We start from the raw sequence: 57,671 nt of genomic DNA, 5'->3' as shown, positions 1-57,671 counted from the left end.
GCCTTACGATCCGGGCAAATGCCCCCTGAGGAAGGTTGCCCACGCCAATGAGGTTGTCTCGCCGTACCCTGCTCGGCACCGCGGTGGCCGGCACCGCCGTCTCCGTCGCCGGAGTCTCGTTCGACGCCTACGCGGCCGCACCCGCCGTGGCGGCGGTCAGCCCTCCCGGCGACGTCGTCGGAAAGGTCACCGTCGGCTACCAGGGTTGGTTCACCGGGGCCGGCGACGGGAGCCCGCTGGCGGGCTGGTGGCACTACGGCCAGGACTGGCAGAAGACCCCCTCGCCGGTCAACGAGGCCCTCAAGTCGTGGCCGGACGTGCGCGACTACGACCGGGTCTACAAGACCGGATACCAGAATCTGGGCAACGGGCAGCCGGCCTCGCTGTTCTCGTCCTACGACCAGCAGACGGTGGACACCCACTTCCGCTGGATGCAGGAGAACGGGCTGGACACCGCCGCCCTGCAGCGCTTCAACCCGGTCGGCGGGGAGGGCCCGATCCGCGACGCCGTCACGATCAAGGTGCGCAACGCCGCCGAGCGGTTCGGGCGCAAGTTCTACATCATGTACGACGTCAGCGGCTGGACGACCATGCAGCAGCAGATCAAGGACGACTGGGTCAACAAGATGAAGGCGTACGCGACCTCCCCGGCGTACGCGAGGCAGAACGGCAAACCGGTCGTCGGCATCTGGGGTTTCGGCTTCAACGACGAGAACCACCCGTGGAGCGCCGCGGTCTGCCTCGATGTGATCACCTGGTTCAAGGCACAGGGCGTGTACGTCATGGGCGGCACGCCCACGCACTGGCGCACCAGCGACGGAACGCAGGACTCGCGGGCGGGATTCGCCGAGGTCTACCACGCGTACGACATGATCTCGCCCTGGATGGTGGGCCGGATCGGCGACCAGGCCGGGTCGGACTGGTTCTACACCAACGTCACGGTGCCCGACGTGCGGGACTGCGTGGCGCACGGCATCGACTACCAGCCGTGCGTGTTGCCCGGTGACCTCCAGGAGCGGCAGCGCGCCCACGGCGACTTCATGTGGCGACAGTTCTACAACGTGATCCGTGCGGGCGCTCCGGCGATCTACGTCTCGATGTTCGACGAGTACAACGAGGGCAACCAGATCGCCAAGACCGCGGAGAGCGCGGCGTTCGTTCCGGTCGGCTCGAAGTTCCTGGCGTTGGACGAGGACGGCACGGCGTGCTCGGCGGACTACTACCTGCGGCTTGCCGGTGACGGTGGCCGGATGCTCAAGGGCACGATCGCGTTGACCGCCAACCGGCCGACCGCCCCGGTGGTCGGTGCGACTCCGCCCACCACCGCGGCCGTCGGCGTCCGCTCCCGCGCCAACGGTCGGTTCGTGGGCGGCTCACCGTTGGTCGCCTCGCTGACCTCCGCGTCGGAGAAGTTCACAGTCGTCGACGCCGGTGGTGGCCTCGTGGCCCTCAGGTCCACCAGGACCGGCAAGTACGTCTGCGCCGAGCAGGCCGGCGCGGCGGCGCTGGTGGCCGACCGGGACGTCGTCGGCGGTTGGGAGACGTTCACCCGGGTGGCGAACCCGGACGGCAGTGTCAGTTTCCGCAGCAGCGCGAACGACAGGTACGTCTGCGCGGACAACGCCGGCACCGACCCGTTGATCGCGAATCGCGCGGCGGTCGGGCCGTGGGAGTCCTTCGACCTCGTGTAGCCGTACCGTGACGCGCTGCGCTGACCTCGCCTGCTCGGCGGCGATCATCCGATGTATACGGCGTTGAAGCGCCGCCAGCGGCTCTTCTCCGCTGTCGGGTCGCCTCGGTGCACTGCCGACCTCCAGCGGAAGCCTGCCGGCGGGTAGGCAGCCCTTGCTGATCTCGTCATCGATCGATCGTTGCCGATTGCGTGGCGCCGGAGTAACCTTCGCGAAACACATCAGATGTCTGCCCGACTCGGGGCTCGACGCTGGCCTGCTCCCACAAGGTCCTGGTCGGCCCGCGAAGCGGACCCATCTCGGTTACCACAGTTGTCACGCATCGGGGTGGCCGGATCGGTCACCGTTTGGAGGATCGATGTCAGACCTGACCCGACGCCAAGCCCTCAAGATCGGTGCGGCCGGTGCGGGCGGTGCCCTCCTGCCGCTGCCCTGGACGGCCGTGGCGAAGGCGGGCTCGGTGGCGCCGCCGCAGGTGCTGGCCGCCAATGACCTCGCGCTCTGGTACGACGAGTCCGCCGGCACTGACTGGCTGCGGGCGTTGCCGATCGGCAACGGGCGGCTCGGCGCCATGGTCTTCGGCAACGTCGACACGGAACGACTCCAGCTCAACGAGGACACCGTCTGGGCCGGTGGGCCGCACGACCCCAGCAACCCCAGAGGTGCGGGAGCGCTGGCGGAGATCCGGCGGCTGGTCAACGCGAACCAGTGGACCCAGGCCCAGGATCTGATCAACCAGACCATGATGGGCAACCCCGGCGGCCAGCTGGCCTACCAGACAGTCGGCAACCTGCGGCTCGCCTTCGGCTCGGCCAGCGGAGCCTCTCAGTACAACCGGACGCTGGATCTCACCACCGCCACCGCCACGACGACGTACGTGCTCAACGGCGTCCGGCACCAGCGGGAGGTGTTTGCCAGCGCACCGGACCAGGTCATCGCCATCCGACTGACCGCCGACCGGACCGGCTCGATCAGCTTCACCGCCACCTTCGACAGCCCGCAGCGCACCACGGTGTCCAGCCCGGACGGCACCACGATCGGCCTCGACGGCATCTCCGGAAACATGGAGGGCGTCACCGGCCAGGTCCGCTTCCTCGCACTGGCCAACGCGACGGTCACCGGCGGCAGCGTGTCCAGCTCCGGCGGCACCCTGCGGGTGACGAACGCCAACAGCGTGACCCTGCTGGTCTCTATCGGCACCAGCTACGTCAACTACCGCAACGTCGGCGGCGACTACCAGGGCATCGCCCGGCAGCGCCTCACCGCCGCGCGGGCCAGCAGCTACGACCAACTGCGCAGCCGGCACGTGGCCGACTACCAGGCGCTGTTCGGCCGGGTCAGCCTGGACCTGGGCCGCACCTCCGCGGCCGACCAGACGACGGATGTCCGGATCGCCCAGCACAACAGCGTCAACGACCCGCAGTTCTCCGCGCTGCTGTTCCAGTTCGGGCGGTACCTGCTGATCTCGTCCTCGCGGCCCGGCACGCAGCCGGCCAACCTCCAGGGCATCTGGAACGACTCGCTGACCCCCTCCTGGGACTCGAAGTACACGATCAACGCCAACCTGCCGATGAACTACTGGCCGGCCAACACCACGAACCTGGCCGAGTGCCACAACCCGGTCTTCGACCTGGTCAGAGATCTCGCCGTCGCCGGCACGCGGACCGCCCAGGTGCAGTACGGCGCCGCCAGTGGCTGGGTCACCCACCACAACACCGACGCGTGGCGGGCCACCGCGGTGGTCGACGGCGCGTTCTGGGGCATGTGGCAGACCGGTGGTGCCTGGCTGTCCACGTTGATCTGGGACCACTACCTGTTCAACGGCGACATCGAGTTCCTGCGGACGAACTACCCGGCCATGAAGGGCGCGGCGCAGTTCTTCCTCAACACCCTGGTGACCGAGCCGACCCTCGGTTACCTGGTGACCAACCCGTCGAACTCGCCGGAGCTCAGCCACCACGCGAACGCCAGCGTGTGCGCCGGCCCCACGATGGACAACCAGATCCTGCGGGACCTGTTCGACGCATGCGCCCGCGCCAGCGAGATCCTCGACGTGGACAGCACCTTCCGGGCCCAGGTTCGCGCCACCCGGGACCGCCTCCCACCCATGAAGATCGGCTCGCGCGGCAACATCATGGAGTGGCTCTACGACTGGGTGGAGACCGAGCCCAACCACCGGCATATCTCGCACCTGTACGGGCTGGCCCCCAGCAACCAGATCACCAAGCGCGGCACCCCACAGCTGTTCGAGGCCGCCCGGCGGACCCTGGCGCTGCGCGGCGACGACGGGACGGGCTGGTCGCTGGCCTGGAAAATCAACTTCTGGGCGCGGATGGAGGAGGGCAAGCGGGCGCACGACCTGATCCGCTACCTCGCCACCACCGCACGGCTCGCGCCCAACATGTTCGACCTGCACCCGCCGTTCCAGATCGACGGCAACTTCGGCGCCACCGCCGGCATCGCCGAGATGCTGTTGCAGAGCCACGCCGGCGAGCTGCACCTCCTGCCCGCGCTGCCGCCGGCCTGGCCCAGTGGGCGGGTCGCCGGCCTGCGGGGTCGGGGCGGGCACACTGTCGACATCACCTGGAGCAGCGGTCAGGCCACCGAGATCCTCGTCCGACCCGACCGCGCCGGCACCGTCCGCCTGCGCGCCCGGATCCTCACCGGCACCGTCACCGTCGTCGACACCGCCGACGGTACGGCGGCCCGGGTCACCCGGATCGAGTCCGACCTGATCGAGGTCACCGTGCAGGCCGGGCGCACCTACCGGGTCACCAGCACGGGCGTCGCCCTACCGACGCTGGAGCAGAGCTTCAGCAACGTCGGCATCAGCAGCGACAGCAACACCAACGTGGCGAACATCGACGGTGGCGGGGCGTCGCTCTCGGCGCAGGCCCTGGCCGCTGCCGGTGCCAGCCCGGGCGGCACGGTGAGCCGCAACGGGGTCAACTTCCGGTGGCCCAACGTCGGCTCGGGTGCCGCCGACAACGCCATCGCCTCCGGGCAGACGATCAGTGTGACCGGCACGGGCCGGACCCTCGGCTTCCTCCTGACCGGCACGTACGGCGCCCCGTCCGGCGCCGGCACGGTGGTCTACGCCGACGGCACCCGCCAGACGTTCACGCTGAGCACGCCCGACTGGTACGGCGGGCCGAGCTCCGCGGGGACCGCCGCCATCGTCTCCGCGTACCAGAACCGGCCCAACAACCAGCGGCAGAACACCGCCGCCTGCATCTACTACGTGGGTGTCACGTTGCAGAGCAAGGCTGTCGCCTCGGTCGTGTTGCCCAACATCAGCGCCCGGCCGGCGACGAACGTGTCGACCATGCACATCTTCGCCATCGCCATCGGCGGCTGACCGCAACGGACTCCGCTCGGGAGAGCACGACCGGGCCCGTTCCCGTGGGGACGGGCCCGGTCGCGGCTTACCGCACCTCTTTCCGATCGGCGGCGTGGTTCATCGTTCGCCGTTCTCCGCGACGTCGGAAAATGCGGCGAGACGCAGCCGCGCGGCCACGTGGCCGGTGAACCAGGCGAAGAAGTCGCTGTTCAGGCCATGGCCCGCACGGACCGCGGCGTGCCACTCCGGCCGGTCGAGTACTGCGAGGTACTGCTGCACGATGTGGTCCCGCTGCTCGGTGGTGCAGCCGCACCGGTTCGGAGGCTTGGCCGTCAGATAGTTGGCGATGATCGCGGCGTCGACGTATCGGTTCGCTGTCGGCGGCTGCTGGGCGAGGTGAGCGGCGTGCGCGGCCAACACGGCAGGTGCCGGCGGGTAGTGCTCGAGAGTCATGCCCATGCCATCGCAGTCGGCCATGATCCTCAGTAGTCGACCGGTGTGGTCGATCAGGTTGTCGTCGCCATCGGTGCTGGTGATCGCTTCGTGCAGGTGCGCGGTGGTGGCCACCCTGCCGGCGAAGTAGCCGTTGAGGTAGTCGCCGTCGCAGGCGCGGCGCAGGAGCCAGGCCCGGGACTTGGCGGCGCCTCGTCGACACAGTGCCTCGACGACGTAGACCCGGCCCCAGCCGGCGACGCGTTCGGCGAGCCACTGCAGCGCTTCCGTACCTCCACGGCGGCGCTGCAACGCGTCGGCGGCCAACGGCCCGAAATGGTTCGACAGCAGGCCGATGGTCTGGATCAGCGGGATGTCGTCCTCGGCCCCATCGGCGGCCAGCAGCGCGAGCCCGACCGTGGCGGCATTGCGATCGTTGCTGTGCCGCACCAACCACCGGCCGGTCTGCCGCATGCGCTCCCGATCCGCGCGCAGGGCCGCGGCAACGATGTGGTCGTTGCGATGGATCGGGACGTAGACATCGCGGAGGGTGCCGACAAGTTCACTCGCCTGCGCGTCCGGCTGGCTGAAGTGCCGGTCGAGGATGACAGCGACATCGGCCCCATAGAGTCGTCGATCCCGTGCACGCCGGTATGACGGCCGCGAGCGGTGACGGTCTTCGTCCGGATACGGCTCACCGTCGCGAGGCAGAACACCGTCCGGATGTCGCTGATGGAGACGGAGAGCATGGTCGAACAGAGCGATCTGGGGGCCGAGCAGTCCAGGCTCGGTCGTCACGCTCACCGGCGGACGGAGGACTCGATTCTTTCGATCATGGCCGCGATAATCCCACCCTCGCGCGCCTTCCAGCAAGCGGCAGCGTCCGTCAAGCGTCTTCGAGCCGATGGTCGACGCCGGAGGAGAGTGCGGATGAGCTGTGGCTCCCGAGCAGGTCACCCGTCGAGCCGCACATCGGCCGGGTCCGACATGTCACCGGACCCGGCCGACGTGCGGAACACCTAGCGGATGCGCTCACCCCGGCTCTCGACCCGGAAGTAGTCGAACGCGACGTCGAGGTCGGTGGAGGTGCCGGCCCGGTTGAAGGCCAGCAGCCCGGCCTTCGTCGTCTCGACGTTCAACGTCGTGGCGCCGATGTAGCGGTAGACGCTCCCGTCGCGGGAGTAGTAGGCGCGGTAGCTCTCGCCGATCTTGGTGAGTCGGAGCCAGATGGCGCCGTCGGCCCCGACGATGCGCTGGGCGTCCGCGCCGGTGATCTCCACCGTCGACGTCGCGCCGTTCTGCTCGCGCAGCAGAACGAGCCGGGCCTTGTTGACGGCCGCGGTCGCGTTGCCCATCTCCCAGGCGAGCTTCACGTAGTTGTCGTCGTCGGCGTACCCGATGACACCGCCCTGTTCGTTGTTGGTGGCCAGCGGACGGGAGAAGACGATCCTGGATTCCGCGGCCCAGTCACCGTCGACGTCCTGCACGGCCAGGTTCTTCGCGGTGTTGGTGCTGCCCTGTAGGTCGCCCTGCTGGGCGGTGATGACAAGCGACTCGTCGGCCAGACGCCACCGGCTGTCGTCGGGGCGTACCCACTGCCACTGGGAGCCGAGGGCGGCCGAGCCGAACTCGTCGCTGCCGGTGCTCGTGGTGTTCAGGTCCACCGTGTAGACCGACGTCGCCCCGCCGTTCGTGACGGTCACCCGGGCCTGCCCGGTGGCGCTGCCCGCCTGCTCGACGGCGACGGTGGCGGCGGGGTCGGCGGCCCTGGCGGTGACCGTCGGCACGGCCGTGGTGCCGGCCGGCGTGAGGGCGTTGTAGTGCAGCACCGACGGTGCGAAGGAGGCCAGTGGCTTACCGTCGACGCGCAGGCTCGTCAGCGTCGTGTCGGGCACCAGGTTGAAGACGTAGTTCTTCACGAGCGGGCCGAAGAAGCTCTCCGTCGTGACCTTGACGACCGCCTGCCCGGGGACGCTCGCCGCCTGGGACACGATCTGGTAGCGCGCCTTGCGGTCGGCCGTCCGCACCTTCGTGATGGTGGGGGAGCCCCCGGCGCTAACCGGGATGGTGTACGACGTGTCGGACAGGTTGAAGCCGCCGAACTCCCTGCCGTTCACCACGATCTTGGCCGAGAGGGGCGCGTCGTCGACCGGGATGGCCCGGCCGCTGAACTCCTTCCAGTAGTTCACCGACGTGTCCCGCCAGTCGGCGGCGTCCGTCTCGTGCACGGCCAGCTTGGCGCGGACCTCGGCGAACCGCCGCGCGTCGATGTCGGCCTGGAGCGTCTCCCAGGTCTCCCGCATCCAGGTCACGTACTGCACGCCCATCTGGTAGCGGTAGACCAGCTCGTCCCAGAACGGTCGGCCGCTGTCCATCCGATGGCCCCACGGCACGTGGTGGAACCACATCAGCAGGTTCTCCGGCACCGAGTCGATGTCCCCGTACCGCCGCTGGAGCCGCGGGAAGTACTGGGCGGCGAGATTACTGCCGGTGGGGGAGCGGTCGTAGCCGAGGCCGACGGTGTCGGCCTGGTTGTAGTAGACCGGGCTCCAGTCGTCGCGACCCGCCCAGTCGGCCGGGTCGGGCCGGTAGTGGGCGCCCTCGGCGAACTGGTGGCCGATGCCCAGCGGCGTCTGGTAGCTCACCAGCGCCTCCCACGACCCCATCATCATCTTCCGGATGGTGTCGACGACACGCCTGTCGTTGCTCCAGGTCATCCGGACCCAGTCGGTCGCGATGTCGGTCGAGTCGAGCGTCCAGTTCCATGCCTGCCGGCCGAAGGCGAACAGGTTCGCCTGGGCGAAGTGGTGCCCGGTCAGGTTGTCGGCGTTGCCGAGATTGGCGACCCCCACGATGGCGGTGTCCGGATGGTGCTGGGCGCTCCCGTCGACGATGTCGCCGACGAGTCGTTTCTTGAGCAGCTTCCCGTTCGCGTCGGTCGCGTACGTGTCAGTCTTGAGGATCTCCTCGTACATCGGGCCGAGGTAGGTCAGCATCCAGTTCTGGCCCGTGTACTCCTGGGTGATCTGGAGCTCCAGGGCCTGGTTGGTGTTCTCCATCCGGCCGAACATCGGGTGGATGGGCTCCCGGGCCTGGAAGTCCAGCGGCCCGTTCTTGGTCTGCAGGAACACGTTGTCGGCGAAGCGCCCTCTGCTGCCGTCGGGTTGGACCTCGTCGTCGATCGGCCCGAACTCCAGGTAGGCCCGCTTGAGCCGGTCGTTGTCGACCTCGGCGTTGTAGACGAACGTCCGCCAGTGCACTGTCATCCCGAGTGGCGCGACCGCCGCGCCGATGGCGTTGGCGCCGTCGCCGTGGTCGTACCCGAAGTCCTGTGGCCCCGGCTGGCCCTCCGAGTTGGCCTTCACGGTGAAGCCCATGAAGTCCGGGATGGCGGCCTGGATCTGCTGCGCCCGGCGCTGCCACCAGCCCCGGAAGTCGGTGCCGTACGGGTCGAGTTGGCTGTTGGTCAGCGTGTCCGGTGCGAACCGGGTGTCCGTGGGGGCGGTGTAGCGGATCGACAGCCCAAGCGTGATGCCGTACGGACGCAGCGCGTCGGCGAGGGCCGCCTCCTGCGCGATCCGGGCGCTCGTCAGGTACGCGTTGTCGGCGTTGACGTTGTTGATGGTGATGCCGTTGATGCCCAGCGACGCCAACGCGCGGGCCACGACGACGTAGCGGTCGAGGATGACGGGCAGGTTCTTGTCGGCACTCGCCCCGGTCGCCGCGAAGTTGAAGATCGCACCGCTCTCCCCGTTCAACCCGCCCAGGCCGGAGGCGTTGTTGCCGGCGTAGAGCCGCTCGGTCTCCCAGTTGTTCAGCAGCCGATGCTTGATCTTCGGCGACTCCGCGACCCGGAGGTGGTCGATGGGTTTCTGCGTCTGCAGCAGCCGCAGGAACGCGTAGGTCCCGTAGAGGGCGCCGAGGTCGGTGTTGCCGGCGATGACGGTGAACCGGTCCCTGCCGCGAGACAGCGAGCGGACGAGGTAGCCCTCGTCGCCGACCCCGGCCAGGTCGCGGGCCGGGATGAGGCGGCGCACCAGCGGCGAGCTGGCCGGCGTGCCCACCACGACCGCGCCATCGGGGACCCGGTCGCCGCTGACCTCCGTCACGGGTGTCGCCCGGTCGAGGAGCCCGCCCAGGCCGCGCACCAGCTCGTCGCGGGCCGCGCCGAGCGTGGTCTCGGCCAGCTTCTCGGTGGAGCCGGGCGCCATGGCGAGGTCGGCCGTGTGCCGGTGGACCCGGGTGGCGTCGGCGTTCTCGACCACGACCGACGTGGCGGTGCGGCGGTAGTCGCGCAGCAACTTCGCGTCGCTGACCGGCACGTATCGCAACCACAGGTCGGAGCCGCTGTAGTCGTCCGGCGACTCGGCCGCGGTGGCGGGCGTGGTGGCGACGGCGAGGGTGGCCGCGACCGTGGCGAGCGCCGTGCCGAGCACGATGAGAACTCGCCGCAGCCTGGGCACCGGACCTCGGTTCATTGCCTTCTCCTCTGTTGTCCGATGGGGACGTCGATCGGGACGGCGTACGGACGCAGTGATGCGGATGAATGGGAGGTGCGCCGATCGTGTCCGGGGTGTCGCGGGCTGGGCAAGGAGTTGTCGTTTCTTGTCGCGCGTGCCCTCACCACAGGTGCGCCGCCGGGTTGGGCGTCGGCCGCTGCCGTACCCAGGGCGATCGGGCCCGACCCGGGCTCGGGTTGCGGGGGGCCGTGGAGTGGCGCACCACGAGGCGTACCGGGAGGACCATCGGTCGACCGGTGTGCCCGGGTGCCCCCTCGATCATCGTGAGCAGGTGTCGGGTCGCGGCCGAGCCCTCCGCGTACAGCGGTGCCGCGACAGTGGTCAGCCCGGGTGTGACGATGTCGGCCGCGACGATGTTGTCGAAACCCACGATGCTGACGTCGCCCGGAATGTCGACGCCCCGCTGACCGAGACCGCGGATGAGGCCGATCGCCATCTGGTCGTTGAAGGCGAGGACGGCGGTTGCCGGCCGGGCGCACAGCTCCTCGGCGGCCCGCTCGCCGCCGGCGATGGTCGGACTGAAGGGGCCGATCTGGCGTACCTTGATCTCCAGCTCCATGCCGGCCTCCAGCAGCGACCGCCAGCGGATGCCGTTGGGCCAGGAGGCCTCCGGCCCGGCGACGTACGTGATGTGGTCGTGCCCCAGCTCACCGAGGTGTTCGACGGCCCGGCGCACCCCCCGGGGGTTGTCCGTGACGACGCAGGGCACGTCGGCGATGGCGCGGTTGAGGACCACCACCGGCCGCTGCTTGGCGAACATCCGGATGGCCGAGTCGGACATCCGGCTGCTGGCCAGCACGATGCCGTCGACAGTCGACATGGTGCGTTCGATCGCCGCCCGTTCCAGCCGGTCGGACTCCTGGGCGTCGATCAGCACTGTGGTGTATTCGCTGTCGGTGGCCGCCTCCTGCGCACCGCGCACGATCTCGGCGTACACCGGGTTGGTGATGTCGGCGATGACCAGCGCGATCATGTGCGTGCGGGCGGTGCCGAGGGTGCGCGCCAGGGGGGTGGTCCGATAACCCAGCCGTTCGGCGACCTGCCGGACCCGCTCGGCGGTCTCCGAGTTGACGCGGCTCGGCCTGGAGAAGGCGCGGGACACCGTGGACGGTGAGACGTCGGCTGCGCTCGCGACGTCGTAGATCGTGACCCTCTTGTCGGGCGGCCTGCTGTGGTCGGGCATCTGCATGCTCCTCCCGGCTACGCGCCGTGATCATGGTATGACGGCGGTGCGGACTCGGCAATGCCCCCGCAACATTCCGGTGCCGCCAACGCATTCGCGCGAGGCAATACATGGCAACCCATTGCCGCCGCGGCACGCCGGCTGCCTGAATCAGCGGGATGACACCTGGCGGAGGGAACAGCTCATGGGTATGACGCGGCGCGAGGCTCTCCTGGTCACGGCATCGTCGCTCCTCGTGGGCGCGGTCGGGTGCGGCGCACCGGAGGGTCCCGGCAAGTCCACCGGCGACACCACCGGCGAGGTGCCGCAGCGGCCCGGTCGGGCCGTGACGCTCAACGTCCTCGACGTCGCCGGCAACCTGCAGCTGACCCAGGGGATGATCGACGACTTCGTGGCCAAGAACCCCGACGTGATCTCCCGGGTGACCTACTCGAAGGCACCGGCACCGGAGTTGGCCGGCAAGATCAAGGCTCAGCAGGGCGCGAACCGGGTGGACATCGGTCTCGTGCTGACCGGTGTGGACGGGCTGGCGGCGGGCATCGAACAGGGGCTCTGGCTCGACCTGTTGCCGACGTTCCAGGACCGCCTCGGCGGCATGCGCGACTACCTGGCACCGGCCGCCGCGATGCAGCAGCTCGCCGGCAACGCCGGTGTCACCGTCACCTACTACCCGTCCGGTCCGCTGCTCGAATACCTGCCGGCCCGGCTGGCCACACCGCCGACCAACGCGGCGGCCCTGCTCGCCTGGGCCCGGGCCAACCCCAAGAAGTTCCAGTACGCCCGGCCGGCCAACTCCGGCCCCGGCCGAACGTTCCTGATGGGGCTGCCCTACATCCTGGGCGACGCCAATCCCAAGGACCCCACCGCGGGGTGGGACAAGACCTGGGCCTTCCTCAAGGAGCTGGGCCAGTACGTGGACTACTACCCGTCCGGCACCACCGAGACGATGAAGAACCTCGCCAACGGCACGGCCCACCTGATCGTCAGCACGACCGGCTGGGACATCAACCCCCGGGTGCTCGGCACGGTGCCGAAGGAGGCCAGGATCGCCACGCTCGACGGCTTCCACTGGGTCACCGACGCGCACTACGCCGTGCTGCCCAAGGGCGTCTCGACCGACACGCAGGCGGCGGTGCTGGCCCTGCTGGCGTTCATGCTCACCCCCGAGCAGCAGGCCAAGGCGTACGACGAGGGCTACTTCTACCCGGGCCCGGCGGTGAAGGACGTCGGGCTCACCTCGGCGCCGCAAAAGAGCCAGGACGCGATCCGGGAGTTCGGCCGCCCCGAGTACGAGGCGCTGATCGCCGGCAACCCGACCGAGGTGCCGCTGGACGCGAAGAGCCTGGTGGCAGCGTTCAACCGCTGGGACCGCGAGATCGGCGGCGGGAAGGTCAAGCAGGGATGAGTGCCTTCTCCCAGCTGCGGTTGGACGGGGTGTCCCGTCGGTTCGGCGGTCAGGACGCGCTCACCGACCTGGACCTGACCATCGAGACGGGCGAGTTCATCGCCCTGCTCGGCCCGTCCGGCTGCGGCAAGTCGACGGCCCTGAACTGCCTGGCCGGGCTCCTGCCGCTGACCCGGGGGAGCATCTGGCAGGACGAGCGGCGGATCGACACCCTGCCACCGGAGCGCCGCGGCTTCGGCATGGTGTTCCAGAGCTACGCCCTCTTCCCGCACCTGACGGTGCGGGCGAACATCGCCTTCGGGCTGCGCATGCGGCGGCTGCCGAAGGAGGAGACGCGCCGGCGTACGGCGGAGGCGGTGCGACTGGTGCGACTGGAGGACCACGTCGACAAGCTGCCCGGTCAACTGTCCGGTGGGCAGCAGCAACGCGTCGCCATCGCCCGCGCCGTGGTGTTCGAGCCGTCGCTGGTGTTGATGGACGAGCCGTTGAGCAACCTCGACGCCAAACTGCGGCTGGAGATGCGGACCGAGATCCGCCGGCTGCACCAGTCGCTGGGGCTCACCACCGTCTACGTCACGCACGACCAGGAGGAGGCGCTCTCCCTGGCCGACCGGCTGGTGGTGCTGCGGGAGGGGCGGGTGCAGCAGATCGGGTCACCGCGCGAGTTGCACACCCGGCCGGCGAACTGGCACGTGGCCGACTTCATGGGCTACCGCAACCTGTGGCGGGGCCGGGTGGTGCGGCGCGACGGCGGCCGGGCCACCGTCGAGTCGTCCGGTCAACGCCTGCTCGGCGAGGCCGTGGGTGACCTCGTCGACGGTACGGAGGTGGTGGTCGCGGTACGCCCCGAGGACATCCGCGTCGACGGGGCCGGGGGGACCTCCAACGCCCTGTCGGCGACCGTCGAGGTGGTGGAATACCAGGGCCGCGAGTTGGCGGCCGAGGCGCGTACCGACACCGGCCAGTCGCTGCACCTGCGTACCGAGCAGCGGATCGCGCCCGGCGACCAGGTCAAGCTCGCCGTCGACCCGCAGCGGCTGCTCGTCTATCCCGCCGGCGCCACAGCGGACGCCGACCGTCTCGCGGACGCCCCGGCGGCGACCCGGTGAGCGCCGCCGGGCCCGGCCGACCGGTGGCGCACTGGCAACACCGGCTCGCCGAACGGGGCATCGACCGTCAGCTCCTCCTGTTGGTCCCGGCGCTGGTCTTCGTCATCGCCCTGTTCCTCTACCCGTTCTTCTACGGGTTGACGCTGTCGTTCCAGCCGACCGACGGCGGGCCGTTCAGCGACTACGCCCGGTTCTTCTCCGACGCCTACGAGCGGGGCACGATCTGGATCACGCTGCGGATCGCGCTGCCCGCCGCGCTCCTGAACGTCCTCGCCGCCGTGCCGATCGCCTACCGGATGCGCGGCCGGTTCCGGGGCAAGCGGCTGGTCACCACGCTGCTGGTCGTGCCGATCACGCTCGGCACCGTCCTCACCGCCCAGGGGCTGCTCAACTTCCTCGGCCCGACCGGCTGGTTCAACCGGATCCTGCTCGTCACGCACCTCGTCGACGAGCCGGTACGACTGACCCACAACTACTGGGGTGTGTTCTTCTCCCTGGTGATCACCGGTTTCCCGTTCGCGTTCCTGCTGGTGCTCTCCTACCTCTCCGGCATCGACCCCACCCTGGAACGGGCGGCCGCGACCCTGGGCGCGGACTGGCGTCGCCGGTTCACCCGGATCACCCTCCCGCTGCTGATGCCCGGCCTCGCCACGACGTTCTGCCTGACCTTCGTGCTGGCGTTCAGCGTGTTCCCGTCGGCCGTCCTGGTCGGCAACCCGGCCGGTGAGACACGGGTCATCTCCCTCGCCGCCTACCAGGCGGCGTACGAGCAGTACGACTACCCGTACGCGTCGGCGATCGCCATGATCATGGGCTTCGTCGAGTTGGTCGTCATCGCGGTGGTCCTGGCCGCGCGCAGTCGTTTCTACACGGGCGCCACCGGAGGCAAGGGCTGATGGCAACGACCACCCAGGCCCCACCAGCGCGACCCCCCGCCACAGACGACAGGCGGCGGCGCATCGCCGCCCGGCCGGCCGCCTGGATCGTGTGGGGCGTCGTCATCTTCTTCTTCGTCAACCTGCTGGGCGTCGTGGCGTCCGTGCTGGTCAGCTCGTTCGGCCAGCGGTGGTTCGACACCTGGCTCCCGGACGGCTACACCACGAGGTGGTACGGCCGGGCCTGGGACGAGTTCGCCCTCCTGCAGGTCATCGTCGTGACGCTGGAGGTCTCCGTACTCGTCGTGGGTCTCGCGCTGCTGATCGGCGTGCCGGCGGCCTACGTCCTCGCGCGGCGGTCCTTCCCCGGCAAGCGGCTGATCTTCCTCGTGTTCCTGTTGCCCATCCTCATGCCTCCGATCACGTACGGCATCCCGCTGGCGACGGTCCTCTACAAGTTCGGGTTGGCCGGGAACATGTCCGGGGTGGTGCTCGCCAACCTCGTTCCCTCGGTGCCCTTCGTCATCCTGACCATGACCCCGTTCATCGAGCAGATCGACCCGCGCATCGAGAGCGCCGCGCGGATGTGCGGCGCGGGTCTGCGTACGGTGTTCCTCCGGGTCCTCACGCCGCTGCTCGTGCCGGGCATCCTCGCCTCCGCGATCCTCGTCCTCGTCCGGACCGTCGGCATGTTCGAGCTGACCTTCCTGACTGCCGGGCCGGACTCGCAGACCCTCGTCGTGGCGCTCTACTACTCGATGTCCGCGTCCGGGATCCGGGCGCAGCAGTCGGTCGACGCCATGGCGGTCATCTACACGTCGATGATGCTCGTGTTGCTCGTCGTCGCACTGCGCTACGTCAACCCGACCCAGCTCGTGGCCCAGGTCAAGGAGGACCCCGAGCATTGACGCCCGGCGGCCGGCCCGGTCAGCCGTCCACCACGTCCCGGGACGCCGTGGTGGCCCGCCAGCCGACGCCCGGCCCGGCCGCCACCTCGTCGAGGATTTCGCCCACCCGGCCCACGACCGTGCGGAGTGCGGGCAGCTTCGCGCGCAGGCCGCGATAGGTCGCGGCAAGGGCCGGGTCGACCGCGACCGGCTCGGCGCGGGCGCTCTCGGGACTGAGCTGGGTGACGGCCTCCTGGAGGTCGGCGGCGAGGCCGATCGCGAAGAGCCCGAGCGCCGCCGCACCGAGGGCGGCGTCATCGTCCTCGCCCGCCACCTGGGTCGGACAGTCCAGGACCGCGGCCATCACCGCACGCCACAGCGGAGATCGGAACGCGCCGCCGGCCAGCCGAACGCTGCCGATCGGCGTCAGCTCGGCCAGGCGGTCCCGGACACCGCCGAGGTGCAGGCACACACCCTCCACCGCGGCCCGTACCAGATGACCGCGAGAGTGCTCGCTGCGCAAGCCCAGGTACGCGCCCGGCGGGCCGGGATCCAGCGCCGACGCCCGGTCGGCCCGCAGGTAGGGCAGCATCACCAGGCCGTCGCTGCCCGGGGCGACCCGTTCGGCGAGCGCCAGCAGCTCCGGCGCGGCGAGCTGGTCATCGGACGCCGGGCGGCTGTCGGGGTCGAGGGCGCCACCGGCCCACCGCACCACGTTGCCGCCGTTGTTGACAGTCGCGCCGACCACCCACGCGTCCTCGGTCAGCGCGGCGCAGGAGAAGATCTCCGCCGGGTCGACGAGCGGAGCCGCGACGACCGTCCGCAGCGCCCCGGTGGCCGCGAGCGTCAGACCGGCGACGGTGCTGTCGATCGCCGCCATGCCCAGGCTGCTCGACGGCCCGTCACCCGCGCCCACCACGACAGGTGTGCCGGACGGCAGGCCGACCGCCTGCCCGGCCGCCGAGGAGAGCCGCAACACGCCAGTCGTGGGCAGGACCGGGGGCAGTTGGCTGCCGGACACCCCGACCAGATCGAGTACGCCGGCGCTCCACACCCGCCGGTGCACGTCGAACATGCCGGTGCCGGACGCCGACGACAGCTCGGTCACCAGCGTCCCGGTCAGCCGATGGACCAGGTAGTCCTTCAGGCCGACCCACCACCGCGTCGCGGTGCAGAGGTACGGCTCGTGACGGGCGAACCAGATCAGCTTGCACAGCGGGCTGCCCGGGTGCACGGGCGTGCCGGTGATCCGGTGCAGCTCCCGGCTCTGGCCGGAGACCCGCAGGTCGCGGGCCACCTCCGCAGAGCGCGTGTCCCGTCCGGTCAGCAGCGGCGTCACCGGGCTGAGTGCCGCGTCCAGCCCGATCACGCCGTACCGGGGGGAGCTGACCGCGAGGGCCACGACCTCCGCCCCGGCGATGTCGGCGACACACGCGGACACCGCCGCCAGGGTGGCCGCCACCAGCACGTCGGGGTCCTGCACCTGCCAGCCGGGCAGCGGTTGGAGCAGCGGGTACGCCCGCGTCCGGACGTGTCGGGCGGAGCCGTCCAGCGCGAACGCGCCCACCCGCACGGCGGTGGTGCCCACGTCGACCCCGAGGATGACACGACGCTCCGGCCCCATGAGCACATGGTCGAGCGGTGTTCGACGGGTGGGCAAGCGGTTGCGCACAGTTGCCGTGTCGTGCGGCACGAAACAACCGCCAAGCGCCTCGGCTAGGAACCAGCAGTCAGCTGAGCGCGTTCCGCGAGTGTGGCGCGGGTCAGGCTGGCAGGGGAAAGGGGGCCCACTCGGGATGGTCGTCCCATCGGAGCCAAATCTCGTTTGGCTTTGGTGCCCCGTACACGGGGATAAGCAGTAGTTCCATGGAGGCTTGTGGGGGCACCTCGTCGGCCCGTGTGTCGCCCCTGACTACGCACTTGATGCGGGACTCGTCGATCTCGACGTTCCGTGCTGTGTCAGTACCAATATTCCTTAGCACGTAAGTGTTTTTTGACTTGAGCTCGCACCACCAGGCGACGTAGCCCGGTTTGGGGGAGGTCAACGCCTCGCGGGCGGCGCTCGTGTCGACGGGGAGACGGGACTCCCCCGCTTCCTCCCTGGCAGCCTCGAACGCGGCTTCGGCTAGCTCGACCTGGCGTTCGGCGGCGGCAGCCTGCCTAACCGCAGCCTGGGCTGAGATCTCAGAAGCCGATGCGGAAGTCTTGGCGTGCTTCAAGGCCCGCCAGGCAACGCCCGCGGCTCCTACCGACACTGCGAAAGCAGCCCACGCCGGCGCGTCTCCCCAGTCCACGGTCACGGGAGCAAGTATGGGGTGAGGTGTCCAGGCGGCGAGTGCTGCGGCCTCACGGCATCGGTACCAACGATGCGAGACTTTCTCGCGCCGGGGGCGCTCCGCGTTCGGGTACGGGCTGACCTCAGGCTGGAGTGTCGTCCTCGGACGGGCGCGGCTGGCGGTACTTCTTGATCCACGCTTCGACGTCCTCGGCCAACCAGACCTTCGTTCCCCGTAGCTCCTGGTACGGCTTCGGGAAGGTGGGGTAACGGGCGAGCTGCTGGAACCGCTGCCGTGAGACGCCCAGGCGCTCGGCGATCTCGTACGGCCCCATGAGCTGCCCCGGCCCTCGGTCCATAGCCCGAACGTAGAGCGACCCGCCCTTGCCTTTTGGCAATTGCCAGTTGACTAATCCGACCGAGGCGGCGACCGTGGACGGATGACCCGACAAGTGCCCTATGGCGAATACCTGGCGGCGGTAGCGATGACCCTGGCTCGCCGGCATCGGCCGGTGTGGTCGTGGATCAAGTGGCGCAACGTCTGCAGGTGTGGGAGCGAGCTGCCGTGCCGAGCCAGACACCGGATCCCGATCAACCGGGGTCACTGGCCGGGTGAGAGCCGATGACCGCACACGGGTCGGTCCTGCCGCTGTGGCTGTGCGAGGGATGCGACAGGCCCTGGCCGTGCGCCACGCGCCGAGGGGAGTTGCTGGATGAGTACGCCACGTCGCCGGTCGCACTGGCCGGCTACCTGGGATCGCACCTCGCCGCAGCCATGCGGGACATGTCCTGGGCTCCCGCCGACACCGTGTACCGCAGGTTCCTCGGGTGGTTGCCGTGAAGCCGGGAGACGTCGTGCTGATCGGGGCCGCCTGCTCGGTGCAGTTCTCGGGCGACCGGGCGCTGATGCTGCGTCTGGTGTCGATCGGCGAGACCGACCCGTACAACGACTGGATCTGGCTCACCGGGTACGTGCTCGACGCGAAGGGGCTGGCCACGGCCAAGCGTGAGCTGTACGTCCTGCGGGCCGGGTTGCGCATCCAACGGCGCGTGCAGCCGGGGCTGTCCAGTTCGCGCGTGATGGCCTGAGAGCGTGCCGGTTCGCAACCGGCCTTGGCCGCGCACGACGTCCATGAAGGAAGCGGGGAACGGGGTGCGGGCGGTGCGCCATGTGGCGGGGTTGCACCATGGCTTCCGTGGACGCCTTCGCCGGGCGTGAAGGGGATCGCTGTCATCGGGCGTAGAGGGGTGTCAGACGCATGACGCTCCCTGGAGGACAACAATCCATGACCGGAACCGTCTCGTGACCGGGCCACCCGTGTGTGCGGTCGCTCCCGGCTCCCTGGCCGGCACCGACCCGCCCGACGACCTCGGCGCGGTGGCCGACGTCGTCCTGATCAGGCTGTCGCGCGCCGAGCCGGAGAGGTTCGCGCTGCTCTTCGACAGGTACTACCCGGAGATCCACCGGTTCGCCGCGAACCGGCTCGGCCCGGCCGCCGCCGACGACCTGGCGGCGGAGACCTTCCTGATCGCCTTTGCCAAGCGGACCCGATTCGATGCGGGAGACCCCGCCGACGACGCTGCCCCGGCCGAGCGCGCACCGGGCGGGCACGTCCGGGCGTGGCTGTACGGCATCGCCACGAACCTCGTCCGCCGCCAGCGGCGGAGCGAGCGGCGGCGCTACCGGGCAATGGCCCGGGCACCGCAGGACCAGTCCGTCGTCGGTCACGACGAGCGGATAGCCGCGATGGTCAGTGCGCAGAGCGTGCACCGCGATCTGGCCAGGGCACTGGCCGCACTCTCGGCCCGGGACCGGGACGTACTCCTGCTCGTCGCGCTCGGCGAACTCACCTATCACGAGGTCGCGGCAGCCCTGGAAATTCCGTACGGCACGGTCTGTTCCCGGCTCAGCCGGGCGCGTCGCAAGGTGCGCGAGGCGCTTGGCGACACCGATCCGAGCGGCCACGATCGAGACCTGGGGGACCTGTGATGGACGACGTGCGGATGATTCGCGACGTACTGGGGAAGGCTCCGGCACCGTCCGCCGACGCGACGGCGCGGGCGAGGGCGGCCCTGCTCGTGCAGGCTCGGGCCGAATCCGCGGCGGGCACCGTGGCGTCGCCGTGGCGTCGCCGTGTCGCAGCGGTGCGTACCCGGCCGGCGGGCCGCAGCGACCGGCTCGGCGCTCGGTGGTGGCACGTGTCGCTCGGCGGGCTCGGCATCTCGGCTGCGGTTGCCACGGCGCTTGTCGTGCCGGCGATCCTCGGGCCGGCGACGGTTCCCGCCGGCCCGGACCGGGGTGGGGTGGGCAGCCTCCCCGCCACGGTCCCGATCGGCGATGGCGACGACGCCGGGACGGTGCTGCGGCTGGTCGCCGCGAACGCCCGGCTCGACCGGGCCGTCGAGGCCCGGCCAGGGCAGTTCATCTACCGGGTGGGCGAGGAACGGTCCCTGTCGCTGATCGGCGATATCGACGGTGCCGGGCCGCTGGCCAGGGTCTGGGTGGCTCGCCGGCACGAGATGTGGTACACCGTGGAGGGCCTGCGGACGGCGCGGATGCGCATCACCGAGGGGGTCAGCCGTACCCCGCTGACCCCGGCCGACGCCAAGCTCGCCCGCGAACTCGGGTACGACCTGACCGCCCCGCCGGAGGTCGAGGAATACGGGCCGGCGCCCGACTACCAGCCGCCCGCCGACTGTGCGAGCTGCCCGGCGGTCCGGGACCCGGGCGACGTCTACCGGCCGACGCCGGCGTACCTGGCGAGCCTGCCGACCGATCCGGCCCGGCTACTTGCCACCCTGCGGGAGGCGGTCGGCGACCAGAACAAGCACTCTCCCGACGCACAGGTCTTCACCAGGGTCCTGGACCTGCTTCGGGAGGTCGCCCCGATCATGCCTCCCGACGTTCGGGCGGCCCTCTACCAGGCGGTCGCACTGATTCCCGGAGTCGAACGGGTCGAGGGCCGGGTCGAACTGGCTGGTCGGCAGGGTGTCGCGATCGGCCGCGCCGGTGAGTCGACCGGGGACGAGACCCAGCGGGAGGAACTGGTCTTCGACACCGCGGGGCGTGAACTGCTCGGCTTCCGTTCGGTGCAGATCCGGACGGCGCGCGGCATACCGGCCGGGACCGTGGCGGCAGTACAGGTGCCCACGTTCACCATCGTCGACCAGGTCGGTGAGGTCCGATGACCGCCGGGAAGAGCTGGTTCCGGGTCGGCGGTGGACGGCGACTACTGGCCGTCGCACTGACCGTGGCGTCGCTCCTCACGGTTGTGCCGTCGTACGCGGCGGCCGGTGCCCCTTCGGCCGGATCGACGCGGGCAGTCGGCGACGGCGCGACGACCGGTGCCGGGCGGGGCGTGCCGAGGACCGCCGGCACGGTGACGCTGATAACCGGGGACGTGGTCCGGCTGGATCCGGAGGGCGAACCCTCGGTTGCGCCGGCTGCCGGGCGGGACGGGACCGCTCCGGTCCGGCCCCGGGCCGTCTCGTACGCCCGCTACCAGCGTGACGGCGCCTGGTACGTGGTCCCGACCGACGCCGTACCCCTGCTCCGGGCGGACCTGCTCGACGAGCGACTGTTCGACGTCACCGGCCTGTTGGCTCAGGGGTACGACGACAGCGCCAGTCCGGTGCTGCCGTTGCTGGTCCAGTACGCCGACCCCGGCCAGGCCCGGCGGGCGGTCCCGTTGGCGGGAACGAGGGCCCGCCGGGTGCTGCCCGGGTTGAACCTGACCGCGAACGACCAGCCGAAGGCGACGGGGGCCCGGTTCTGGGCGGACCTGGTCCGCCAGGCGAACCCGGCGGCCCGGAGCATCCGCGGCGGCGTCCGGAAGGTGTGGTTGAACGCCCGTTACCGGGCGAGCCTGCATCGGAGCGTCCCGCAGATCGGCGCGCCCACGGCGTGGCAGGCGGGCTACACCGGCAGGGGTGTCACTGTCGCGGTCCTCGACTCCGGATACGACACCGACCATCCGGACCTGGCCGGTCGGGTGTCGGCGGCGCAGGACTTCACCGGGACGGGGAGCGTCGAGGACCGGTTCGGCCACGGCACCCACGTGGCGGCGACCGTCGGGGGCTCGGGGGCGGCCGGTCGGCATCGCGGTGTCGCCCCGGACGCGAAGCTGGCGGTGGGCAAGGTCCTCGACGACTCCGGCGATGGAGCCGAGGAGTGGATTCTCGCCGGCATGGAATGGGCGGCCACGAAGGCCGGTGCGAAGGTGGTGAACCTGAGCCTCGGCGGCGCCCCGAGCGACGGCACCGACCCGGTCAGCCAGGCGGTCGACCGGCTCAGCGCGGAACACGGCACCCTCTTCGTGGCCGCCGCCGGAAACAGGGGGGCGTACGCGCCGGTGTCGGCTCCGGCCAGCGCCGACGCCGCGCTCGCGGTCTCCAGTGTGGACCCCGCCGATCGGATCAGCGAGTTCTCCAGCCGGGGACCCCGGGTCGGGGACGGGGCACCGAAACCCGAGCTGGCCGCGCCGAGGGAGGCGATCCTGGCCGCCCGGGCGACCGGGGCGTACCCGGGGATCGCCGGCCACCCCGACCACGTGCCACTCTCCGGCACCTCGATGGCCGCACCGCACGTTGCCGGGGCGGCGGCGATCCTCGCGCAGCGGCACCCCGAGTGGACCGGTGCGCAGCTCAAGGCGGCCCTGGTCGGCGCCGCCGCGCCGGCCCGGGAGTCCCGGGTCTTCGACGTCGGCGCCGGCCGGATCGACGTGGCCCGGGCCGTCACCCAGCCGGTGCGGGCCGAGGTGGCGTCCCTCGCCATGGCTCTGCCCTGGGGGGCGCCGGGCGGCACCCGGCAACTGACCTACCGCAACGACGGGTCGACGCCTGTCACGCTGCGGCTGGCGCTGAGCCTGGCCGACACCGCCGGCCAGCCGGCCCCGCCGCAGCTGGCGACGCTCGGCGCGAGGACCCTCACCGTGCCGGCCCGGGGCAGTGCCGCCGTCCCGGTGCGGTTCGCCGGGCGGCAGCGGGCCGGGACGTACGGCGGGGTCGTGGTCGCCACCGCCGGTGCGACGAGCGTGCGCACCCCGGTCGGGGTACGGCAGGCCGCCGAGACGCACGAGGTCACCGTCCGACTGCTGGACCAGCAGGGCCGGCCCAGCGACAGCGGCGCCACGATGGTGGTCGGCATCGACGCCCAGAACGCCGGTTTCCGGGACTTCGTGTCCGGATCGGGTTCGGTGTCGGTGCCCGCGGGGCGGTACGCCCTGCTGTCCAGCGTCTATCTGCCGCCACCGCCGAACGGCGGGCTCCGGACCGCCGTACTCGGTTATCCGGGTCTGACACTTGCCGACGACACCACGGTGACCCTGGACGCCCGGTGGGCCCGGGCGGCACCGCTGGGCGTGGCCGACGAGCCGGCGGCGACCGAGGGGCTGCGCGATATCGTCATCGGCGCGCGGTGGTCCGGCGACCCGATCAACACCGGCATGTTGAACATCGTCGAACCGGGCTTCGGTGAGGTGCTGGTGGGCAGCGCACCCGGGGTGAGCGCGGAGGAGTTCAGCCTCACCGACATGGCGGTTCTGGAACGGCCGATGCTGCAACTGTCGGCGACCGCACCGGAACGGTTCCCGGTTCGGGTCGGCTGGCTCTGGAAGCCCGGGCCGACACCACCCTTCGAGGGGACCGCGCGACTTCCGGTCGTCCGGCTCGTGGTCGGTCCGACCGGCGAACTGCCCGACGTGGACGTGGCAGACGCGCTCGCCGTGCTCACCTCCTCTGCCGATGAGGCGGAACCGTTCGCACTGGCCCCGGTGGTACGCCAGCTTCAGCAGCGGGGCGCCCGGATGGTGTTGATGGCGACCGGGCAGTTCGGGTGGCCGGGCGAGCCACTCGCCCTGCCGACAATCAGCTCGGGACCCGGACACCCGGGGCTGGACCGATTCGTCGAACTCGCCGGTGCGGGGACACTCACCGCGACCGTGACCGGAAAGCCGGTCAGTCCATACCGTTACCAGCTTGGCTACCAGGTTCGGGGCGGGGTCCCGGCGGACCTGGCGTACCGGCCGACGACCGGGGAACTGGCCGCCGTCCCGACCAGTTACCACGACGCGGGCGAGGGGGTACGGCAACTCCGCGCGAGTCTCCGGCTCGGTGACGAGCACTACGGGTTGTTTGCGTCGATGCCGGTGTTCGCGCCACTGCGGCGTACCGAGTACTACACGCCCGGCAGTTGGCGGATCTCGCTCGGAAACGACATCTTCCCGGCGGTGGCGAGGACGGAGCTGAGGCTGCGGCCGGGGGCCAACTCGGCGGCTAGTTGGGATAAGGCGGTGGTGGGGCCGGCGTTGACCGGGCCGACCGTGGACAACGTCGGCAAGCCGTGGGTGAGCCGACAGGGGGACGTGGTCGACGTGATGTTGCCGATGTTCACCGACTCCAGCGGCCATCCGAGACCCACCGACGCGTTCGATGACGGCACCACGGGCAGCACCAGCCTGTACCGGAACGGGCAGCTTCTCGGCACCGTCGCCGAGCCCGGCCGGGGGCAGTTCGTCGTACCGGCCGCAGCTGCGACGTACCGGCTCACCGCCTCGGCGACGCACCACTCGCCGACCTGGCGGTCGAGCACGACGGTCAGCGGGTCGTGGACCTTCCGGTCCGCCACGGCATCGGGCCGGCAGCCACTGCCGCTGCTGGGCATGCTCCTCGACGCACCTGTCGACCTGCGCAACACCGTGTCGGTCGGTGACCGCCGACCGGTGCGGATGTCGGTGCACCGGCAGGACGGGGTGGCCGGGCGGCCGGTGGTGACGGTGACTGTCGCCGCCTCCTACGACGACGGCCGGAGCTGGCACGCGGTGCCGGTCAGCCGGGACGGTGCAAGCTGGCTGGCGTTGGTGCCACACAGCCGGGCCGGTCACGTGTCGCTGCGGGCGAACGCCGCCGACGCGGACGGCAACGCGGTGGAGCAGACGGTGCTCCGGGCGTACCGGGTCGGCGGCTAGCGCGGTGGGTGGGGATTCCGTCGGTCCGGCGGTGGCCGCGGAGTCCCCACCGTCTCCGGCCGTGGGCAACGGGGCCGTCCGATGCCCGACGACGAACGGACCCGCTGGCCGGTCACGTAACGCCCGGGGGCGCTCAGACCAGGAACTCCTCCCGCATCCGCGCGCCCAGGTTGATGCCGCCGACGGCCCGTGGCCCGGCCGGATCGTGCACGGCGACCGTGTTGTTGCGGCGCATCAGCTCCCGGACGGCGGGCGGCAGCCGCGGCGGGTCGTCCATGGCCGCGAGGACCTGCCCGGCACTGGAGATCAGTCGATCGGCCAGGGCGGCGGCGTCGGTGTCCACCCGCACCCGGCCGTACTCCCAGCCGGCGGTGGTCAGGTCGAGCACCTCGAACACCCGGGTCAGCAGCGGGTTCGGGTCGGTCACCCGGTCGAGCCGGGGTGCCCGGCTGCCGACCACCGTGACAGCGGCGGCCACCTGCGCGTACGGGTGGAAGCCGGACGGCAGCGCGAACAGCGGCCAGCGCAGTGCGGGACCGGCCTCCCGCCACAGCGGCCGGTAGTTGCGGCGGTGCACCAGCAGCCGCCGGCCCGTCCGCCGGTGGATCTCCTGTGCCTGGGACTGCAGGTCCACGTGGGCCTCGTCGGCGACCTGACCCACGATCTGCGCCGCCACCACCAGGCCGTCGTCGCTGTCCAGCGTCGTGGTGAGCGCCTCGACCTGCTCGGTGAACCGGATCCGCGCGTGGGGGCCGTACCGGGTCTGCACGTCGTGCAGCAGCGCCTGCTGGCGTCCCGGATCGAGCTGGACCCGCCTGCCGCCCAGCAACCGCCGGAGCCAACGCATGTCGCCTCGTTTCAGCAGAGCCGTCGTCGGACGGCGGCAATGTTAGTGCGTCGGCCCCACCCCGTGTGCCGACGGGTGCCCCCGGACCGCGTTGACGATCATCGACGGCGGGGCGTGACGAGTCCCGACTCGTACGCCCACACGACAAGTTGGGCGCGGTCACGGCAGTGCAGCTTCGCCATCGCCCGATTGACATGTGTCTTGGCGGTCAACGGGCTGATCACCATCCGCGCGGCGATCTCGTCGTTGCTCAGCCCGCCCGCGACCAGCTCGACGATCTCCTGCTCGCGGGCGGTCAGCACGTCACGCCCGGCCGCCGGCTCGGCCGGCGGTGGGCCGGACACGAACTCGCTGATGAGCGTCCGCGTCACGGCCGGTGCGAGCAGTGCGTCGCCGCGAGCCACGACGGCGATGGCCTGGAGCAGGTCGGCCGGGTCCGCGTCCTTGAGCAGGAAACCGCTGGCACCCGCGCGGAGGGCGGCGAAGACGTACGAGTCGAGCCCGTAGTTGGTGACGATGAGGATGTGGATCGCGGCGAGGTCGGGATCGGCGGCGATGCGGCGGGTGGCTTCGATGCCGTCGAGTCCCGGCATCTGCACGTCCATGAGCACCACGTCCGGGCGCAGCCGTCGCGATAGGTGGACGGCGGAGGCACCGTCGGCGGCCTCGCCGATGACCTCCAGGTCGTCCTCGGCGTCGAGCAGGGCCCGGAATCCGGCTCGCATCAGGGCCTGATCGTCGGCGAGCAGAACCCGGATCATCGGGACTCCGCGACGCGCTGAGCGGGCTGGACCGCACGCGAGCGCGCGGTCCTGCCGGGGCCGTCCAGCGGGAACGCGGCCCGTACCGTGAATCCGTGGTCGTCGTTGGCGGCGGCCCGCAGGGTACCGCCGAGCCCGGTCACGCGTTCCCGCATGCCGCGCAGGCCCACGCCCGGTGTGACCGGGTGAGCCGGCGACGCGTGGCCGTCGTCGGTGACCGAGACGGTGAGCTGCGCCGGGGCGTACTCGACGTGGACGTGTGCGGTGGCGGGGCCGGCGTGGCGGGCCACATTTGTCAGTGCCTCCTGGACGACCCGATACCCGGCCTGGTCGATCTCGGCGGGCAGGTCCCGTGCCGGGCCGCTGACGGTGACGTGCACCAGCACGCCGGCAGCCTGGGTCCGTTCGACGAGCTCGTCCACCCGGGCCAGCCCGACGTGGTCCTCGTCGGCGGGCGAGCGCAGGACGTCGAGCGTGGTGCGCAGTTCCCGCATCGCGGCGCTGCTGGCCTCCTGGATCGCCAGCAGGGTGGCCGACGGCTGCTCGCCGTGTTTGCGCGCGAGGTGCACCGCGATCCCGGCCTGCACCTTGATCACCGAGATGCTGTGGGTCAGGGAGTCGTGCAGGTCGCGGGCGATGCGCAGACGCTCCTCCCCGGCGCGCCGCAGCGCCATCTCCTCGCGGGTGCGTTCGGCCTCGATCGCCCGCTGCTCGACCTGTTCCAGGTACGCCCGGCGCTGCCGCGCCACGAGCCCCGCGACGTTTGCCGCCACGAACCAGCCCAGCAGCAGAGCCGTCCGCTCGGCGACCAGGTCGCCCGGTCGGCCGGCGGGCGCCATTGAGATGTCGCGGGTGAGGAAGCTACCGAGGAAGACGAGGCTGGCCACGGCGGCGGCCGCTCGGCGCCCCCGCCAGGCGGCGACGTAGACCGCGCTGAGCACGGGAAACGCGGCGGACACCCCGGGGTGCACGCGGACGTGGACGGCCAACATGGCGACGGTGACCACGGCCAGTGCCACCACCGGATACCGCCGGCACACCGCCAGGGCGACTGCCATGGCCAGGACCAGGGCGACGTCGAGCGCACCGACCGTGGCGGCGTCCGGGGTGAGCGCGGCGTTGCCGAGCAGGAGGCCGCCGAGGACCAGGCCACCGAGGGCGTACGGCAGATCGCGACGCATCGCCGAACTGTAGAACGGGTTGTCCGGGTGCGACATCCACCGACCGCGGTAGCCGGACGTACCGCGGACGCGGTAGCGCCGACCGGCCAAGTGCCTGCGGCGGCACGACGTTTTCCCAGCTCGCCGGGACGATCATCGAGCCCATGACATACCGCTTCACCACCCCAGTGAGAGCGTCGGCCGCGACCGGCCGGACCGCGCAGGTCTACCGGCAGATGTCGGACGACTTTTTCGGGCCGCTGCCCACCTTCCAGGTGCTCGCCGCCGTGCCGGAGGTGCTGGCCGCGACCTGGGCACTGATGCGTGAGGCGCTGCTCGCCGGCGACGCGTCCCGGGTCGAGCGCGAACTCGTCGCGGCGGCGGTGTCCCGGGCCAACCGCTGTCAGTTCTGTGTCGACTCGCACGCGATGCTGCTGCACGCGCTGGGCCAGCCGAAGCTGGCCGAGGCCATCGTCCGGGACGGGACACCACCGCAGCCGGGGTACGCCGCGCTCGTCGGTTGGGCGCAGGCGAGCCGTAACCCCACCGCGTCCGCCTGGGCCAGCCCGTACCGCCCGGAGGTCACCGGCACCCTGCTCGCCTTCCACTTCATCAACCGGATCGTGTCCGCGCTGCTCAACCCCGATCTGCTCCCCGGCGGCCTGCAACGCTCCCCACTGGTGCGTTCGGTCGGCGGCTGGCTCTCCGCGAAGACCGCCCGGGAACCGAAGGAACCCGGCCGGAGCCTCGCGCTCCTGGACGCGGGTACGGCGGCGGCACCCGGTTGGGCGGGGGACAGCCCGGTCGGCGTCGCCTACGCGGCCCTGACGGACGCCGCCACACGGGGCGGGGGCCTCCTGGGCGACGTGGCGCGCCAGACCGTCACGGCCACCGTGCGGTGGGAGGACGGGCGGTTTCCGGCCCGGCCCGCGGACTGGGCCGTCGACCTGGTCCGGGACGTGCCGGGCGCCGATCGCGTCGGCACGAGGATCGCCCTGCTGGCGGCGTTCGCGCCGAGCGCGATAAGCGTCGGTGACGTCGCTCTCTGGCGGTTGTCCCACCCCGGCGACGCCGACCTCGTACGGCTCGTCGCGTACGGGGCGATCACGGCCACCGAGCACATCGCCCAGGCGCTGACCTCGGCGCACCTCTAGGAGAGACCACCATGCGTAAGGCATTCGTCGGCACCAGTGCCCTGTTGCTCGTCGCGTTCGTCCTGCAGTTCGTCTTCGCCGCCGTGGGTGGGTTCACGAAACCCGTGGGCGACGACTCGTACACCCTGCACAGCGTCAACGGCATGGCGGTCATCCCGGTCCTCACCCTGCTCACCGCGCTGTGCGCGGCACTGGCCAGGGCGCCGGGTCGGCTCATCGGCCTGGCGCTCCTGCCGATCGGTCTCGTCGTCCTGCAGGCGCTCCTCGCCACGCTTGCCAACGCGGCCACCGACGCGGCGGGCGTCAGCACCCCGCTCGGCCCGATCATCGGTGGGCTGCACGCCCTCAACGGGATCATCGCCGTCCACGTCGTGGTCGCGGTCCTGCAGGGGGCTCGGAAGCTGACCGGCCCGCAGCCGGCCGACTCCGCCGGCGACGTCGTACGCAGCGGGGAGCCGGCATGACCACCGGCTCGCTGCTCGTGGTCGACCTCGTGATCGCGGTCCTCGCGGCCGCCGGTTGGCTGGGTGGCGGCGCCGCGGCGGCCGTCCGGCGCCGCCCGCTCGCGCTGGCGCTGGCGGCCGTCGCGCTGCTCGCCACGCTCGCCCGCGCGATCACCATCACCGCGCTCGCCCGCGCCGGTTGGTGGTTCGCGGCGGAGAAGGTCCTCGTGGCCGCCCCACTGTCGCTCGCGGCGGTGGCCGCGGCCGGGCCGCGGTGGCGAGCGGTCCCGGGCGACATCCGGTCCGTCGCGCCTGCGCTCCTCTTCGCCGGGTACGCCACGAGTGGCGCCCTGCTCGTGACGGTCCTGCACGGCTACCCGGCGTCGGTGGGCGCGGGACTGCTCGCGGTCGCCGGGGCCGTCACGGCGACGGCCGTGTCCTGGCGCGCTCTGGGTGTGCGCCCGTCCCGGCTGCTGTCCCGGGTGGCCCTCGTGGTGGCGGTCGGCGCGCTGGTGACCGGAGTCGGGCTGACCGTCGGCCCGGACGCCACGCCCGCCGTACCCCATGACCATGGTTTTCGGGACGCGCGGACCAGCGACGAACCGACCCGGCGGTTCACCCTCACGGCCGGGACCGCCACGGTGCGCGCGAGTGGCCGGGACGTCGCGGCGTGGGCGTTCAACGCCCAGGTACCCGGGCCGGAGCTGACCGCCACCGTCGGCGACGTGGTGGAGGTGACGCTACGCAACCGGGACATCGGGCGCGGCGTCACGCTGCACTGGCACGGGTACGACGTGCCGAACAGCCAGGACGGGGTGCCGGGCGTGACCCAGACGGCGGTGCGGCCCGGCCAGGAGTTCGTCTACCGGTTCCGCGCCGACCAGGCCGGGACGTACTGGTACCACACGCATTCGGTCTCCGACGTCGGCGTGCGGATGGGCCTCTACGGAGTCCTGGTGGTCCGCCCAGGGCCGATGGCCGGCCTCGACGTCACCGTGCCGGTGCACACCCTCTCCGGCCTTCCGCTGCCCGCACCACGAGTGGAGCCGGTCCAGACGGGCGTGCCCGTGCGGCTGCGGCTGGTCAACACCGACAGCACGACGCACCGCTACGCCCTGGCCGGGACGGCGTTCCGGGTCGCCGCGATCGACGGCTCCGACCTGCGGGGTCCGACGTCGCTCGTGGACACCGCGGTGCTGATCCCGGCCGGGGGGCGTTACGACCTGGTCTTCGACGCGCCGGCCACGCCTGTGGCGTTGTTCGTCGACGGACGGGCGGTCTACTCGACCGGGCCGGTGTCGGCGGCGACGGGCGACTGGCCGGTGCTGGATCCGCTCGACTACGGCACCACCGTCGCGGTGCCGTGGTCCCGGTTCGACCGGACCTTCACCCTGGTTCTCGATCGTGGCCTCGACCTGCACGACCTGCTGCCCCGCTACGCGCACACCGTCAACGGCGCGGCCGACCCGGACATCCCGCCGCAGGTCGTCCGCCTCGGTGACGTCGTCCGGTTCACGATCGTCAACCGGTCGCCGACCGTGCACCCGTGGCACCTGCACGGCCACCACGTCCTGGTGCTGTCGCGCGACGGGCGGCCGGCGGCCGGCAGCCCGTTGTGGCTGGACTCGTTCGACGTCCGGCCGGGCGAGGTGTGGGAGGTGGCGTTCCGGGCCGACAACCCGGGGGTGTGGGCCAACCACTGCCACAACCTGGCGCACGCCGACGCCGGCATGACGATGCACCTGATGTACGCGTGACCCGCCCGACCGGCACCGGAGATCGAAACCCGCCACTTCGAGGTTGAGGGTATGGGAGCGCTCCCGTAACATACCTGTCGCGGCCTGTTAACGCTCACAAAAGCCACCGAGCCAGCGACCACCGCCAATGTACGGGCCGCCGTCCCCTCAGGAGGGTGTTCTATGACCAGATCCAGATACACCAATGTCGGTCTGGCGTCGGCCGGCGTTGCCCTACTCGTGTCGGCGTCGGTTGTCGCGGCGCTGCCGGCCGGTGCCGCGGCGGCGGGCTGTTCGGTGAACTACGCCGTCTCGTCGCAGTGGCAGGGCGGCTTCGGCGCCAACGTGTCGATCACCAACCTGGGTGATCCGGTGACCAGTTGGACGTTGACGTGGTCGTACGCGGCCGGGCAGACGGTCACGCAGGCGTGGAACACGTCGCTGACGCAGAGCGGCTCCGCGGTCACCGCGAAGAACGTGAGCTACAACGGCTCGATCGGCACCAACGCCACCGTGTCGTTCGGTTTCAACGGATCGTGGACGGGCAGCAACCCCGCGCCGACGAGCTTCGCCCTGAACGGCGTGACGTGCGGTGACGGCACGCCGCCGACGACCCCGCCGCCGACCAGCCCGCCCCCGACGGATCCGCCGCCGACGAGCCCGCCGCCGACCACTCCACCGCCCACCACGCCGCCCCCGACGACCCCGCCGCCGACCCCGTGCGACCTGCCCTCGACGTACCGCTGGTCGTCGACGGGCGTGTTGGCCACCCCGAAGTCGGGTTGGGTGTCGCTGAAGGACTTCACCGTGGCGCCGTTCAACGGCCAGCAGCTCGTCTACGCGACCACGCACGACTTCGGCAAGAGCTGGGGTTCGATGAACTTCAGTCTGTTCTCGAACTGGTCGCAGATGGCCTCGGCCACCCAGACCGGGATGAGTTCGGGGACGGTGGCGCCGTCGTTGTTCTACTTCGCGCCGAAGAACATCTGGGTGCTCGCCTACCAGTGGGGTGGGCCGGCGTTCTCCTACCGGACCTCGACCAACCCGACCAACCCGAACGGCTGGTCGGCGCCGCAGACGTTGTTCACCGGGAGCATCACCGGTTCCGGCACCGGGCCGATCGACCAGACGCTGATCGCCGACGACACGAACATGTACCTGTTCTTCGCCGGTGACAACGGCAAGATCTACCGGGCCAGCATGCCGATCGGGAACTTCCCCGGCAACTTCGGCAGCAGCTACACGACCATCATGAGCGACACGCAGAACAACCTGTTCGAGGCCCCGCAGGTCTACAAGCTGAAGGGTCTGAACAAGTACCTCATGATCGTCGAGGCGATCGGCTCGACCGGCCGGTACTTCCGCTCGTTCACGGCCACCAGCCTGAACGGTTCGTGGACGCCGCAGGCCGCGTCGCAGAGCAACCCGTTCGCCGGCAAGGTCAACAGTGGTGCCACCTGGACCAACGACATCAGCCACGGTGAGCTGCTGCGCACCAGCGCCGACCAGACCATGACTGTCGACGCCTGCAACCTGCAGTTGCTCTACCAGGGTCGTTCGCCCAGCTCCGACGGCACCCCCTACGGCCTCCTGCCGTACCGGCCGGGTCTGTTGACCCTGCAGCGCTGACCCTGCCTGACCGCGAAACGGGCGGGCTCGGCGTTACGCCGAGCCCGCCCGATCGTGCGTCGGCCTGGCACCACTCGGAGGTTTCGGCCCACTTCTGGCGGGGCCGGCCCGCACTTGCGAGACACGCCCGGAGTCCGGGACCCGATCGTCGCGCACCGCGCTTCCCACCCTCGGGGTGCGAAACGCCGAAGTCGTCCCGAGGGACGGACGCTGACGGCAGAGTTTGGGATGATGCGCCGGTCTAACTGCGACATCACCTGAACTGAAGGGATTCCCCCGATGGCACCTGTCATCTCCACGCTGTTCATCTCGGCCGACGGTGTGGCCGAGATCGACCCCGACTGGCACTTCCCCTACTTCGACGACAACATGGGCCGCGCCGTCACCGAGGACTACGACACCGCCGACGTGCTGCTGATCGGCCGGGAAACCTACGACAGCTTCGCCGGCGCCTGGCCCGGCCGGGAGGCCGCGGGCGGGGAGGACGCGCCGTTCGCCAAGCAACTCGGCGACATGCGCAAGGTCGTCGTCTCCCGCCAACCACTGGAGTTCTCCTGGCGCAACTCGGAGCTGATCGCCGGTGACCTCCTCGACGCCGTCCGGTCGCTCAAGGCCGACGACGGGGTGCGCGGCATCCTCATCCCCGGGTCGATCTCCGTCGTGCAGCAGTTGCTCGCCGCCGGGCTGGTCGACGAGCTGCGGCTGCTGGTGCACCCGGTGGCGGCGCGCAAGGGCCGCAGGCTGTTCGACGAGGGTGACACGGCGTACCACCTGCGGGTGGTGGCGACCGAGGTGTTCCCGACGGGTGTGCTCCGGGTGATCTACGCCCCGGGCGCGGCGCCGGGTGCGGTCGGCTACGACGACGTCAAGGACCAGGTGCCGGCCGGACAGTAGCCGCCCTTCGCGAAGAGCGTCGTAGGCCCGTGTGACGATCGGCGTCGTGACTGGATGGACGTACAACGATCGCCCCGAGGGCGCCAAATTCCTGACCGACCGGATCCCCGAGCCGGGCCGCGCCGCGATCGAGGCCGAGCTCTGGGCCTGGATCGTTCGTGGTGAGGGTGACGCCGCCGAGTTCGTCGACGTCTTCGACGATGAGGAGGAGCGCCGCGGCACCACGGACGAGGAGCTCACCGCGGCGTACGAGAGGGCGCTGGCCGTTCGGCGGGCGCAGCAACGGGAGTGGGGCGAGGTGCGGGGGAACCTCACCCGCGCCTTCGCCGAGCTCAACGAGCGGGGTGTGGTGGCCCGGGAGAATTTCAGCTGCTGCGGCACCTGCGCGAGCGCCGAGATCCACGACGAGCGCGACGACTCCCGGCACTGGCACGGCTACGTGTGGTATCACCAGCAGGACACCGAGTCGTTGCTCGCCAGCGAGGACGGGGAGGTCTACCTCGGCTACGGCGCCTATCCTCCGGCCGACTTCGACGAGGCCGCCTACGAAGAGCTGTCGGAGGCCGAGCAGCAGGCCCGCTACCAGGTCGACCTGGAGCGGCTGCTGGACGACGTCGTGTTCCCGGTGCTGCGCGAGCACGGCATGCGGGTCGAGTGGGACCGCAAGCAGTCCAGGCGGGTCCGGGTCACCGGCGCGCAGTGGTATGCGCCGGTGGGCTGAGCACCACCGCGTCATCCCACACCTCGGACCAGCATTTAGTGAGCCTCATCGATATTGACGTGCGGCGTCGGCGGCGACAGGATCTCGGCACCACCACCGTGATCCCCTCTGGGAGGCGTCATGACCCGTCCCCGCCTGCCCCGCCTACGGGCAACCACCCGGCTGGCCGCACTCGCCGTGGCCACGGTCGGCGTGCTGCTCACCGTCGCCACACCCGCCAGCGCCGCCGTGCCCACCGGCCGATACGTCGCGCTGGGCGACTCGTACACGGCCGGCCCGCTGATCCCCACCCAGGTCGACCTGAACTGCCTACGCTCCAACCGCAACTACCCGTCGCTGGTGGCCGCCTCCGCCGGCTCGTCGTCGTTCGCCGACGTGAGCTGCTCCGGTGCCACCACCGACGACATCCTCTACGGTGGCAGCGGCCAGTTGGGCAGCACGCTGCCACCGCAGCTCAACGCGGTCACGTCGGCCACGGCCCTGGTGACGGTGCAGATCGGCGGCAACGACATCGGCTTCGCCGACATCATCGGCGACTGTGCGCAGGCGAGCCTCAGCAGTCCGCTCGGGTCACCGTGCAAGAACCGGTACACCGCCGGGGGTGTCGACCAGTTGCAGGCGCGGATCGTCGCCGCCACACCGAAGGTGACAGCCGTGCTGCAGGGGGTCCGTCGGGCCGCGCCGGGCGCACGGGTCGTGGTCCTCGGCTACCCGGCGATCCTGCCGGACACCGGTTACGGCTGCTGGCCCGTCGTCCCGATCGCCTACCAGGACGTGCCGTACCTGCGCGGCGTCGAGAAGTCCCTCAACGCGATGCTGGCCAGCGCCGCGACCGCCAACGGCGCCACCTACGCCGACGTCTACGCCCCGTCGATCGGGCGCGACGCGTGCAAGGGCAGCGGCACCCGGTGGATCGAGGGGCTGGTGCCACAGAATTCGGCCGCCCCCTTCCACCCGAACGCCCGGGGTGAGCAGGGCATGGCAAACGCCCTGCTCAGCACCTTGGCCAGCTGACCGGCCGGAAAGTGCTCGACCCGGCCCCGTCGCGCCGCGCGGGGCCGGGCACGGCGAGAAGGCGCTTGGGATCTGCGGATCCGGGGTACGGGAGGCTTTATGCCGAGTATGGGGCAACTCGTCGGAGACCGTTACCGCCTGGTCGAAAGCATCGCCAGCGGCGGCATGGGCGACGTGTGGCGGGCGGTCGACGAGACCCTGGACCGCTGCGTGGCGGTCAAGACGCTGCAGGCTCGGCTGGTCAACGACGCCGGCTTCGGCGAGCGGTTCCGCCGCGAGGCGCGCGCGATGGCGGCCCTGCGTCACCCGGGCGTCGCCCAGGTCTACGACTACGGCGAGGTGTCCCGCCCCGGAGGGCCGGTCCTCGCCTACATCGTGATGGAGTGCGTGCAGGGCCAGCCCCTGTCGGAGCGGATCGCCGAGGCCGGCCGACTGAGCGTGGCCGAGACGATGTCGATCGCCGCGCAGACCGCCCGCGCCCTCCAGGCCGCCCATGACGCCGGCGTCGTCCACCGCGACGTCAAACCCAACAATCTGATCATCGAGCCGGACGGGCACGTCGTACTCGTCGATTTCGGGGTTGCCGTGACCCAGGAGGCGGCGAGCCTGACCGGCACGAACCAGGTCGTCGGCACCGCCCTGTACATGGCGCCGGAGCAGATCTCGAAGAACGAGATCGGCCCGCCGATCGACATCTACGCGCTGGGCGCCGTCGTCTACCACTGCCTCTCCGGGAGGCCCCCGCACCAGGGCGAGAACGCGGTCGCGGTGGCGCTGCGGCACCTTGAGGAGGATCCGGCGCCGCTGCCCGACGGCACCCCGGCGGCGGTGCGGGGGTTGGTCGCCACCGCGATGGCCAAGGAGCCCGCCCAACGATTCCCGACGGCGGCGGCCATGGCCACCGCGGCGCAGGCCCTCGCGGACCCGTCCGACCACCTGGTCCGGACCGCCGCCGGGGCGACCTCGATCGGGGCACGAGACGAGCGGACGGCCGCCCTCCGGCCGGGCCACGGCGGTGCGCCGGGTCGGTCGGGGAGTTCCGGGGCTCGGGCCCTCGCGGTGCTGCTCGGGACGGTGGCCGCCGCGGCTGCCGTCCTGGTGTTCGGCGACCCCACCGGGATGCTGCCCGGCCCGACCGGGCGACCCTCGACGCCGCCCGCGGTGTCGCCCTCGGCGCCGGTCGATGGCGGCATCGACACCGCAACCGACACCGACACCGCAACCGACACCGATACCGGCACTGACACCGGCATCGACGCCGGCCCGGGTGTTGGTGGTGGCCAACCGGCCACCACCGGCCCCGGGGGCCTGCCGGTCCGGGCATCCGGCTCCCCGACTCCGACGGCCTCTGGTCCCGCTGCGGGGCCCGACCAGTCCGCGCCGTCCGACGACAGCGGTGGCGACACCCCGGCCCCCGCCACCTCCGAGAGCGCCGACGAGGACCCGACGGCAGATCCGACGGGCGCACCGACCGCGGCGCCGACGGAGGAGTCGACGGAGGAGCCGGTTGCGGACCCGTCCGGTGGCCCGGCGGAGGAATCGAGCGGGGAACCGACGGCGGGGACGACCGGGGGGACCGCCGCGCCACGAGGCTGAAGGACGACGGCGGAGGCCACGAACACGCCACCGCCGCGCCCAGGGGGAGTGGCACGCGGACGCAGACTGGCGTGGCGGCCGGAGCCGCCACGCCAGTGCCGCGGTGTCAGACGTCGATCAGGTTCAACTGGTACGGCAGGTGACTGTCGGCCAGTTCCAGTTGCCGTTGGCCATGACCGTTATCCCGAAGTTGTTGCCGTTGCCGTTCGGTGTCGCGGTGACGGTGCCGCTGCTGCCGCTGACCGAGGCGTTCCAGCTGTTCTGGATGCTCTGGCCGCCGCCCAGACCGAGGCTGACGACCCAGTTGTTGGTGCCGCTGACCGCGACGTTGAGGTTGAACCGGTCACCCCACTGCTGGCCGGCGGAGAGCGTCGCGGTGCAGTTGCCGCCCCCCGGGTTGCCGGTGGTCGGCCCGGAGGTGGGGTTGCTGCCACCGCCCTCGCGGACGGTGACGTCGGAGCTGCCGCTGCTCTGGTAGCCCTCGGTGGCCATGATCTGGTAGGCGTGGTTGGTGCCGAGGTTCAGGCCGGCGCGGGCCCAGGCGTCGAAGTGGTTGGCGGTGGTGATGGTGCCGCTGGAGCGCTTCTGCTGGCGGACGCTCCAGTACTGGTAGAACGTCTGGTTGCCGTCGATCGAGGGGGCGTTGGTCCGCAGGCTGCGCAGGATGTCGTAGGTGCCGCCGTCGGTGGTGACCGTGCCCAGCCGGGTGGCGCCGTTGCTCGGGTTGTAGCTGCCGAAGTTCTCCACCACGTAGTACTCGATGAGCGGGTTGCGCGTCCATCCGTACAGGGCGAGGTAGGTGTTGTTGTTGCCCGGGTTGTAGGTGGCCGAGTAGCTGACGGTCCGCCGGCTGCCGGTGGCCCAGCCCTTGCCGCCGACCCAGTTGTTGGTGCTCCGGTCCCAACTGCTGGAGTAACGGCCGTCGGCGCGCAGCGTCATGCTGGCGTTGCCGCCGTCTTTCCAGAAGGAGAAGTAGTAGCCGTTGTGCGTGCCGGTGAGGCTCGAGGTGAGCGTCCGGTCGGCCTCGGCGTACGCGTTGGTGGCCGTCATCGTGCCGGTGACGGCCAGGACGACGGCGCATGCGGCACCGAGGAGCAGCCGCATGCGGCCGCGCCTTCTTGGTGTGGTGTGGCTGGTGTCGGTCATGTAACTGGTGCCTCCTCGTGACGGCTGGCGGGGGCCAGCAGCGCGGTACGCCTCGGCAGGCTGCCGGTGGTCAGGTAACGGCCACGGCGTTGTACCGCTCGGTGGTGGGCCGGTCGTCCTGCACGACGACCGCAGGAGTGGATAGTGGTGGTTGGTGCTGACGGCGATTGAACGCCGTCGATGGCGACCGTATTGACCCAGTCGTCAACTTGTCAACAATTCCCGGAAACCTGGTGGCAACAGTGCCCTCCTCGCCGAGGGGGATCCATCCAGGTCAGTAGTCGATCAGAGTCCAGGGTGGTCATCCGCGGAGTGCTCGGGACAGATCGAGGCCCGAGTGACGGTCGCCGAAATTTCCGGAGACTTTCCGGACCTCGCCGGTCGGCTGTGCGCTGCGGCGGCAGGGGTCGGGTGTCACCGCGACCTGACCGGTCAGCCACACCGAAGCGTATTGAGTCGGGCGGCCTGGCGGGTCAGGTGGTCGCGCTCGGCGAGGTTGGGGGCCTTCCGGGCCGCCTCGGCGTACAGCCGTGCGGCCGTCGCCACGTTGCCGTCGCGCTCGTGCAGGTACGCCGCCACCGCCGTGTGGCGGGGCAGCGAGTCGTCCAGGGCGGTGAGCGCGGCCAGGCCGGCGCGGGGGCCGTCCGCCTCGCCGACTGCCACCGCGCGGTTGAGGCGGACCACCGGGTTGTCGGTCAGGCGCACCAACTCGTCGTACCACTCGACGATCTGCACCCAGTCGGTCTCCGCGGCGGTGGGCGCGTCGGCGTGCAGTGCCGCGACGGCGGCCTGGGCCTGGAACTCGCCCAGCCGGTCGCGGGCCAGGGCCGCCTGCAGGATCCGGACTCCCTCGGCGATCAAAGTGGTGTCCCACCGGCGGCGGTCCTGCTCGGCCAGCGGCACCAGGCTGCCGTCGGGCGCGGTCCGGGCGGCGCGTCGGGCGTGGTGCAGCAGCATGAGGGCGAGCAGCCCGGCCACCTCGGGATGGCCGATCGAGGCCGCGAGCTGCCGGGTGAGCCGGATGGCCTCGGCGGCGAGGTCGACGTCGCCGGAGTAGCCCTCGTTGAAGACCAGGTAGAGGACGCGTAGCACGGTGGCGACGTCGCCGGGCTGGTCGAAGCGCACCCCGGAGACTGTGCGTTTGGCCCGGCTGATGCGCTGCGCCATCGTCGCCTCGGGCACCAGGTAGGCCTGGGCGATCTGGCGGGTGGTCAGCCCACCGACGGCGCGCAGCGTGAGCGCGACCGCCGACGCGGGGGTCAGCGACGGGTGGGCGCACAGGAAGTAGAGCTGGAGGGTGTCGTCCACCGCGGGCGCGGGGCCGGGCATCGGCTCCTCCTCGACGACGTCCTCGCGCCGGCGGCGGGCCGCGTCGGCGCGTGTCGCGTCGAGGAACCGGCGCCAGGCCACGGTGATCAGCCAGCCCTTCGGGTCCCGCGGCGGGTCGGCCGGCCAGGTGCGGACCGCCTCGAGCAGCGCGTCCTGCACGGCGTCCTCGGCCGCCGCGAAGTCAGCTCCGCGGCGGACGAGGACGGTGAGCACGCTCGGCGTGAGGCTCCGGATCAGGGCCTCGTCCATGAGACTGTCACTCCGTGATGGTGGGCGGCTCGGTGAGGAACGGGCGCAGCTCGAGCCACTCGTGGATCGGCCTGCCGTCCTTGCCCGGGGCGGCGGACAGCTCCCCGGCCAGCTCGACGGCGCGCTCGTAGCTGTCGACGTCGATGGTCATCCAGCCGGCGATGAGGTCCTTGGTCTCGGCGAACGGCCCGTCGGTGACCGGCGGGCGACCCTCACCGTCGTAGCGGACCCAGGCGCCCTCGGGAGCGAGGGCCTGGCCGTCGACGAACTCGCCGGTCTGCTCGAGCCGTGCCGCGAAGTCCCGCATGTACGTCACGTGCGCCGAGATCTCCTCCGGCGTCCACTGGTCCATGGGTACGTCGTTGACCCCGGCCGGGCCGCCGCGGTAGTGCTTGAGCAGCAGGTACTTCGCCATCGTGTTCTCCTCGGTGCCGGTGCGACCGGTCAGGTGTGGTCGCGCTCACCTCGGGGACGGAGCCGCCCACCGGGTCTCGACATGGTTGCCCGGACTTTCTCCGCCGCCGGGGTGAACCGGGGGTGAATGGTCCGCCACGCCGGCACGCGGAAGGGCGTAAAACTTGATCCGTTCCAGAATAGTGAGCTAGTGTTCGCCAGGTGATGTCCGACTTCGAGGCGCAACTGCGGGCCGCCTCGCTGCGCGTCACCCGGCCCCGACTGGCGGTGCTCGCGGCGTTGCGCGACCACCCGCACGTCGGCACCGACGCGGTGATCGCGCTGGTTCGGGCGGATCATCCCACGGTCTCCCATCAAGCGGTGTACGACGTGCTGCGTGTACTCACCGACGCTGGCCTGGTGCGGCGCATCCAGCCGGCCGGAGCGACCGCCCGCTACGAGTCCCGGGTCGCGGACAACCACCACCATGTCGTGTGCCGCTCCTGCGGCGCGATCGCCGACGTCGAGTGCGCCGTCGGTCACGCCCCCTGTCTCACCGCCTCGGTCGACCACGGTTTCGTGATCGACGAGGCGGAGGTCGTCTACTGGGGCATCTGTCCCGACTGCGCGACCGAACGCACGCCCCAGAGATCCGCAAGCTCGGAAGGAAGTTCATGAGCGACACCCAGGACAACGGCCCCACCAGTGCGCAGGGCGTGGATCAGAAGGCAGCCGCCGGCTGCCCGGTCGCGCACGACTCGGTGACCGCGCACGGCAGCGAGAGCGAGAACCCGGCGATCGACTCGCCGACCCCGAAGACCGGCGGTCGTCCGCGCACCAACCGGGACTGGTGGCCCAACCAGCTCGACCTCTCGGTGTTGCACGCCCACTCGTCCAAGGGCAACCCGTTGGGTGCGGACTTCAGCTACGCGAAGGAGTTCGCCAAGCTCGACGTCGAGGCCCTCAAGCGAGACATCACCGAGGTTCTCACCACCTCGCAGGACTGGTGGCCGGCCGACTTCGGCCACTACGGCGGCCTGATGATCCGGATGAGCTGGCACGCCGCCGGCACGTACCGCATCGAGGACGGCCGGGGCGGTGCCGGCGACGGCGGCCAGCGGTTCGCGCCGCTGAACAGCTGGCCGGACAACGCCAACCTGGACAAGGCCCGCCGGCTGCTGTGGCCGGTCAAGCAGAAGTACGGCCAGCAGATCTCCTGGGCCGACCTGCTCGTGCTCGCCGGTAACGTCGCCCTGGAGTCGATGGGCTTCAAGACCTTCGGCTTCGGCTTCGGTCGCGAGGACGTCTGGGAGCCCGAGGAGATCTTCTGGGGCCCGGAGGACACCTGGCTCGGCGACGAGCGCTACGCCTCCGAGAAGGAGATGGCGACCGGCGTGGGGTCGACCGAGATGGGCCTCATCTACGTCAACCCGGAGGGCCCGCGCGGCAACGCCGACCCGGCCGCCGCGGCGCACTTCATCCGCGAGACCTTCGGCCGGATGGCCATGAACGACGAGGAGACCGTCGCCCTCATCGCCGGTGGCCACACCTTCGGCAAGACCCACGGTGCCGGTGTCGCCGACAACCACGTGGGCCCGGAGCCCGAGGGTGCCCCGATCGAGGCGCAGGGCCTGGGTTGGCTGAGCAGCCACGGCAGCGGCAAGGGCGCCGACACGATCACCAGCGGTCTCGAGGTGACGTGGACCGACGTGCCGACGCAGTGGAGCAACCGCTTCTTCGAGATCCTGTTCGGCTACGAGTGGGAGCTGACCACCAGCCCCGGTGGCGCGAAGCAGTGGGTCGCCAAGGACGCCGAGGCGATCATCCCGGACCCCTTCGACCCGGCGAAGAAGCACCGGCCCACGATGCTCACGACCGACCTGTCGCTGCGGGTCGACCCGGCGTACGAGAAGATCTCCCGCCGCTTCCTGGAGAACCCCGACCAGTTCGCGTTGGCCTTCGCCAAGGCGTGGTACAAGCTGTTGCACCGTGACATGGGCCCGATCGAGCGTTTCCTCGGGCCGTGGGTGGCGGAGCCGCAGCTCTGGCAGGACCCGGTGCCGGCCGTCGACCACAAGCTGGTGGGTGACGGCGACATCGCCGCGCTCAAGGCGAAGGTCCTGGACTCCGGTCTGAGCACCGCCCAGCTGGTCTCCACCGCCTGGGCGTCCGCCGCGAGCTTCCGGCACACCGACAAGCGCGGTGGCGCCAACGGCGCCCGGATCCGTCTGGAGCCGCAGCGCAGCTGGGAGGTCAACCAGCCGGAGCAGCTGGCGACCGTCCTGACCGCCCTGGAGGGCATCCAGCAGGACTTCAACGCCGCCGGTGGCGCGAAGATCTCGCTCGCCGACCTGATCGTGCTGGCCGGTTCGGCAGCCGTCGAGAAGGCGGCGCGGGACGCCGGCGTCGAGGTGACCGTGCCGTTCCGGCCGGGCCGCACCGACGCCACCCAGGAGCAGACCGACACGGACTCGTTCCGGGTCCTCGAGCCCCGGGCCGACGGCTTCCGCAACTACCTGCGGGCGGGCGAGAAGACCCAGCCGGAGGTGCTCCTCGTCGACCGCGCCTACATGCTCAACCTCACCGCGCCGGAGATGACGGTCCTCATCGGCGGTCTGCGGTCGCTCGGCGCCAACACCGGCGGCAGCCAGCACGGCGTCCTCACCGACCGGCCGGGCGTGCTCAGCAACGACTTCTTCGCCAACCTGCTCTCCCCGGGCACCCGGTGGAGCGTGTCGAAGTCCGATGAGCACGTGTACGAGATCCGTGACCTGGCCACCGACGAGGTGAAGTGGACCGCCACCGCGGTCGACCTCATCTTCGGGTCCAACTCGCAGCTGCGCGCGCTCGCGGAGGTCTACGCCAGCCAGGACGCCCGCGACAAGTTCGTGGCCGACTTCGTGACCGCCTGGACCAAGGTCATGGAGCTGGACCGGTTCGACATCGCCTGACCAGCTCGACACCGACGAGCCCCGGTCGATCCCGCGAGGGACCGGCCGGGGCTCGGCCGACTCCGCGGCAGCGCCGTCGCACCCTCGAAGCCGGCGACGCTATCGACGGGCATCCCGGGCGGCGGCTAACCTGTGGCCCCACCGACCATCGATGTGAGGAGATGCGATGGCGCGCCGCACTGGCCGGCCCTCCTACCTGTCCGACAACCCCGACGTGCGTCGTCGCCGCACCTCCCGGGTCGTGGCGGTCGCCGGGGCGATCGCACTTGTCACCGCCCTGCTGGGTGGGCTGATCGGCTACCAGGTGGGGCGTCCGGACGCCACCGAGGCGTCCATCGCGAGCATCAAAGAGGCCGACGCGAAGCGGGACGCGCAGCAGATCGTCGAGCTGACCGAGACGGCCCGCCGCGTCAGTGCCCAGATCGCCCCGATCCTGACCACCCTCAAGGCGGACACCGCAGCCGGGCGCGCGCCGGATCCGGCGCAGGCCCGGCGGTGGCAGGAGAGCATGCGGGAAGCCGCCAAGCCGTTCGCCGACCCGCCGTCGGGGAGCACCGCCACGAACGTGGCGCGAGGCGGGCTGCGCGGGGCCATCCAGCAGGCCGGTCTGGCCGTCGACTCCTACGCGCTGGCCGCCAGCGTGCCGGCGGCACAACGCGCGGCCCTGCTGGACCTCACCACGCGGCAGGCGGTCGAGGCCGTGACGAGCTGGTCGGTCGCCGCGACCCAGCTCGACCAGGTCAGCGTCGACGCCGGCCACGGCCACCAACACGTGTTCCTCACCACAGATCCCGAAGGATCGGCCTTCACCCCTGACGGGGAGGCCGAGGGCACCGGCGGTTGAGGGCTCGTTGCTGCCCGGTGTCGGGTTTGCCCACGGGTGCCGGCGGACCACCTCGCGGGGACGGCCGCGGCGTGATCTGGGAGCGACCCGCCGGGATCGGGTACGGTCGCTTATCGCAAAGTCTATGAACCAGATTGGCTTTCTATGCAATGGAAGCCGAACCGGAGGGACACAGCCGTGAGGTTCCACAGCGCCGCCCGTCAGGCCGGCCTCGTCGTGGCGGTCGCCGCCCTCGCGCTGAGCGCGGGATGCGCCAAGAAGGACGACAGCGAGGTCCAGGCGAGCGGCGTCAAGCTGGTCGAGGCGGGCAAGCTGACCGTCTGCACCCACCTGCCGTACCCGCCGTTCCAGTCGAAGGACGCCAGCGGCACGGTGACCGGCTTCGACGTCGAGATGTTGGACCTGGTGGCCAAGGATCTGGGCGTCCAGCAGACGATCATCGACACCCCGTTCGAGGGGATCAAGTCCGGTCAGGATCTGAACACCGGCAAGTGCGACGCGGCGGCCGCCGGCATGACGATCACCGCGGAACGGCAGAAGGTGATGAACTTCTCCGACCCGTACTTCGACGCCACCCAGGCGATGCTGGTGAAGACCGGCAAGTCGTACAAGACGCTGGACGACCTGCGGGGCAAGAAGCTCGGCGTCCAGGCGGCCACCACCGGCCGTGACTACGCCAAGAAGTTCGAGGCGGAGAAGGGCCTCAAGCTTGTCGAGTTCGAGGATCTCGCCGCCCAGCAGCAGGCCGTCGCCAACGGCCAGGTCGAGGCCGCCATCAACGACCTGCCGGTCTGGTCCGAGTACCTGAAGAAGAACCCGGGCGGTTTCCAGGTCGCCGCCGAGTTCAACACCGGCGAGCAGTACGGCTTCTCGGTGAAGAAGGACGGCAACCCGGAGCTGCTCAAGAAGATCAACGAGGCGCTGGCCAAGGCCAAGCAGGACGGCACCTACGACAAGATCTACGAAAAGTGGATCGGCAAGCGGCCGAGCGCCTGAGCCGCAAGGCGGCCCAGCGCCTGAGCCGCAAGGCGGCCCAGCGTCTGAGCCGCAAGGCGGCCGAGCGCCTGAGCGCCTGAGCCGTAGCGCAGTACCGGAGGGCGCGCGTCCCGCGCGCCCTCCGTGTCGGTTACCTTCGGGAAGGCAACGAGCGAACGTGAAGCTGCGACGCCGCCAGCGGGAGCGGTTGTTCCTCGGGCTCCAGTACCTGGTCTTCATCGCCGTCATCGCCGTGGTGCTCTTTGCCGCGGACTGGGACCGGCTGGCCGACGCGTTCTTCCGCGTCGACATCATCAAGTCGATGTTCCCGACGATCATCACCGTCGCGCTGCGCAACACCGTCCTCTACACGCTTGGCGCGTTCGCCTTCGGTCTCGTGTTCGGCACCATCCTCGCGCTGATGCGGCTGTCCCGGGTGGCGCCGTACCGCTGGCTGGCGACGGCGTACATCGAGCTCTTCCGGGGTCTGCCCGCGCTGCTGGTGCTCTTCCTCGTCGGGTACGGCATCCCCATCGCGTTCCCGGAGCGGGAGATCCCGGGCGGTGTGTTCGGCTCGATCGCGATCGGTCTCGGGTTGACCGCCGCCGCGTACATGGCGGAGACCATCCGGGCCGGCATCCAGGCCGTCCCCAAGGGGCAGATGGAGGCGGCCCGCACCCTCGGCATGTCGCACTTCACCGCCATGCGCACGATCGTCATTCCGCAGGCGTTCCGGATCGTGATCCCGCCGTTGACGAACGAACTCATCCTGCTCACCAAGGACTCGTCGCTGGCGTACGTGCTGGGTGTGACGGCGCAGACCATCGAGGTCACCAAGTTCGGCCGGGACATGCTGAACGACCGGGTGAACGCCACCCCGTTGCTGGTGGCCGGTCTCGCCTACCTGATCATCACCCTGCCCCTGTCCCAGGTGGTACGCCGCCTCGAACTCCGCTACGCCAAGGCCCGGTGACCCGTATGACGAGCACTGCACCCCGCCCGGCCGTCGAGATCCGGGACCTGCACAAGTCCTTCGGGCCACTCGAGGTGCTCAAGGGCATCGACTTCGAGGTCGGCCAGGGCGAGGTGGTCTGCGTGATCGGGCCGTCCGGGTCCGGCAAGTCGACACTGCTGCGCTGCGTCGACCTGTTGGAGGAGCCGACGGCCGGCAGGATCTGGGTCAACGGCGTCGAGATGACCGACCCGGACGTCGAGCTCGACGCGGTCCGCCGTGGCATCGGCATGGTCTTCCAGTCGTTCAACCTGTTTCCGCACCTGACCGTGCTGAACAACCTCACCATCGCCCAGCGCCGGGTGCTGCGGCGCGGCCGGGCGGAGGCCGAGCGCGTCGCCCGGGCCAACCTGGACCGCGTCGGGCTGACTGACAAGGCCGACGCCTTCCCGGCGCAACTCTCCGGTGGGCAGCAGCAGCGGGCGGCGATCGCCCGGTCCCTGTCGATGGAGCCGAAGCTGATGCTCTTCGACGAGCCGACCTCCGCGCTCGACCCGGAGTTGGTCGGTGACGTGCTCACGGTCATGCGCAAGCTGGCCGAGGACGGCATGACGATGATGGTGGTGACGCACGAGATGGCGTTCGCCCGCGACGTCGCCGACCGGGTGGTGTTCATGGACGGGGGAGTGGTGGTCGAGCAGGGGCCGCCGCAGGAGGTGCTGGGCAACCCGCAGCACGAACGGACTCGCGCGTTCCTCTCCCGGGTCCTCGACCCGACCCGTGTCGCCCCACTCGGTCAGCCCGACCAGTCGCCGGAGCCGCCAGCGGCGCCGAGCCTGCCGGCCGACGACCGCCACCGCCTCTGACGACTCCTCCCGTACGTCTGCCCGCCGGGCTGCCCCATCGAGGGCAGCCCGGCGCTGTGCGCTGTGGGCTGGCCCGTGTCAGGATCATGTCAATCGACGGACGTCGTAATGTCAAGGTAATCTTTTTGCAACCAGACCTGGACTTTCGTCGATGGACTACATAAGTTGCAGACATCCACCGAAAGCTCTGAGTCTTCCGAGCAAAGTCCGCGACGAGCCTCACCTCAGTCGTGCTGCCGCCCCGTGTTCGGCGGTCGTTGCACCCTGCCCTCGTCGCGTCTTCGCCCGGTCGGGAACGGAGACCCATGGACGAGCACGTCGTTGGCTCCCCACGCCAACTGTCCCGCAGATCCCTGATCGCCACCGGGGCGCTCGCCGCCGGTGCGCTGGGCGCGGCCGCCCCCGCGATCGGCACCGCGTTCGGCGGTACCCCCGCACAGGCCGCCGCCGGCGTCACGAAGAAGGTCACCATCTACGCCGAGCAGTTGCCCGGCGGTCTGTTCGGCTACGGCCTGGCACCCGGCCAGGCCACCGTGCCGGGCCCGCTCCTGGAGATGTACGAGGGCGACACCCTGGAGATCACCCTGGTCAACACCACAAGCCAGCGGCTCTCCATCCATCCGCACGGGGTGGACTACAGCACCGACTCCGACGGCAGTCCGTTCAACGCCTCGTTCAACAATCCCGGTGAGACGCGGACGTACGTCTGGCGCTCGCACGAGATGGTGGCCGCGGCGGGTCGGCGGTACATGCCGGGCAGCGCCGGCTACTGGCACTACCACGACCACGCCATGGGCACCGACCACGGCACCGCCGGGGTCGCCAAGGGTCTCTACGGGGCGCTGATCGTCCGGCGCCGGGGCGACATCCTGCCGGAGAAGCAGTTCACCGTGGTGTTCCACGACATGACGATCAACAACCGGATGGCACCGGAGACGCCCATGTTCGAGGCGAACCTGGGCCAGCGGGTGGAGTGGATCAACATCGGCCACGGCAACCTGTTCCACACCTTCCACCTGCACGCCCACCGCTGGGCCGACAACCGCACCGGAATGCTGGAGGGCCCGAGCGACCCGAGCCTGGTCATCGACAACAAGGACCTCAACCCGGGCAGCTCGTTCGGTTTCCAGGTGCTGGCCGGCGAGGGCGTCGGGCCCGGGGCGTGGATGTACCACTGCCACGTGCAGAACCACTCCGACGGCGGCATGGCCGGGATCTTCCTGGTGCGCAACGCCGACGGCAGCATGCCGCCGGGCGCCGAGGACGCGATCCACCGGTTCCAGGGCCACACCCACACGCACGGAAGCTGACCCAACCGAAAGTGGGGACGGGGATGACCAGACAACCACGACGACTCCTTGCCGCGATGGCGGCCTTCGCGGCACTGATCCCGGCATCGACGGCGGCAGCCGCGCCGAGATCGGCGGCGGCACCACGACCGGCAGCCGCACCGGCGGCGCAGCCGCAGAAGGCCGCGGTCCTCGTGTTCCACGGGCCGGTGGCCGAGCAGCAGGACCCGGTGTCCCGCGCGGTGGACACCATCAAACAACTTGGTGCCGGTCATGACATCGATGTCACGGCCACCACGGACCCGGGCGTGTTCACCGCGACCGGGCTGTCCGCGTACCGCAGCGTGGTGTTTCTCTCCGCGACGGGCGCCGCGCTCAACCGCGACCAGGAGTCGGCGCTGCAGGGCTACATGAAGGCCGGCGGCGGTTTCGTCGGCATCGCCGACGCCGCCCGCGCCCAGGTCGACTCGGCCTGGTTCACCGGCCTGATCGGCACCCGCCCGGCGGGTGCCATCCCGGTCGCCGAGCCGGTGGCCGCGGTGACCGCCAGCGGTGAGAACCCGCCGACCGAGAGCAAGGAGAAGCTGACCGACGGCGACGCCAACACCAAGTGGCTGGTCCGCACCCCCACCGCGTGGGTGGCCTACCATCTGGCCGCACCCAAGCGGATCACCGGGTACGCGCTGACGTCGGCCAACGACTTCGTCGGACGGGACCCGAAGGACTGGACCCTGCAGGGCTCGAACGACGGCCAGAACTGGTCCGATCTGGACCGGCGCACCAACCAGAGCTTCGCGGAGCGGTTCCAGACCCGCCGGTTCGACATCGCCACGCCGCAGGAGTTCACCCGCTACCGGCTGAACATCACCGCCAACAGCGGTGAGCCGCTGATCCAGCTCGCCGACCTGCGCCTGTTCACCGGCACGGCCACCGCGCCGCCGCCGACCCCCGTGAACCGGGCGGTGGTCGACATCCTGGACCGCAAGCACCCGGCCACCGCGTCGTTGCCCCTGACGGTCACCCGGTCCGACCGCTGGGACAACTGGGACCCGAACCCGATCGGCACGGTGCACACGCTCGCCCAGGTCGAGGAGCGGCACTACGACCCGGGGCCGGGGGCCAACGGCCCGTTCCACCCGGTGTCCTGGTGCCGGGACTACGACGGTGGCCGGTCGTTCTACACCGGCATGGGCCACACCGAGGGCAGCTACGGTGAGGAGGCGTTCCGCGCACACCTCGCCGGGGCCCTCAACTGGACCACCGGCCGCGTACGCGGCGACTGCCAGGCCACGATCGCCGCGAACTACAAGGTGGAGCGTCTCACCGCGGCCAACCAGACCGGGCAGTTGGACCAGATCGGCGAGCCGCACGGGCTCACCATCGCGCCGGACGGCACCGTCTTCTACGTCGGCAAGGCGGCCTGCCCGAGCGGCCCGATCGAGAACTGGACCGACCCGAAGGTCGGCCTGGGCTGCGGCACCATCCACTCCTGGGACCCACGGACCAAGCAGGTCAAACTGCTCACCACCCTGGAGGTGATGGGCAACCGGGGCAGCGGCTCCGAGTTGGTGAAGAACGAGGAGGGCCTGCTCGGCATCGTGCCCGACCCCGCGTTCGCCCAGAACGGCTGGCTCTACGTCTACTGGATGCCGCACGAGTCGATCGACCGGGTGCAGCGGGTCGGGCAGCGGACCGTCTCCCGGTTCACCTACGACCGCGAGCAGCAGAGCATCGACCAGGCCACCCGCAAGGACCTGCTGAAGTTCCCGGTGCAGATCCACAGTTGCTGCCACGCCGGCGGCGGCATGGCGTTCGACGCGAAGGGCAACCTCTACGTCGGCTCCGGCGACAACAACTCCTCGGAGGGCTCGCAGGGCTACTCGGGCAACAACTGGACCCAGGAATACCAGGGCATCTCGTTCCAGGACGCCCGCCGCACCTCGGGCAACACCAACGACCTCGCCGGCAAGATCATCCGGATTCACCCGGAGGCCGACGGGACGTACACCATTCCGGAGGGCAACCTCTTCCCGCCGGGCACCGAGAAGACCCGGCCGGAGATCTACGTGATGGGCGTGCGCAACATCGCCCGGTTGCAGATCGACCCGGAGCACCAGTGGCTGACCGCCGGCTGGGTCGGCCCGGACGCCGCGTCGCCCAGCCCCACGCTCGGCCCGGCCAAGTACGAGACCGCCACCATCATCACCTCGGCCGGCAACCAGGGCTGGCCGTACTGCATGGGCAACCGGCAGCCGTACCGGGACCGCAGCAGCACCGACGCGAGCGTGCTGACCGGCTGGTACGACTGCGACAACCTGAAGAACACCTCTCCGCGTAACACCGGACTCGTGGACATCCCGGCGGCCCGGGACAACATGATCTGGTATTCGCCGGACGGCGGCGGCCCGGTCTTCCCGAAGCGCACCGACGGCAGCGACCTGCCCACCTACGTCGCGGCCGACGCCACCTACACCCAGCCGTACCTGCGCGGCGGCGGGCAGGCCATCATGTCCGGCCCGACCTACCACCGCGACCGGGTCGACCCGAACAGCACTGTGGCGTGGCCGGCGTACTGGGACGAGAAGTGGTTCATCGGCGACCAGTCGAACGCCGCCAACCGGGTCGCGGTCACCGTCGATGAGGCCGGGGTGCCGACGGCGGCCCCACCGGTCTACGCGGAGTCGCTGCGCGCCATCATCCCCAGCGGCAACGGCGACACCCGACTGCAGAGCTGGATGGACGCCAAGTTCGGCCCGGACGGCGCGCTCTACCTGCTGGACTACGGAGGCGGGTTCTTCAGCCTGCACCCCAACCAGAAACTCATCCGGATCACCTACACCGGCGGCGCACCCACCCCGGCACCGGCGGCGAACGCCGTCGCCGTGCAGCACAAGCCCCTGACCATCGCCTTCGACGGCGCGCGCTCCGGCGGCGTCAGCCACCGGTGGGAGTTCGGCGACGGCACCACGTCGACCGAGGTGAACCCCCGGCACACCTACGCCAAGGTCGGCACCTACACCGCGAAACTGACCGTCACGTACGCCGACGGGGAGACGGCGACGGTGCAGACCACTGTCACGGTGGGCTGCGCGGTGCCGGACGACCGGCAGAACGTGTGGCTCGGCGACACGGACACCGGGGTGCCCAGCCGCACGGTCGGGCAGGGCTGCACGGTCAACGACCTGATCGACGACGAGAGCACCTGGGCCGACCACAACAGTTTCGTCCGCCACGTGACGGCGGTGACCCGCGCGCTCCAGGACGACGGTCTGCTCAACGCCCGGGAGAGCGGCACGCTGACCCGGTTGGCCGCCGCGTCCGAGATTGGGCGCACCGGACACACCGGGTACGAGCCGCTCTTCGACGGCACCGCCGAGTCGCTGCTCGGCTGGCAGCAGGCCCCGACGGGATCGTTCAGCATCCAGCCGGACGGGTCGCTGCGCTCCAGCGGCGGCCTCGGCATGCTCTGGCACACCAAGGAGCTGGGCGACTTCTCGCTGAAGCTGCAGTTCCGGGATATCGCCCCCGGCACCGGACGGGCCAACACCGGCGTCTTCATCCGCTTCCCGGACCTGCGAACACCGCTCGACCAGCGACCGGAGGGCAGCTGCGGCACCGTCGGATCGGCCCGGACCTCGCCGGCCTGGATGGCCATCTACTGTGGACACGAGATCCAGATCTACGACGGTGAGACCGGGGAGCCGCAGAAGACCGGCTCGGTCTACAACTTCGACCCGGTGCCGCTCGCCCAGGCCGGCGTCACCCCGAAGAACGAGTGGAACGACTACGAGATCCGCGTGGTCGGCCAGCACTACACGATGATCCGCAACGGCGTGGTGATCAACGAGTTCGACAACACGCCGGGCAAGCAGTCCTCCCGTGCCGGCGATCCGCCGACCGACCTGCGGCAGTTCCTCCGCGGCTTCATCGGTTTGCAGAACCACGGTGACAACGACCTGGCCGAGTTCCGCAACATCCGCGTGCGGGAACTCTAGGAGAAACGATGACCCGACGACTCATGGCCGCGCTGTCGGCGCTCCTGCTGACGGTGGTCCCGTTGGCCGCGACGCCCGCCTCCGCCGCCCCACGTGCCGCCGCGGACCAGGTGTTGACCTGGACCGCCGACGACAACACCACCCGCTACAAGTCGGCCCCCGCCCAGGCGGTGGCCGGCGCCACCACCATCATCTGGGAGAACAGCGCGGCCACCGGCAACACCACCGGGATGCCGCACACGCTGACCTTCGACACCAGCACCGAGGGCTACAACCACGACGTCACGCTCAACATCCTGGCCAGCCCGTTCGACGCCAACGACGGCCGCCACCAGGCGACGGTGAATCTCACCCCGGGTCGGTACCGCTACTTCTGCGCGATCCCGGGGCACAGCCAGATGGTCGGCGAACTCGTCGTCACCGACGGCGGAGGTGGCGGCGACACCACGCCGCCGACCGTCGACGCCACCGTCTCCGGTGACCGCGACGTCGACGGCAACTACCTCGGTGCGGCCACGGTGACCGTCACGGCCACCGACGCCGACTCCGGTGTGCAGACCGTCGAATACCAGGTCGACGACACCAGCTTCCAGCCGTACACCCAACCGGTGCCGGTGACCGCGGTCGGCGACCACTCGGTGCAGTTCCGCGCCACCGACGAGGCCGGCAACACCAGCGCGGTCGGCTCGGTGTCGTTCCGCGTCGTCGAGCCGACCGAGGAGGACACCACCGCGCCGGTGGTCACGGCCACGCCGGCCGGCGAGCAGGACGGCGACGGCAACTACATCGGTACGGCCACCGTCACGCTGACCGCCACCGATGCCGGGTCCGGCGTCGCCACCATCGAGTACGCGCTGGACGGAGGCGCCTTCACCGCGTACACGAACCCGGTTGTCGTGACCTCGGTGGGCATGCACATGCTGCACTACCGGGCGACCGACGTCGCGGGGAACACGTCGGCCGAGCAGATGGCCCACTTCACCATCGTGGAGCCGCAGGCCGAGGACACCACCCCACCCACTGTCGCCGCCACGGTGGCCGGTGACCAGAACGTCGACGGCGCGTACGTCGGCGGCGCGACGGTCACCGTCACCGCGACCGACGACGGCTCCGGCGTGGCGTCGATCGAGTACGCACTCGACACCGGTGCCTGGACCACGTACGCCAGCCCGGTCGTCGTCCGGGCCCTCGGCGCGCACACAGTGCGGTACCGGGCCACCGACACCGCCGGGAACGCCTCCACCGAGCAGTCCGCGACGTTCACGGTGGTGGCCGACGGCACCGACGGCTGCCCCGCGTCGGACACCCGGGCCACGGTGATCATCGACGGTGACGACACCGGAGTGGCAAACGTCGACACCGGCGACGGCTGCACCGTCAACGATCTGATCGACGAACACGCCGACTACCCCGGCCATGCCGCGTTCGTCCGGCACGTCGAGGCGGTCACCGCCGCGCTCGTGACCGGCGGCACGCTCAACCGGCGGCAGCAGGGCGCCATCGTCCGGGCCGCGGCCCGATCGGACGTCGGCGCATGAGTCCTCGAACCTCATCGACAGGGAGTACAACGATGCCCCGACGTACCGTCGCCAAGCTCGCCACCGTGAGCGCCGTCGTCGCCGCCTCGGTGTTCGCGGTGGCGCCCACCGCACACGCCGACCTGGTCACCCACTGCATCGGCACCGGCGGTGCCGTGACCGTGCCCAACGACCTGCTCGTGCCGGCCGGCGAGTCCTGCGCGCTGACCGGCACCACGATCACCGGCAACGTCACTGTCGCGGCCGGGGCCAACCTGGTGGTTGCCGGTGGCCGGATCAGCGGTGAGGTACGCGTCGCCGCGGACGGCTACCTCGACGCCACCGAGACGAGCGTCGACGGCCAGGTGGTGCTGGCCGCCGGCGGGTACGGTCTCTTCCTCAAGGACGCCCGCAGCGGCAACGTGACGGTGCGGCCGAAGGGCACCGCGACAATCGACAGCTTCCTGTTCGTGGAGCAGTCGACGATCGTCGGGACCGTCACCGCAGGCGCCGGAGAGGTCCGGATCGACCGCGGCACCCAGGTGCAACGCAACGTCAGCAGCACCGGCACCTACTACACCGACGTGCACGACTCGTTCGTCGACGGCACGCTGTCGGTGCTGAACAGCGCCACCGGCAGCGTGGTGTGCGGCAGTGCGGTCCGGGGGCGCGCCACCTTCGCCGGCAACCTCGGTGGTGTGCAACTCGGCCCGAACGGCACGCTCGACAGTTGCGCCTCCGGCGGCTACTGGGGCGCGGACGTCAGCGTCACCAGCACCACCGGCGGTGTCACCGTCGACGACAACATCATCAACGGTGGGTTGACCGTCACGTCCAACGACCCGGTCGCCCAGGTTGCCGCGAACAACCGGATCCGTGGCGGCGTGACCGGCGAGCAGGCGGCGGCGAGCAGCAACCGGGCGGCCCGGGTGGCAGCTCCGGACCGGGAGGACACCGGCGACCAGCGGGCCGAGACCCGTCGTACCTCGGCGGTTCAGGAAGCCACCGCGGCCGGCGACGCCCGGCTCTAGCCGACCGATGCGACAACGGCCGGTCACCTCCGCGTGGGGGTGACTGGCCGTCGCGTCGTGCCCGCCGGTTAGAAGTTGCCTGCCGAGTTGCACTTCACACCCTGGTCGAGGCAGTTGCGCACCCGTGCGGCGAGCGCCTCGTCCTTCCAGGCGTTGAAGAAGTCCGCGTGCATGGAGAACGAGGTGCCGGACGCGAGGGTGATGCCGTCCGTGTTCGCGCTCAGCGGGTACGAGATCACGAACGACACCGAGGGGACCGGCACCGGGTGGCTCTTCGGGCAGGCCCCGGTGTGGTCACCGTTGGCCATGTGCGCCTTGTGGTCCGGGCTGTCCAGGTGCTTGCCGTCCCAGCAGTCCGGGAAGGTGATCTGCCGGACGATGTTCGCGGTCTTGGCGCAGACCGGGAAGGTCTTGTCGGCGCTGCGGCCGATTTCGCCACCGATGCCGGCGCACCAGAAGTGGTTGCCCTGCTTGTCCGGGGTGTCGACCTGATTCTTGGCGTTACCGGTGATCATTCGCAGGCCGAACGGGAAGGGCTGGGTCCTACTCGGGTCCTTCAGACGCGAACCGTAGTAGACGGTCACCTCCGTCGGGTCCACGACCTTGCCGTTCTGGTACATCGTGGGCACCCAGTAGGCGGACTGGTCGTCGGGCGAGTTGCAGGTGGTCGCCTTCGACGCCCGCAGCGATTCGGCTGTCGAGTTGGCGTCGGTCGACGTGTTGCCCCAGAACGTGTGGTTGTGCGAGGCCCCGACCAGCTTGGGCAGCACGATCGGGTCGTCGCTGTTGTGGTGGCTGGTCTTGCAGCCGACGTTGAACTCGGGCACCTTCACCGGGTCGCCGGTCACCGGCTTGGGCTTGCGCGCGAAGAACGCACTCGTCGCGGCGGCCTGCGCGGCCGGGTCGATGGTGATCCAGCCGCCGACCGTGGTCGGCGGGGCGGCGCTCGTCGACGGGGCCGACGGCTTGCCCGAGGCGGACGGGGTCGCCGAGGCGCTCGGCGTGCCCGGCGTGCCGGACGCGCTGCCGGGGGCACCGGGCGTCGGTGCCTCCGGGCCGGGCGAGCCGATGCCGGCGTCGCTCGATGGACTGGACGCACCGGGGGTGCCCGGGGCCTCCTTGCATCCGCCGGCGAGCGCCACGCTCAGCAGCAACAGGGCGGTGACGGAACGACGCCGTCCAGGGGTGGGTCGCAGATTAATCAACGGGGTGCACCTTTCTTCCGAGCGAAGAATACGAGCGCACCCCCGGCCGACTTCCTGCCGAGACGATTAAGTCTCCCTTAAATATCGCTGTGCGATTGCGTGAGCAGCATTGCGGAACCACCCGGCTGTCGTATTAGTCTCGTTTCCCGATCTTTTCTCGAAAAACTGTAATCGGCGGCTCCGCTGTCACTCCACACGATCGAGTGGCAGATCGTCCCGGTGCGGATCGCGCTTCCAACCCCTTGCGCCGCCGCCCACACCGTTTGCCACCGCTTCCTATCCTCCGGGTTATGGCATACGAGCCGATGATGGTGCCCAGCCCGAAGCCCAACCGGACAGCTCGGACGGTCCTGATCGTCGTCGCCGCGTTGCTGTCGGTGTGCTGCGTGGTCGGCGTCTGCGCCGGCTTCTGGATCTACCGCGGCGTCCGGGACAACGTCGAACCGGCCCGGGCCGCCGCCACGGCGTACGCCGACGACATGCAGGCGGGCAACTATCCGGCCGCGTACGGGCGGCTGTGCGCCGAGGTGCGCAAGAACCTGACGCCTGAGGATTTCGCCCGGGTCCAGGCTGCGCAGTTGAAGTTCAGCAGCTACAAGATCACCGGCCTGATCGTCAACAACTACAACGGCCGGGTCACCGCGACGGCCACCGTCGAGGTGGTCCAGGAGGCCACGGGCGCGCGGTTCACGCAGAACATGGTGCTGGTCGAGGAGGACGACGAGTGGGTCGTCTGCCAGTGACGTCCCGCGCTACTGCCCGGTCGGCTTGTAGAAGTCGCTCGGGTCGTTGGCCAGGGACGCTTTGATGTACGCGCTCCACTCGTCGGCGAGGACCTCGATCCGGTCGGCCTCGATGCCGTCCAGGGCGAGGCGTACGACGTCGGCGGGGTTCATCTTGTCGCCGTCGAAACCGGCACTCATGTCGGTGTCCGCCATGCCCAGGTGTAGGCCGGTCACGAGGGTCCCCTGGTCGGCGAGTTCCAGTCGGATCCCGTTGGTCAGGCTCCATTCGGCTGCCTTCGCCGCCGCGTAGGCGTTGGCCCCGTGGTAGGAGAACCATGACAAAGCCGACAGAACGTTCAGGATCCCCCCGCCGCCGTTGGTGCCGAGCACCGGTGCGAACGCCCGCACCATGCTCAAGGTGCCGTAGAAGTGCGTGTCCATCTCGGCCCGGATCTTGCCCAGGTCGCCGGTGACCAGGTTCGTGGAGGTGGAGATCCCGGCGTTGTTGACCAGCAGGGTGACGTCGGAGGCGATGGAAGCCGCCTCCTCGACGGAACGGGGGTCGGTGATGTCCAGCCGCAGCGTCTCGACGCCGGGGATGTCGATCCGCTCCGGGGTGCGGGCCGTGGCGTACACCTTGGTCGCCCCGCGTTCCAGCAGTTGTCCGGCGAAGTGCCGGCCGAGGCCACGGTTGGCGCCGGTGACCAGCGCGATCGAACCGGTGATCTTCATGATTGGTGCCTCCTGGCAGGTTCAGTGACGAGCTGTACGCGAGCTACGCTAAAACCTGACGTTGACGTGAGAGACAAGGTCGTGTGGCTGGCGTCACCGACCGGGGGAGGGGCCATGCGCATCGGTGAACTGGCCACGCAGACCGGGGTGTCCGTGCGAGCGCTGCGCTACTACGAGGAGCAGGGGCTTCTCGCGGCCGGGCGAAGCGGCGGCGGCCAACGCCACTACCCGGACAGCGCGGTCGACCGGGTGCACCTGATCCAGATGCTGTACGCCGCCAACCTGTCCAGCCGGACCATCCTGGACCTGCTGCCCTGCGTCGACGCGAATGTCAACACCCCGGAGTCCCGGGCCCTGCTGCGCGCCGAACGCGACCGTATCGATCAGCAGATCGCCCAGCTCCGGCAGGCCAGAGACCGGCTCGACGCGGTCATCACGCTCAGCGAGAGCCCGGCCAGCGGCTGCACCCACGCGGAGGTCGACGCCCTCGTGTCCTAGAAGGTGTCCGCGAGGTGCACCAGCGATCGAGGTGGTGACGGTGGCCTGACCCGATGTCGCGCTCCCCGCGCCCCCCGGTAATGGCCCCTGCGGGCGCTGCCTCCGGCAGGTCCGGATTGTTCCGCCATCTCACCATCGTCGGATCTTGCCCTTGCCCTGAGAAAGATCTAGGACTGAATTCGACGTCGGAGTTCGTCCTGCGTCTATGTTCGATGAGTCGTGCGGCTTGTTGGCGTGGACACGGGGAGGTCCGGCGCGATGGCTGAGTTTCCGGGGCATCTGTTCAAGATGGATGGTGATCCGTCGGCGATTCGATCGTCGGCGTCGCGGTGGCAGG

Annotated in this window: 45 protein-coding genes; 31 read left to right on the top strand and 14 right to left on the bottom strand. The window is 70.6% G+C overall.

Going from position 1 to position 57,671, the window contains the following annotated elements:
- Positions 1–47: 47 nt before the first annotated feature.
- Positions 48–1,691, top strand: coding sequence for a lectin (locus AB0B14_RS05060; RefSeq protein WP_357521373.1), 1,644 nt, complete (start codon positions 48–50; stop codon positions 1,689–1,691).
- A 358-nt stretch (positions 1,692–2,049) separates the two neighbouring features.
- Positions 2,050–5,049, top strand: coding sequence for a glycoside hydrolase family 95 protein (locus tag AB0B14_RS05055; protein WP_357521372.1), 3,000 nt, complete (start codon positions 2,050–2,052; stop codon positions 5,047–5,049).
- A 99-nt stretch (positions 5,050–5,148) separates the two neighbouring features.
- Here the strand turns inward: AB0B14_RS05055 and AB0B14_RS05050 are convergent, their stop codons facing one another.
- The 3 genes from AB0B14_RS05050 to AB0B14_RS05040 form a co-directional block, all read right to left on the bottom strand.
- The gene (locus AB0B14_RS05050; RefSeq protein ID WP_357521370.1) at positions 5,149–6,336 is read right to left on the bottom strand and encodes a hypothetical protein; all 1,188 of its coding nucleotides are present in this window, start codon (positions 6,334–6,336) and stop codon (positions 5,149–5,151) included.
- A gap of 146 nt (positions 6,337–6,482) precedes the next feature.
- Entirely contained in the window at positions 6,483–9,941 is a 3,459-nt protein-coding gene (locus AB0B14_RS05045) for an alpha-glucuronidase family glycosyl hydrolase (RefSeq protein ID WP_357521368.1), read from the bottom strand.
- A gap of 142 nt (positions 9,942–10,083) precedes the next feature.
- On the bottom strand, positions 10,084–11,166 hold the full coding sequence (locus AB0B14_RS05040) for a LacI family DNA-binding transcriptional regulator (RefSeq protein ID WP_357521367.1): 1,083 nt from the start codon (positions 11,164–11,166) through the stop codon (positions 10,084–10,086).
- 184 nt (positions 11,167–11,350) lie between these two features.
- Here AB0B14_RS05040 and AB0B14_RS05035 point away from each other — a divergent pair, with 184 nt between their 5' ends.
- Genes AB0B14_RS05035 through AB0B14_RS05020 form a run of 4 tightly spaced genes read left to right on the top strand, consistent with a single transcriptional unit; the run spans position 11,351 to position 15,463 of the window.
- Positions 11,351–12,571 carry an extracellular solute-binding protein gene (locus tag AB0B14_RS05035; protein ID WP_357521365.1) on the top strand — a complete coding sequence of 407 codons (1,221 nt, stop codon included), beginning with the start codon at positions 11,351–11,353 and terminating at the stop codon, positions 12,569–12,571.
- Positions 12,568–13,680: an ABC transporter ATP-binding protein gene (locus AB0B14_RS05030; RefSeq protein WP_357521363.1), complete on the top strand. Its 1,113-nt coding sequence runs from the start codon at positions 12,568–12,570 to the stop codon at positions 13,678–13,680. Before AB0B14_RS05035 ends, AB0B14_RS05030 begins: the two co-directional genes overlap by 4 nt.
- A complete protein-coding gene (locus tag AB0B14_RS05025) occupies positions 13,677–14,576 on the top strand; it encodes an ABC transporter permease (protein WP_357521361.1) in 900 nt (299 codons plus the stop codon). The genes AB0B14_RS05030 and AB0B14_RS05025 overlap by 4 nt, the downstream gene beginning before the upstream one ends.
- Positions 14,576–15,463 carry an ABC transporter permease gene (locus AB0B14_RS05020; RefSeq protein WP_357521359.1) on the top strand — a complete coding sequence of 296 codons (888 nt, stop codon included), beginning with the start codon at positions 14,576–14,578 and terminating at the stop codon, positions 15,461–15,463. The genes AB0B14_RS05025 and AB0B14_RS05020 overlap by 1 nt, the downstream gene beginning before the upstream one ends.
- 19 nt (positions 15,464–15,482) lie before the next feature.
- Here the strand turns inward: AB0B14_RS05020 and AB0B14_RS05015 are convergent, their stop codons facing one another.
- The 3 genes from AB0B14_RS05015 to AB0B14_RS05005 form a co-directional block, all read right to left on the bottom strand.
- Entirely contained in the window at positions 15,483–17,066 is a 1,584-nt protein-coding gene (locus tag AB0B14_RS05015; protein ID WP_357521356.1) for a gluconokinase, read from the bottom strand.
- A gap of 139 nt (positions 17,067–17,205) precedes the next feature.
- Positions 17,206–17,742, bottom strand: coding sequence for a hypothetical protein (locus AB0B14_RS05010; RefSeq protein ID WP_357521354.1), 537 nt, complete (start codon positions 17,740–17,742; stop codon positions 17,206–17,208).
- A gap of 118 nt (positions 17,743–17,860) precedes the next feature.
- Positions 17,861–18,076, bottom strand: a complete 216-nt coding sequence (locus AB0B14_RS05005; protein WP_357521352.1) for a hypothetical protein — start codon at positions 18,074–18,076, stop codon at positions 17,861–17,863.
- A gap of 263 nt (positions 18,077–18,339) precedes the next feature.
- Here AB0B14_RS05005 and AB0B14_RS05000 point away from each other — a divergent pair, with 263 nt between their 5' ends.
- The 5 genes from AB0B14_RS05000 to AB0B14_RS04980 all read left to right on the top strand — a co-directional run bounded on the left by AB0B14_RS05000 (position 18,340) and on the right by AB0B14_RS04980 (position 24,682).
- A complete protein-coding gene (locus tag AB0B14_RS05000) occupies positions 18,340–18,558 on the top strand; it encodes a hypothetical protein (protein WP_357080246.1) in 219 nt (72 codons plus the stop codon).
- Positions 18,546–18,806, top strand: a complete 261-nt coding sequence (locus tag AB0B14_RS04995) for a hypothetical protein (RefSeq protein WP_357080243.1) — start codon at positions 18,546–18,548, stop codon at positions 18,804–18,806. The genes AB0B14_RS05000 and AB0B14_RS04995 overlap by 13 nt, the downstream gene beginning before the upstream one ends.
- A 253-nt stretch (positions 18,807–19,059) precedes the next feature.
- Positions 19,060–19,707, top strand: coding sequence for an RNA polymerase sigma factor (locus tag AB0B14_RS04990; RefSeq protein WP_357080353.1), 648 nt, complete (start codon positions 19,060–19,062; stop codon positions 19,705–19,707).
- Positions 19,707–20,906 carry a CU044_5270 family protein gene (locus tag AB0B14_RS04985; RefSeq protein WP_357521350.1) on the top strand — a complete coding sequence of 400 codons (1,200 nt, stop codon included), beginning with the start codon at positions 19,707–19,709 and terminating at the stop codon, positions 20,904–20,906. Before AB0B14_RS04990 ends, AB0B14_RS04985 begins: the two co-directional genes overlap by 1 nt.
- Positions 20,903–24,682: a S8 family serine peptidase gene (locus AB0B14_RS04980; RefSeq protein ID WP_357521348.1), complete on the top strand. Its 3,780-nt coding sequence runs from the start codon at positions 20,903–20,905 to the stop codon at positions 24,680–24,682. Before AB0B14_RS04985 ends, AB0B14_RS04980 begins: the two co-directional genes overlap by 4 nt.
- Positions 24,683–24,815: 133 nt before the next feature.
- On the opposite strand, the gene AB0B14_RS04975 is transcribed toward AB0B14_RS04980, so the two are convergent.
- From AB0B14_RS04975 to AB0B14_RS04965, 3 genes are all read right to left on the bottom strand, one after another.
- The gene (locus AB0B14_RS04975) at positions 24,816–25,529 is read right to left on the bottom strand and encodes a hypothetical protein (protein WP_357080233.1); all 714 of its coding nucleotides are present in this window, start codon (positions 25,527–25,529) and stop codon (positions 24,816–24,818) included.
- 98 nt (positions 25,530–25,627) lie between these two features.
- The gene (locus AB0B14_RS04970; protein ID WP_357080230.1) at positions 25,628–26,290 is read right to left on the bottom strand and encodes a response regulator transcription factor; all 663 of its coding nucleotides are present in this window, start codon (positions 26,288–26,290) and stop codon (positions 25,628–25,630) included.
- Entirely contained in the window at positions 26,287–27,471 is a 1,185-nt protein-coding gene (locus AB0B14_RS04965) for a sensor histidine kinase (RefSeq protein WP_357521346.1), read from the bottom strand. The genes AB0B14_RS04970 and AB0B14_RS04965 overlap by 4 nt, the downstream gene beginning before the upstream one ends.
- Positions 27,472–27,614: 143 nt before the next feature.
- On the opposite strand from AB0B14_RS04965, the gene AB0B14_RS04960 reads away from it, so the two are divergent.
- The 8 genes from AB0B14_RS04960 to AB0B14_RS04925 all read left to right on the top strand — a co-directional run bounded on the left by AB0B14_RS04960 (position 27,615) and on the right by AB0B14_RS04925 (position 36,637).
- Positions 27,615–28,604 (top strand): carboxymuconolactone decarboxylase family protein, encoded by a 990-nt coding sequence (locus AB0B14_RS04960; protein ID WP_357521344.1) that lies wholly within the window; start codon positions 27,615–27,617, stop codon positions 28,602–28,604.
- An 11-nt stretch (positions 28,605–28,615) separates the two neighbouring features.
- Entirely contained in the window at positions 28,616–29,068 is a 453-nt protein-coding gene (locus AB0B14_RS04955; protein ID WP_357521342.1) for a DUF6220 domain-containing protein, read from the top strand.
- Entirely contained in the window at positions 29,065–30,804 is a 1,740-nt protein-coding gene (locus tag AB0B14_RS04950) for a multicopper oxidase family protein (protein ID WP_357521340.1), read from the top strand. Before AB0B14_RS04955 ends, AB0B14_RS04950 begins: the two co-directional genes overlap by 4 nt.
- Before the next feature lie 162 nt (positions 30,805–30,966).
- The gene (locus AB0B14_RS04945) at positions 30,967–32,412 is read left to right on the top strand and encodes a non-reducing end alpha-L-arabinofuranosidase family hydrolase (RefSeq protein ID WP_357521338.1); all 1,446 of its coding nucleotides are present in this window, start codon (positions 30,967–30,969) and stop codon (positions 32,410–32,412) included.
- A 279-nt stretch (positions 32,413–32,691) separates the two neighbouring features.
- Entirely contained in the window at positions 32,692–33,306 is a 615-nt protein-coding gene (locus tag AB0B14_RS04940) for a dihydrofolate reductase family protein (protein ID WP_357065692.1), read from the top strand.
- A gap of 46 nt (positions 33,307–33,352) precedes the next feature.
- The gene (locus tag AB0B14_RS04935; RefSeq protein WP_357521335.1) at positions 33,353–34,027 is read left to right on the top strand and encodes a hypothetical protein; all 675 of its coding nucleotides are present in this window, start codon (positions 33,353–33,355) and stop codon (positions 34,025–34,027) included.
- A gap of 120 nt (positions 34,028–34,147) precedes the next feature.
- Positions 34,148–35,041, top strand: a complete 894-nt coding sequence (locus tag AB0B14_RS04930; RefSeq protein WP_357065686.1) for an SGNH/GDSL hydrolase family protein — start codon at positions 34,148–34,150, stop codon at positions 35,039–35,041.
- A gap of 99 nt (positions 35,042–35,140) precedes the next feature.
- Complete coding sequence (locus AB0B14_RS04925; protein WP_357521333.1) at positions 35,141–36,637, top strand: protein kinase; 1,497 nt, start codon at positions 35,141–35,143, stop codon at positions 36,635–36,637.
- Between the two features lie 123 nt (positions 36,638–36,760).
- Here the strand turns inward: AB0B14_RS04925 and AB0B14_RS04920 are convergent, their stop codons facing one another.
- From AB0B14_RS04920 to AB0B14_RS04910, 3 genes are all read right to left on the bottom strand, one after another.
- Complete coding sequence (locus AB0B14_RS04920) at positions 36,761–37,783, bottom strand: glycoside hydrolase family 11 protein (RefSeq protein ID WP_357065681.1); 1,023 nt, start codon at positions 37,781–37,783, stop codon at positions 36,761–36,763.
- Positions 37,784–38,215: 432 nt separating this feature from the next.
- Complete coding sequence (locus AB0B14_RS04915) at positions 38,216–39,361, bottom strand: DUF6596 domain-containing protein (protein WP_357521331.1); 1,146 nt, start codon at positions 39,359–39,361, stop codon at positions 38,216–38,218.
- A 7-nt stretch (positions 39,362–39,368) separates the two neighbouring features.
- A complete protein-coding gene (locus tag AB0B14_RS04910; RefSeq protein WP_357065676.1) occupies positions 39,369–39,776 on the bottom strand; it encodes a YciI family protein in 408 nt (135 codons plus the stop codon).
- A 200-nt stretch (positions 39,777–39,976) separates the two neighbouring features.
- Between AB0B14_RS04910 and AB0B14_RS04905 the strand changes: the two genes are divergently transcribed.
- The 10 genes from AB0B14_RS04905 to AB0B14_RS04860 all read left to right on the top strand — a co-directional run bounded on the left by AB0B14_RS04905 (position 39,977) and on the right by AB0B14_RS04860 (position 54,174).
- Positions 39,977–40,432 carry a Fur family transcriptional regulator gene (locus tag AB0B14_RS04905; RefSeq protein ID WP_357065673.1) on the top strand — a complete coding sequence of 152 codons (456 nt, stop codon included), beginning with the start codon at positions 39,977–39,979 and terminating at the stop codon, positions 40,430–40,432.
- Positions 40,429–42,705, top strand: a complete 2,277-nt coding sequence (gene katG / locus AB0B14_RS04900) for a catalase/peroxidase HPI (protein WP_357521329.1) — start codon at positions 40,429–40,431, stop codon at positions 42,703–42,705. Before AB0B14_RS04905 ends, katG begins: the two co-directional genes overlap by 4 nt.
- A 166-nt stretch (positions 42,706–42,871) precedes the next feature.
- Positions 42,872–43,549 (top strand): hypothetical protein, encoded by a 678-nt coding sequence (locus AB0B14_RS04895; protein ID WP_357065668.1) that lies wholly within the window; start codon positions 42,872–42,874, stop codon positions 43,547–43,549.
- 177 nt (positions 43,550–43,726) lie between these two features.
- On the top strand, positions 43,727–44,545 hold the full coding sequence (locus tag AB0B14_RS04890) for a basic amino acid ABC transporter substrate-binding protein (protein ID WP_357065665.1): 819 nt from the start codon (positions 43,727–43,729) through the stop codon (positions 44,543–44,545).
- A 157-nt stretch (positions 44,546–44,702) separates the two neighbouring features.
- On the top strand, positions 44,703–45,497 hold the full coding sequence (locus AB0B14_RS04885; protein ID WP_357065661.1) for an amino acid ABC transporter permease: 795 nt from the start codon (positions 44,703–44,705) through the stop codon (positions 45,495–45,497).
- A gap of 5 nt (positions 45,498–45,502) precedes the next feature.
- A complete protein-coding gene (locus tag AB0B14_RS04880; protein ID WP_357065658.1) occupies positions 45,503–46,342 on the top strand; it encodes an amino acid ABC transporter ATP-binding protein in 840 nt (279 codons plus the stop codon).
- A 305-nt stretch (positions 46,343–46,647) separates the two neighbouring features.
- Positions 46,648–47,652, top strand: a complete 1,005-nt coding sequence (locus tag AB0B14_RS04875) for a multicopper oxidase domain-containing protein (protein ID WP_357065655.1) — start codon at positions 46,648–46,650, stop codon at positions 47,650–47,652.
- Between the two features lie 23 nt (positions 47,653–47,675).
- Positions 47,676–51,626 (top strand): ThuA domain-containing protein, encoded by a 3,951-nt coding sequence (locus AB0B14_RS04870; protein WP_357521327.1) that lies wholly within the window; start codon positions 47,676–47,678, stop codon positions 51,624–51,626.
- 8 nt (positions 51,627–51,634) lie between these two features.
- Complete coding sequence (locus AB0B14_RS04865) at positions 51,635–53,164, top strand: plastocyanin/azurin family copper-binding protein (RefSeq protein ID WP_357521325.1); 1,530 nt, start codon at positions 51,635–51,637, stop codon at positions 53,162–53,164.
- Positions 53,165–53,196: 32 nt separating this feature from the next.
- Positions 53,197–54,174, top strand: coding sequence for a hypothetical protein (locus AB0B14_RS04860; RefSeq protein ID WP_357521324.1), 978 nt, complete (start codon positions 53,197–53,199; stop codon positions 54,172–54,174).
- Between the two features lie 68 nt (positions 54,175–54,242).
- Here the strand turns inward: AB0B14_RS04860 and AB0B14_RS04855 are convergent, their stop codons facing one another.
- On the bottom strand, positions 54,243–55,379 hold the full coding sequence (locus AB0B14_RS04855; protein ID WP_357065641.1) for a DUF1996 domain-containing protein: 1,137 nt from the start codon (positions 55,377–55,379) through the stop codon (positions 54,243–54,245).
- A 290-nt stretch (positions 55,380–55,669) separates the two neighbouring features.
- Between AB0B14_RS04855 and AB0B14_RS04850 the strand changes: the two genes are divergently transcribed.
- Complete coding sequence (locus AB0B14_RS04850) at positions 55,670–56,122, top strand: hypothetical protein (RefSeq protein ID WP_357065637.1); 453 nt, start codon at positions 55,670–55,672, stop codon at positions 56,120–56,122.
- A gap of 9 nt (positions 56,123–56,131) precedes the next feature.
- Here AB0B14_RS04850 and AB0B14_RS04845 read toward each other — a convergent pair whose 3' ends face one another.
- Entirely contained in the window at positions 56,132–56,836 is a 705-nt protein-coding gene (locus AB0B14_RS04845; RefSeq protein ID WP_357065634.1) for an SDR family oxidoreductase, read from the bottom strand.
- Between the two features lie 114 nt (positions 56,837–56,950).
- On the opposite strand from AB0B14_RS04845, the gene AB0B14_RS04840 reads away from it, so the two are divergent.
- Positions 56,951–57,334: a MerR family transcriptional regulator gene (locus AB0B14_RS04840; RefSeq protein WP_357065631.1), complete on the top strand. Its 384-nt coding sequence runs from the start codon at positions 56,951–56,953 to the stop codon at positions 57,332–57,334.
- Positions 57,335–57,671: the final 337 nt, after the last annotated feature.

Source organism: Micromonospora sp. NPDC049171 (assembly GCF_040648275.1).
Lineage (GTDB): Bacteria > Actinomycetota > Actinomycetes > Mycobacteriales > Micromonosporaceae > Micromonospora.
This window is presented reverse-complemented; position numbering and strand designations above follow the sequence as displayed.

What these genes read in the sequence shown, in the direction of transcription:
- AB0B14_RS04840 (WP_357065631.1), top strand. Translation starts at nt 56,951, where the DNA reads ATGCGCATCGGTGAACTGGCCACGCAGACCGGGGTGTCCGTGCGAGCG.
- AB0B14_RS04925 (WP_357521333.1), top strand. Translation starts at nt 35,141, where the DNA reads ATGCCGAGTATGGGGCAACTCGTCGGAGACCGTTACCGCCTGGTCGAA.
- AB0B14_RS04975 (WP_357080233.1), bottom strand. Translation starts at nt 25,529, where the DNA reads ATGCGTTGGCTCCGGCGGTTGCTGGGCGGCAGGCGGGTCCAGCTCGAT.
- AB0B14_RS04960 (WP_357521344.1), top strand. Translation starts at nt 27,615, where the DNA reads ATGACATACCGCTTCACCACCCCAGTGAGAGCGTCGGCCGCGACCGGC.
- AB0B14_RS04965 (WP_357521346.1), bottom strand. Translation starts at nt 27,471, where the DNA reads ATGCGTCGCGATCTGCCGTACGCCCTCGGTGGCCTGGTCCTCGGCGGC.
- AB0B14_RS04955 (WP_357521342.1), top strand. Translation starts at nt 28,616, where the DNA reads ATGCGTAAGGCATTCGTCGGCACCAGTGCCCTGTTGCTCGTCGCGTTC.
- AB0B14_RS04910 (WP_357065676.1), bottom strand. Translation starts at nt 39,776, where the DNA reads ATGGCGAAGTACCTGCTGCTCAAGCACTACCGCGGCGGCCCGGCCGGG.
- AB0B14_RS04970 (WP_357080230.1), bottom strand. Translation starts at nt 26,290, where the DNA reads ATGATCCGGGTTCTGCTCGCCGACGATCAGGCCCTGATGCGAGCCGGA.
- AB0B14_RS04865 (WP_357521325.1), top strand. Translation starts at nt 51,635, where the DNA reads ATGACCCGACGACTCATGGCCGCGCTGTCGGCGCTCCTGCTGACGGTG.
- AB0B14_RS04860 (WP_357521324.1), top strand. Translation starts at nt 53,197, where the DNA reads ATGCCCCGACGTACCGTCGCCAAGCTCGCCACCGTGAGCGCCGTCGTC.
- AB0B14_RS05005 (WP_357521352.1), bottom strand. Translation starts at nt 18,076, where the DNA reads ATGGACCGAGGGCCGGGGCAGCTCATGGGGCCGTACGAGATCGCCGAG.
- AB0B14_RS04920 (WP_357065681.1), bottom strand. Translation starts at nt 37,783, where the DNA reads ATGACCGACACCAGCCACACCACACCAAGAAGGCGCGGCCGCATGCGG.
- AB0B14_RS04950 (WP_357521340.1), top strand. Translation starts at nt 29,065, where the DNA reads ATGACCACCGGCTCGCTGCTCGTGGTCGACCTCGTGATCGCGGTCCTC.
- AB0B14_RS05040 (WP_357521367.1), bottom strand. Translation starts at nt 11,166, where the DNA reads ATGCCCGACCACAGCAGGCCGCCCGACAAGAGGGTCACGATCTACGAC.
- AB0B14_RS05000 (WP_357080246.1), top strand. Translation starts at nt 18,340, where the DNA reads ATGACCGCACACGGGTCGGTCCTGCCGCTGTGGCTGTGCGAGGGATGC.
- AB0B14_RS05045 (WP_357521368.1), bottom strand. Translation starts at nt 9,941, where the DNA reads ATGAACCGAGGTCCGGTGCCCAGGCTGCGGCGAGTTCTCATCGTGCTC.
- AB0B14_RS04915 (WP_357521331.1), bottom strand. Translation starts at nt 39,361, where the DNA reads ATGGACGAGGCCCTGATCCGGAGCCTCACGCCGAGCGTGCTCACCGTC.
- AB0B14_RS04985 (WP_357521350.1), top strand. Translation starts at nt 19,707, where the DNA reads ATGGACGACGTGCGGATGATTCGCGACGTACTGGGGAAGGCTCCGGCA.
- AB0B14_RS04875 (WP_357065655.1), top strand. Translation starts at nt 46,648, where the DNA reads ATGGACGAGCACGTCGTTGGCTCCCCACGCCAACTGTCCCGCAGATCC.
- AB0B14_RS04895 (WP_357065668.1), top strand. Translation starts at nt 42,872, where the DNA reads ATGGCGCGCCGCACTGGCCGGCCCTCCTACCTGTCCGACAACCCCGAC.
- AB0B14_RS04980 (WP_357521348.1), top strand. Translation starts at nt 20,903, where the DNA reads ATGACCGCCGGGAAGAGCTGGTTCCGGGTCGGCGGTGGACGGCGACTA.
- AB0B14_RS04940 (WP_357065692.1), top strand. Translation starts at nt 32,692, where the DNA reads ATGGCACCTGTCATCTCCACGCTGTTCATCTCGGCCGACGGTGTGGCC.
- AB0B14_RS05060 (WP_357521373.1), top strand. Translation starts at nt 48, where the DNA reads ATGAGGTTGTCTCGCCGTACCCTGCTCGGCACCGCGGTGGCCGGCACC.
- AB0B14_RS04850 (WP_357065637.1), top strand. Translation starts at nt 55,670, where the DNA reads ATGGCATACGAGCCGATGATGGTGCCCAGCCCGAAGCCCAACCGGACA.
- AB0B14_RS04945 (WP_357521338.1), top strand. Translation starts at nt 30,967, where the DNA reads ATGACCAGATCCAGATACACCAATGTCGGTCTGGCGTCGGCCGGCGTT.
- AB0B14_RS04930 (WP_357065686.1), top strand. Translation starts at nt 34,148, where the DNA reads ATGACCCGTCCCCGCCTGCCCCGCCTACGGGCAACCACCCGGCTGGCC.
- AB0B14_RS05035 (WP_357521365.1), top strand. Translation starts at nt 11,351, where the DNA reads ATGGGTATGACGCGGCGCGAGGCTCTCCTGGTCACGGCATCGTCGCTC.
- katG (WP_357521329.1), top strand. Translation starts at nt 40,429, where the DNA reads ATGAGCGACACCCAGGACAACGGCCCCACCAGTGCGCAGGGCGTGGAT.
- AB0B14_RS04870 (WP_357521327.1), top strand. Translation starts at nt 47,676, where the DNA reads ATGACCAGACAACCACGACGACTCCTTGCCGCGATGGCGGCCTTCGCG.
- AB0B14_RS04845 (WP_357065634.1), bottom strand. Translation starts at nt 56,836, where the DNA reads ATGAAGATCACCGGTTCGATCGCGCTGGTCACCGGCGCCAACCGTGGC.
- AB0B14_RS04880 (WP_357065658.1), top strand. Translation starts at nt 45,503, where the DNA reads ATGACGAGCACTGCACCCCGCCCGGCCGTCGAGATCCGGGACCTGCAC.
- AB0B14_RS05030 (WP_357521363.1), top strand. Translation starts at nt 12,568, where the DNA reads ATGAGTGCCTTCTCCCAGCTGCGGTTGGACGGGGTGTCCCGTCGGTTC.
- AB0B14_RS05015 (WP_357521356.1), bottom strand. Translation starts at nt 17,066, where the DNA reads ATGGGGCCGGAGCGTCGTGTCATCCTCGGGGTCGACGTGGGCACCACC.
- AB0B14_RS05055 (WP_357521372.1), top strand. Translation starts at nt 2,050, where the DNA reads ATGTCAGACCTGACCCGACGCCAAGCCCTCAAGATCGGTGCGGCCGGT.
- AB0B14_RS05020 (WP_357521359.1), top strand. Translation starts at nt 14,576, where the DNA reads ATGGCAACGACCACCCAGGCCCCACCAGCGCGACCCCCCGCCACAGAC.